Raw genomic sequence first — 57,542 nt, 5'->3', positions numbered from 1 at the left:
GTGGCGGAACAGATGTTCAGAAGCTCTACCATCGATAGAAACGGCTTGATCTATTTCGGCAGTTCAGAAGGGATTCTGCGTTTCAATTCCGCGATTCTATATGATAATCCGCATCCTCCTGCACTCTGGATGAATAAAATGGAAATTATGGGTGAGCCCTTTGATTTTAACGATGCCCTTCAGAAGGGTGAGACTATCAAATTGAACTGGAAAGAGAATTTTCTGAGTTTTGAGTTTGCGGCTCTGGATTTTACATCTCCAGGGCAGAATCAGTTTCGATATAAAATGGATGGGCTGGATAAAGAATGGGTCGCCAGCGGTACTAGAAATTATGCTGTATACCAGAATCTTTCGCCGGGAAGCTATGTTTTCAGGGTACAGGGTTCAAATAATGACGGTATCTGGAGTGAAAGCGGTCTGGCAGTGCCTATCTATATCAAGGCACCCCCATGGAAACAGCGCTGGTTCATTGCATTATATGTTCTGGCAGCTGTGATGGCTATTATTCTGACTTCAAATATAAGGGCCAATGTCCTGTTGAAAAACAAACTTAATGTTGTCGAGAGCAGCCGGAATAACCTACAGGTTTTGAATGATAAACTGGAGCAGCTGGCCTGGAAGGACGGTCTGACAGGGCTTTCCAATAGAAGATTCTTTGATCTGTCTTTAAACAATATCTGGCATCTTGCTGTGAGAGAGAAGAAATATATCAGCCTTCTGATGATTGATGTGGACCATTTTAAGGCCTACAATGATTTTTATGGTCATCAGAGTGGTGACCTTGCCCTTAAAAAAGCGGCATCTCTGATACGGGGTGTTATGAAGCGTGATACTGATGCTGTCTGCCGTTATGGAGGGGAGGAATTTACGGTTCTTCTATTTGATACTGATCCGAAAGAGTGTATCAGTCTCTGTGAAACCCTTCTTAAGGAAGTAAGGGATGTCCGTATACCCCATGAGGGGTCTCCTTTGGCCCCATATCTGACACTTTCTATCGGTCTGTCAGTTTTTATTCCCGGCTTTGAACAGCTGCCGGAGATTCTGGTAGAAAGGGCGGATGATGCTCTGTATGAGGCAAAAAATCTTGGACGTGACCGCTTTGTTGTTTACAGGGGCAATAAAAATAAAGGACAGAACTCTTGACCAAAGATAATGTTGAACTGATATGTAATATAGGTGAATTGTCAGATCTCTTTCGTGAAAAAAGCGATGTAAGGGGATTTCTACAGAGGGTCGTGAAGACCGTTTCCGAGCATATGAAGGCCGATGTCTGTTCAATATATCTGTATGATGAGTATCTGGATCGTCTTATCCTTGAGGCTACAGAAGGACTTAATCAGGATCTGATCGGTAAACTGATCCTGACCCCCGGAGAAGGACTGGTTGGAACAGCCATGAAAGAGCTGCGTTCTATTCTGGAAAAGAACGGTCAGGAGAATCCTCAGTTCAAGGCCGTCCCGGGAAGCGGCGAAGAGCCTTATCAGGCCTTTCTTGCAGTGCCTATTCTCAGAGGACTTACGCGGATAGGGGTTCTGGTCCTGCAGCATCATCAATCGGGTTATTTTAATAAAAACGATATGATGGCCTTTAAAGCGATCGCGTCTCAGCTGGCTGCAACACTTGAAAATGCAAAACTCCTTATGGGGGTAACAAAGAAGCCGGGGGCCCCGAAAAAGGAAGAGAATGTCTCTTTTATCAGGGGACAGGCCATCGTAGGCGGCATCGGTATAGGAAATGCCTATGTCATCGAGAGCGGAAAAAAAGATCAGTTTTACAATGGACTTCCCCAGAGCTGTATTGATGCCTCGGAGGAAGATTTTGCCAACGCTCTGACACAGTCAGAAGAGCAGCTTCAGGAACTGCAGGCAGAAATGGAGGAGAAGCTTTCGGATGTGGGTTCCCTTATTTTCAGCACCCACCTTCTGATGCTTCGTGATTCAAGCTTTGTAGGCAAAATGGAGGATGATATCAAAGCAGGAACACAGCCCTGTGATGCTATTGTCTCACGTGTAGAATATTTTATTAAAATATTTTCCGAGAGTGAAAATCCACGGCTTCAGGAAAAGGTTCAGGATATTAGAGATCTTGGTCACAGACTGCTGCGTAATCTTGCCGGGGAGTCTCAGGATTCGGGGGATTATTCGGGTCAGATTCTGATAGCCCGGGAACTTCTTCCATCAGAACTCGTTAAGATTACCGCTCAGCATGTTGAAGGACTTGTCCTGTACAGTCAGGGCGCGTCTGCTCATATTACCATTCTGGCGAAATCTCTGGGTGTGCCCCTTGTTTATTCGGATGATAAAAGGCTCTTCTCAATTGATTCGGGAACATCCCTAATTCTGGATGGTCTGGAAGGAACCCTGCTGATCAATCCAAATGATGACAGTCTTAAACAGTTTCGAACCCTTAAGAAAGACTATGAACTGACTGAGGGCAGGGAAGACCAGGTAAAAGATGAGACATACAGTCTTGATAATGAGAGAATATATCTACGGGCGACAATCAACCTGATCAGCGATATTAAAACAGCGGTCAAGATGAAGGCCGAAGGGATCGGCCTGTATCGCTCGGAATTTCCCTTTCTTATAAGAAACAGCTTTCCCAGTGAGGAAGAACAGTATCTGGTATATAAGAAGATCTTTGACGGCATGGATCACTCACTTATTACATTGAGAGCTCTTGATATCGGCGGAGATAAGATTCTCTCCTATGTCCCCGATTCGGAAGAGGAGAACCCCTTTCTCGGACTCCGGGCTATCCGTTTTCTACTTGAGAATAAGAAGATATTTGTAGGTCAGCTGAAGGCCATGCTTCGGGCGGGGCAGGGCCGAAAATTCCGTATTATGTTTCCTCTGATTTCCTCTCTTGATGATTTCAGACAGGCAAGACGAATGGTTGAGAAAAGTATAGAATTTCTCAAACGGGATGGATTTGAATGTGATACTATCCCTGAGCTTGGTGTTATGATCGAGCTTCCTTCGGCTGTGATAATGGCTGAAGATCTGGCAAGAGAAGCAGATTTTATCTCTGTAGGGTCAAATGATCTGGTACAGTATCTGCTTGGAGTGGACAGGACCAATGAGAAGGTCTCCGGTCTGTATGATGCCAGACATCCTGCTGTATTAAGGACAATCGCCCTTATTGCTGAAGCGGCTGAAAAGGAGAACTGTTCTCTCAGTATCTGTGGAAACATGGCTTTTAACAAAGAAATGGTCTATTTTCTGGTGGGTGCAGGTATCAGGAATCTATCAATGCCTCCGGTTCAGATTCCAGGGATACAGAAATTTCTCAATGCTGTGGATATAAAGAAAGCTGAACAGGACTTCCGTATACTTCTGAGTATGAATTCTCTGGAAGATATTCATACTCATCTGGAGTCTGCTGTTTCTGAAATGATTCTCTAGTCTATATATTTATCCATAATGCTCTGAATGGACTTAACCTTAAGCTGGTTTCTGATCTCCTCTTCAGTCTCATACCAGAAATTCGACAGACCACAGTCTACAGACCGGTCACATACTCCGTCTCCCGCAGTACAGGGGGCAAGTGCTACACCCTCTTCTACAGCTTCAAGAACATCCAGAACTGTAATCTGATCAAGATCTTTTGCCAGACGAAATCCTCCTGAGGCACCCCGGATAGATTCAGTAATCCCGGCTTTTTTAAGCTTTGTAAATATCTGTTCCAGAAATATTGGAGACAGCTCTTCGCTATTTGATATAGATTTGATGGAAATTGGTTTGTTTTCTTTATTTTTGGCCATGTTAACTACTGCTCTGATGGCATAGCGACCTTTTGTTGTAATACGCATATGCACATATTACTGTGATTTATGAATGCGGGCAAGAGATATATTAGTAACAAATTAATACTTTCGATAAAAATTTGCTGAAATTTACCAAAATTAACAGGACTTTTATATATGATTTTATTTACCGGGGGCTATCATGAGTACAGTACTTACAAATACCCGGAGGTAACGGTTAAATATGAATGGTAAAGAGTTAATTTTTAAAGCATTTAACGGAGAAAAGGTAGAACGGGCCCCCTGGGTTCCTTATACAGGAGTACAGATTGCCAATCTGAAAGGATATAATGCACAGGAAGTTCTTCAGGATGCAGATAAACTGGTTGAATGTCTGGTCGAGTCTCATAAACAGTACTCTCCCGATGGTCAGCCTGTTGTTTTTGACCTTCAGATTGAAGCGGAAATTCTGGGATGTGATCTACTCTGGGCAGAAGATTCTCCCCCCACTGTAAAAAGTCATCCTCTGTCTGATACTAAAGATATTCCTTCAAAGATTCCTTCAAAGAGTGATGGCCGACTTCCCATGGTTCTGGATGTTATGAATCGGGTTAAGGCTGAAATAGGAGATACTACTGCTCTTTACGGACTGGTTTGCGGCCCCTTCACTTTGGCTTCCCATCTGAGAAGTACAAATATCTTTATGGATATGTATGATGACGAAGAGTATGTAAAGAACCTGATGGCCTATGCCACAGATGTGGCTATTGCCGTTGCAGATTACTATATTGAGACGGGGATGGATATCATCGGTTCTGTTGACCCTCTGGTTTCTCAGATTTCTCCCGAAATGTTCGATCAATTTATGGCTGCCGACTATAAGAGATTTTTTGATCATGTACGATCTAAAGGTGTATTTAGTTCATTCTTTGTGTGTGGTGATGCTACAAAGAACCTGGAAGTAATGGCTAAAACCGGACCTGACTGTCTTTCCATCGACGAAAATATCGATATTGTGGAAGCCAAAAAAGTAACGGATGCCCATAATATAATGATTTCCGGAAACCTTCAGCTAACAGTAACCATGTTGCTGGGTAACCAGAAAGACTGTCAGAAAGCCGCCATCGAGCTGATGGATAAGGTCGGAACAGAACGTTTTATCCTGGCTCCCGGATGTGATATGCCCTTCGGTGTTCCTGTGGAGAATATTGTTGGAATCGGCCAGGCCGTTCAGAATATTGATGCCACAAGAACCTTTCTGGAAAGCTATGTGAAGGAAGTCGTAGAGATCGATGTTGAGATGCCGGACTATGAGAATCTGGATCATGTCCTTATTGAAGTTCTAACAATAGACTCCGCAACCTGTGCCGCTTGCGGCTATATGAAGGCTGCCGCCGACGATATGATTGAAATTTTCGGAAATGATAAAGTTAAGGTTATAGAGAGAAAGATTCTTGAGCCCGAGAATATCGCCCGTCTTGGTAAACTTGGTGTCGCAAACCTTCCTTCTATAGCTGTGAATGGTAAGGTAACACATATTTCTCTGATCCCCACACGGACAGAGCTTGAAAAAGAGATCAAAGCCCTTGTCTGAGTGTTAAACTGAAGTCATTCATACGCCCCGGGCTAAGGTTAAATCAGCCGCGGGGCGTTTTTATGCAATTGTTATAGGAGTTGCCCTGTATGAGTCAAAAAATAGATATTATCCTTCTGGCCGGGTTTCTCGGTGCCGGTAAAACCACAGTTCTTAATGAACTTATTCGCTCCTTTCATGATAAGAAACTTGGGATGCTGGTTAATGATTTTGGTGAGGTGCCGGTAGATGGATCTCTTCTCAAAAATGAGAATCCCGAATTGCTTAAAGAGGGACATAAGATCTATGAGATCGGAAACGGTTCTATTTTCTGCTCCTGCCTGAAGGCTCCTTTTCTTTATGGTCTGAAGTATTTTGAAAAAGAGCTGCCCGAACTCCTTTTTATTGAGGCCTCAGGACTTTCCGATCCCTCCAGCATGTCGAAGATCCTATCTGATCATAATATGGAGGGTTCTTTTGAGATCCGGCAGACTATAACCCTTATTGATCCAGTTAAATATAAGGCTCTGGTACATGTTCTAAATGTGATTGAAAAACAGATTGAAGCCGCAGATCATGTTCTTGTTAATAAGATTGATCTTGTTCCTGCTCAGGATTTGAAGGAACTTCTTGAAGACCTGAAATCCAGAACTTCTGCTCCCATTCAGACAGGCAGCTTTGGGGCGTTTGATTACAGTTTTATTCTTTCCGCAGAAGCCAGTCACAAAAACGCAATGATGGAGAGTTGTAATACTCCCGCCACAAGACCTGCCAGTCTTTTCCTCGAAGGAAGCATCAATGATGAGCAGGTTCTGAAAGATTTTATGAGCCGTGTGGAAGGAGCTCATTATAGAATTAAGGGATTTATTGAGATAGGCGGCCGTATGCTCTATGTGTCTGACAACAGTGTAGGGTATTCAATTACCGAGACAGTGAAACCCGGAATTAAAACTGGATTGACCGTTCTCTGTCCAAAAGAGAATGAACAGAATATTGTTGAGCTGTGGAAAGAGATCTGTGGGATTAGAATATGACAAAACTGATCCTTCTGGGAGGATTCCTCGGTTCTGGTAAGACCACTTTTATGGTGAAGGCCGCATCTTTGCTTGAGAAGCAGGGGCTGTCGGTTTCCGTGATCAGCAATGATCAGGGTGATACTCTTGTGGATACCATGTTTTCCCGGTGGGAAGGGTTGGATTCTCATGAGGTCTCAGGCGGCTGTTTCTGCTGCCGTTTTCCAGATTTCCTTAACACTGTAAAAGCTGTTATTGCTCGTAAGAGTCCTGATGTGATTATTGCTGAGGCTGTGGGCAGTTGTACTGATCTTGCGGCAACTGTAATAAATCCTTTAATTCAGTTTCATGGGGATACGGTAGAAGTAAAAGCTTATCTTACTCTGGTTGACGGTCTCAGAATGCAGAAAGAGTATCTGGAAATGAATCTGTTTAATCCGCTGAAGGCAGGAGAAGTTCTGATCTCACATCAGATCAGAGAATCAGAAGTCCTTGTCCTCTCAAAGTCGGATCTTCTGGATGAAAAGCAGAGAACAGATTCTCTTGTTTTTCTTCGAAAGCTCAATTCCCGTGCCCGGAGTTTTGTCTGTTCATCAAGTACGGAAGAGGGACTCAGGACCCTTCTGGAGGAGTGTCTAAAGGGCTTTCCTCTCGATTTCTCCGACAGAATTCCCATCGATTACAAGGTCTATGCAGAAGCCGAAGCGGCCTATGGCTGGTATAACGGTTCATGGATAATCGAAGGGGAGGATGAGGTTGATCCTGTAACTCTTTCATTTCCTCTGATGGAGTCTTTCCGCAATCCTGAGCTGGGTGAAGTTGCCCATGCCAAGATGCTGTTAACAACTCCCGGCGGCGGACTTAAAGTCAGTTTTGTGATGGGGCATATTCAGGCGGATGAGATAAATATTCCCGAAGGAAAAGTCCGTGAGATGCAGATCATTCTGAATATCCGCTCGGCCTGTTCCCCGGAGATTATTGAAAAACATGTCTTAGCTATTCATTCTTCACAGGAAAAGGATGGTTTTTCAATCAAAAACTATAAGTGGAATTCTCTTATTCCGGCTCCTCCGGAGCCGTACTACTCCTGATTTTAAGATCAGAATACGTAGCGGACACCCAGTGATGTTGACCAGGTCAGGTCAATTCCCTGGATAAAAAACATTCCCGGTCCGCCTTCGATGTAGAGGTTCAGAGGAATCTCCTCAAAGGTATATTCCCAGCGGAGGAATCCCATCAGGGACATATCGAATTCTTCTCCCATGTGAAAGTTCAGCTGAGGTCCCAGTGAGAGGGGGAATGACTGATCCTTAATCTTGATGTCGGCAATGGTGAAAAGCAGGTTTCCACCGATGGTAAAACCGTTGTAGAAACTTCCCAGCAGGACATTGGTTTCCAGGAAGTTGGCCAGTCTGTATCCGAATACAACTCCTGAGGGATAACCCAGGGCAACACCAATTTTAGCACGGCCTTCAAGATCTTTAGTACTCAGAGTAATCTCTTTTATCTCTTTGTCCTCAACTTTTTTATCTTCCGCGAACACAGGGATGGTAAGACATATCAACAGGATCAGTAATATTGTTTTTTTCATTCTATTCACTCCAAGGTCTGTCAGACCAGTTATTATTACTATGTCATTATAATCTATTTAGTAGAAATATCTGCATCTATTCAGTAGAAATCTCTACCTGATAAGAAGGTTTTTTTACTCCTATGGGCAGAATCCAGACGGCTGTGTTAGACTGTAATCCATGAAGGATATTGAAGACCCCCGTTTAAAACATGATGCTGCCCGGATTGAGAACGTCCGCAGCCGCCTTGCAACTCAGGATGAGCTGGAGCATATGGTTCAGATCTTCAAAATTTTCGGAGATCCTTCACGCCTCAAAATCATTAATGCCCTTATAGAAGATGAGCTTTGTGTTCATGAAATATCTGAATTGATGCAGATGAGTCAACCTGCAATATCACATCAACTCAGACAATTGAAACAGGCATATGTCGTCAATTCCAGACGGGATGGCAAGCACATTTATTATTCTCTGAAAGACGAGCATGTCATTCAGATCTATAGAATCTGCCAGGAGCATATGGCAGAGGGCTGATTCTCAACATTATAGGAGTATTTCTCATGATCTACAGAAAATATGGAAAGAGTAAAATAGACTTGGCAGCAATAGGTTTCGGCGGGATGAGATTTGAATCTCCCCATGATACGGATGCTTCGGCAGAAACAGTTCTTCATGCCTATGAGAAGGGTATTACTTATTTTGATACTGCACCAGGATACTGTGAAGATCAGTCTGAAATAATCATGGGCCGGGCTATCTCGGAAATGAAGAAGCGGGGTAATCCTTTTACAATTTCTACCAAGAGTAATAAGTCTGATGGAGATACTGTCAGAGCCGAGCTGGAAACATCTTTGAAGCGTTTGAATGTGGACAGCATCGATTTTTATAACTGCTGGTATGTCCTTAGCATGGAGGACTGGGCCGGAAGGAAGTCCGGTGGTGCAGTACAGGCCATTTTGAAAGCAAAAGAAGAGGGGCTGATTAAACATGCAGTATTCTCCACACATCTTGCCGGACCCGATATCCGTAAGGTTATTGAAGAGGGTTATTTCGAGGGAGTGACTCTGGGATACTCCGTTATGAACTCGGCCTACAGACAGGAGGGGATTGAAGCCGCTGCAGAGAACGATATGGGTGTTATTGTCATGAACCCCCTGGGGGGAGGTCTTATTACAGGCAGCGGCGACGCACTGGACTTTTTGAAAGTAAGACCTGAGCAGTCCATGCTGGAAAGTGCTCTTCATTTTCTTCTCAATGATGAGAGGATCAGCTCCTTTCTTGTGGGCTTCCGGAATAAGGATGATGTAGATAGCGCTGTTGCAGCTGTAGAGAGCTTCAAAGCATATACAGAAAGTGAGATGAATCATGTGGAACGGAGTATCTCTCATGACTTCAACTCTCTGTGTACCAGCTGCCGTTACTGTGATGTGTGTCCTGAGGATATTCAGGTCTGGGCTTTTCAGGAGTGCTGGAATCATCTCAAACTCAAGGGTAATGCCGAGGGACTGTCAGACCGCCTGAAATGGTATTGGTCTGCTTCTTTGTCAGAGCTTGAGCGCTGTACCTCCTGCGGGGCATGTGAGGCTGCCTGTACTCAGAAGCTGCCCATCATTGACCGATTTGCCGAGCTGGAGAAAGCCCTTAAATCATTATGAACGGATCGATTGTTATTTTGACAGGGGCTGGTATCTCTGCAGAGTCGGGTATTCAGACATTTCGTGCGTCAGACGGTCTCTGGGAGAATCACCGGGTGGAGGATGTAGCAACTCCCGAAGGATTTGCCCGGGATCCCGAGCATGTTCAGGAATTCTATAATCAGAGGCGGAGACAGCTCAGAGATTCAGACATTAAGCCTCATGCAGCTCATATGGCTCTGGGGAAACTTGAACTTGAATATGACGGTTCTGTCACTGTAATAACTCAGAATATTGATAATCTACACGAAGCCGGAGGCAGTCATCGCATCATTCATATGCATGGAGAGCTTCTGAAAAGTCTCTGTTCCGCCTGTGGAAACCGTGCTGATCTCGAGGGAGATCTTGACAGGACAATGAGCTGTCGGGTCTGTGGAGCTTCCGGATCATTACGACCCGATGTTGTCTGGTTTGGTGAGATGCCCTACGGAATGGACGAGATTATGCAGCTCCTGGAAGACTCTTCTCTTTTTCTTTCTATCGGCACTTCAGGGCATGTTTATCCGGCAGCCGGCTTTGTTGAGACAGCCGCCGCAGCCGGGGCTCTGACCATTGAAATAAACCTGGAACCCTCCCTGGTTCATACACTCTTTGATGAGCATAGAACGGGAAAGGCGGGTGATCTGGTCCCTCTGCTGGTGGACGATATCCTTTCAGGAAAAATCAAAATCTGATCCTATATTTTTCAAATACAATACTACGGGATTCTTGACAATGTTTTGGACTGGGCTTATAGTCTACATATAAGCATATACTTATATGTAAATATGAGTGGAATACTGAGGAGACTCCTTATGTCACAAAAAAATGAGTTTATATTAAGCGGTTTAAGCTGTTCACACTGTGCCGCCGTGATAGAAAATAAAATAAATGATCTTCCCTGGGTTGATGAGGCCCGGGTAAACCTTGCAACTCAGATACTTTATCTTGATGCTGCTTCGGTCGAAGAATCCCGGCAGGAACTGCAAAGCCTTGTGGATGCTGTTGAGGACGGAATCACCGTTGAATATAGATCTGATGCGAAGGACCCTTCAGATAGTAAGAAGTCCTGGAATATTACTTCATTACTGCTTAAGAGATGGGGAGAAATTCTGGGTGCCCTGCTCTTTCTGGCTCTGACATTTCTGAAAGGGAATGAACTCTTTTTTCTTGAACTGAGAATCGCGCTCTACGGTGCGGCCTATGTCCTGGTCGGCAGAACTGTGCTCCTTTCGGGGCTGAAGAATATGAAAAACGGCCGACTCCTGGATGAAAATTTCCTGATGATTATCGCAACCGCCGGAGCCTTTGCTATTGGAGAATTTCCTGAAGCAGTTGCTGTTATGCTCTTTTATCAGGTGGGAGAATTTTTCCAGGAACTGGCTGTTGACCGCTCCCGGCGTTCTATCAGAAATCTGATGGATTCAAAGTCCGGTATGGTCCAGGTACTTGAAGGGGATGAGGTAAAAGAAATTGCACCCGAAGATGTAGCTATCGGTACGCTGTACCGTTTGAGGCCCGGTGACCGGGTTCCTCTGGACGGTATTATAGAAAAGGGAAAGGGCTCGGTAGACAGTTCCGCCCTGACAGGTGAATCTTATCCCCGTCAGGTGAATGAAGGGAGTTCTGTATTAAGCGGTTTTGTAAACAGAGAGTCTGTACTCGAGGTCCGCAGCAGCAAGATCCTCTCTGAATCTTCCTATTCCAGAATCATACGAATGGTTGAGGAATCCAGCAGCCGAAAGGCGCAGTCGGAACAGTTTATTACACGTTTTGCCCATTACTACACACCTGCTGTAGTTGCTCTGGCTGTTCTTCTGGCAGTCATTCCACCTCTGCTTATTGAAGGGGCTATTTTCCGGGACTGGCTATACCGAGCCCTGGTCTTTCTGGTTGTTTCCTGCCCCTGTGCTCTTGTCATCTCTATTCCTCTCGGCTTTTTTGCCGGTATCGGCCGCGCTTCCCGTGAAGGAATTCTGGTCAAGGGAGGAAATTATCTTGAGGCCTTAAATGGTATTGATACGGTTTTTATGGACAAGACCGGCACCCTCACCAGAGGTGATTTTTCAGTAAGTGCAGTACTTCCTGCTCCAGGAATCAATGGAGAGGATATGCTTCGTTATGCTGCAATAGCGGAAGCATCATCCACTCATCCCATTGCAGAATCTATAGTAAAGACCTGGAAAGAAAATTCCGGGGAGATTAAGGTTCCGGCAGCCGATTCCACAGAGGAGATTGCAGGTCACGGAATTCGGGCCCATTGGAAGAAACAGGTAATCACCATAGGTAAACCCGGATGGCTCAGAGAAGCGGAACTGGATTTGATTCCCGGGCCCCAAGGGAAAACAACAGTTCATATCGCCGTGGATTCTGTTTACCAGGGAGCCATAGTACTATCCGATGAGATTCGGAGTGATACGGCTCAGGCGCTGATAGATCTGAAGAATGAGGGCATTGAGTCTATTATTATGCTTACAGGGGATAGTGAAGCAACAGCAGCAGCTGTGGCTGCAGAGCTTGAACTGAGCAGCTATCAGGCAGATCTTCTGCCTCATCAGAAGGTGGAAGCCCTTGAGATGTCCATAGCCCAGGGGAAAAGGACGGCATTTCTGGGAGACGGCATTAATGACGCTCCTGTACTGGCCAGAGCTGATGTAGGGATTGCCATGGGTGGACTCGGATCGGATGCTGCCATTGAAGCCGCAGATATTGTCCTGATGGCTGATGAGCCCTCCCGGCTTGTGAACGCCAGAAGAATCGCCCGGAAAACCAGAGAAATCATAGTACAGAATATTGTTCTTGCTTTGGGGATCAAGGCCGTGATACTGGTACTGGCCGCCCTTGGTTATGCAGGGATGGGACTGGCTGTATTCGGTGATGTGGGAGTCGCCCTGCTGGCCATTCTCAATGTTCTTAGAATTATGTCAGGTCGTGTACCCACTTCTCAGAACGCACACGCCACAGCCCTGTAATATATTTTGCAATCTCCTCGCTGAGACAGAAGAGGTAGACCAGTGCAGGATGAAGATGAAAAACGAGTCCGGCCAGGGCTACCAGGGGTATGCTGATCAGCCATAGAGGGATCAGTTCCAGAACGGCACAAAAATGAGTGTCTCCGCCGCTGCGGAGAATCCCCACAATAATATGCATATTTGATGCTTTTACAAAGAGGACAATTGTTAGAATCCTCAGAAGCTGTACAACAAGATTTGCCACATAATCTGAGATATTGAATAATCCGGGGATTAGGGGAGCGAGAAAGAATATGAGTACTCCGATAGCCGCCGATAATATTGGAACGATCATAAGTATGGTCTTGGCACAGCGTTCTGCTTCTTTCTTTCTGCCTTCTCCAATCATATTTCCCAGTATAATGGCAGCTGCATTTGCTGTTCCTACAAAGAAGATAAATGCAAGGCGGGAGAATGTATCCATTATATTGAAGGCTGCAAGAATATCAGTTCCCATACGGGCAAAGACCAGGGTGAACATGGTCATACCCATGGACCAGCCGATCTCATTCAGGATTACCGGGCTGACCTTGTGAAAGAATCGGCCAACAAATTTTCTGTTCTGATTCAGCATCTCTTTAATGCTTGCAGCAACAGGGTATTTCTTTATATAAACCAAAAGAATCAGAGCAGTCATCTCGATGATTCTGGCTCCCGTGGTAGCAATGGCTGCTCCGGATATACCCATTTCGGGCATGCCGAATTTACCGAAGATCAGGGCATAGTTAAAAACGGCATTAAGACTCAGTGCTGTCGCTGAAAGAATCAGGGGAAGGCGGACGACACCGGTACTCCGGAGTACGCCCTCATAAATGATGGTTCCAGCCGTAAACATATAACTGATTGAGGCTATCTTGAGATAAGGTATTCCTGCTTGTACTACAGCTTCATCCTTTGTGAAAATACGCAGTATTTCTGCCGGGAAAATTTGAGCTGCCGCTGTAAAAAGGGCTGCTCCCAACAGACCCAGAATAAGGGCCATTCCCAGGGATCTATGAATTCCATCAAGGTCCCTCTTACCCCAGAACTGGGCAGTAAAGACAGAGCTTCCACTGCTCACTCCGAAGAGGAAGAGCATCATCAGAAAGAATATCTGGTTGGATAGAGCCACTGCTGCAATGGCAGTTTCACCCAGCTGGCCGATCATCAAGGTATCCACCATATTCAGAAGCGTCTGAACCAGGTTCTGTGCCGCTATGGGGAGGGCCAGTAATAAGAGTTTTTTAAAGCTGTCGCTGTCCTGTCTCAGTCTCTCCGGAAGATTCCAGGGCGATCTGAGACTCAAGGTCTGTTCCGTCATGTGGAGCCATCATACTCCCGGCTATGCTAATAGTCTATGTATTAGAGACTCTCTTTTTGACTTTTTTACAGTGCCTGAATTAAAGTGTAATAATTTCAAATCCCTTTGCGATCCAGGCCTCAATCGATGGATGGCCATTCATCTCTGAAAGCAGGGGGAGTCCCTGAGCTTCAACCTCTTCAAGGGTCCCCATCTGATGGCAGCATGCTCTGCATACACCGGCAAGAAGTCCCTTGGCAATTATTTTTGTATAGAGGGGATGCTGGGGATGGGAGGGCTCTTTCAATGCTCCCACAAGTTTACAGGCGGAACCTTCAACGATCAAAGCCGCCTCATAACCTTTGGCATCAAAATCCAGTACATTCATCATGGCATGGGCAAAACAGACTGCTTCTCCCTGAAAAGCAAAAACGGCAACTTTTTTCATTATTAACTCCTGATCTAAGTGTTCTTTTACCTATTGTGATATTCCCGGGCAACGAAATCAAGTATAAGATTTTTTTTATAAGGGAAGAGTATGATTATAAAGGGCAGAGATCTTTTCCTGTCCGAAAGAACTGTCCGAAAGAACTGCCCCCCCATATGTTGGAGAACATTTTGGGGGCAGTTCAATCCCGGGCTTTTCTAATATCATTGATAGATCAATTTACTATTAGATTTTGCCTTCTTCAATCAGAACAAAGAGGGAAGCGATAACAGCGCTCATTTCAACCCGTTCGGGATCATCATCAGAAATATTATAGGTAACGGACCAATCACCCTTGTTCTTGATGATTGAGGAGAGAATCTCACCATCTTTTCTGATGCTGAAACCATTGATTCCTTCAGAAGGAGTGGCGCTGAAGTCCAGATTCTTGCTGCTGAAGACATCGTATAACCCGTTTCCGGCTTCATCAACGACAGCTCCTCTCATGAATCCGTTAAAGCCTTCAGCTAGATGATTATATTCAATATCATAGCGGATTACCCGGCCTGTTTGTGATTCAACAATACGAAATTTATAGTTGAGGGTGTGGCTTGTTTTCCCCTTCTTTTCAAGAGAAACAGATGTTGCCTCAACGCCACCCAGTCCGGACCATCTGAATCCATTTTCATCTTCCATGGCAAAGGATATTGCCAGGTTTGAAGAAGTTTTGCTTGCACCTTCATGGCGCAGCACAGACTTGGTGGGTTTCCCCGAAGCTTTTATATCTTTGATCGTATAGTTTGCAAATGTATAACTCTTATTGAAAAGTCCGGATGATCTGATTTCATAAATGCCGGTCAGTGATTCCTGTTTCATGATTTTCTTACTGCTCTGGCAGGATATAGTGCTCAGCATCGCCGCAACTGCAAGGGTAATCATCCCCAGCTTTCTTATATGAGTATTAATAAGATTCATTAATTAAGGTTCTCCTGTAGTTTCAGATATTTTTAATAGTTTAACTCTCAATTGAAAATATTACAAACCCGGAGGTGAAAACGACTAAGTTTTCTAGCCTCCGGCTTTATGCTATTGCTGCAGATATATAGTAAGGAATCATTTTCCGGGAAGTGCCACAAGGTTGGGGCTGCTGCCTGTTTTCTCTATTTCAATCAGATTGCTGTAGGTGGTCTCTTTAATATTTTCTACCGCTTCCCTGGTGAAGAAGGCCTGATGACTGGTTATGAGGACATTGGGAAAGGTCTGCAGCCTGACAAATGTATCATCCTGAATAACTTCGTCCGATAGGTCTTCAAAAAAGAGATCTCCCTCTTCTTCATATACATCCAACCCGACATAACCCACTATGCCTGATTTCAGTCCATCGATGACGGCATTTGAATTGATAAGAGGCCCTCTGCTGGTATTGATCAGCATAACGCCTTTCTTCATGGATTTTATGGCATAATCATTAATCAGATGATAGGTCTCATGGTTGAGGGGACAGTGGAGTGATATGATATCGCTTTCTCTGTACAGGGTCTCAAGGTCTACATATTTCACACCCTTTTCTTTGACCGTATCGCTTGGAAATTTATCATAGGCGAGAACTTTTACTCCCAGTCCGGATATTACATTCATGAAAACCTGTCCGATTTTTCCGGTTCCGATAATTCCCACAGTTTTTTTGTGAAGGTCGAAACCAAGCAGACCATCCAGAGAGAAATTACCTTCTCTTACCCTTGAGTGTGCTCTGTGATATTTTCTGTTAAGAGTGAGGATGAGTCCCAGTGCATATTCTGCAACCGCATAGGGTGAGTAGGCCGGTACACGACAGACTTTAATACCCTTTTCTTCTGCTCTGTGCAGATCAACATTATTGAATCCGGCACATCGGAGGGCAATGATCTTTACTCCGCCCTTTGCGAGGGTATCTATAACCGCCGCATTAATGACATCATTTACGAATACACAGATGGCATCATATCCTGCAGCCAGAGCTGCGGTCTCTTCATCAAGCCTTGCTTCAAAGAAAGTCTGTTCTATTGTCTTGGGTTTTTTGCTTGTAAAGGCATCTTTTACCCATTTTTTACTGCTGAATATAGCGAGTTTCATTTGTAGCTCCTGTTATATACTAGTAAAGTAATAGTATATGTGGTCTTTGTCTATATAATTACACTTCAATTAAATAAGTTTCAGACAAATCCCATAGTTTTTCCATGAAATCTATATTTGCGGTTCTGGAATCCGGAGCGAGAGCTTTGCAGTATTTGAAATAACAGGTTTCATCGATATCAAGGTCTGGTTCTGAAGCCAGAAAGACAGAGGTAGATGCTCCATCTTCAACACTCTGTCCCTGTTTGCTTCTGAAATACCAGACCAGTTTGGAAAGTCCCTTTGTCCCTTTCAGTCCAATATCCGTATTCACCAGTCCGGGATCGGCACAACAGGCTGTGATCTTCTTATCTTTATAACGTCTGTTGATTTCATTCATGGTGAGAACATTGAAAAACTTTGACTGCCGGTATGATCCAAGGGAGGAATATAATCGTTTCATGCCGGGATCTTTCCAGTGTAGTTTTGCTCCCCTGTGGGCACGGGAACTGACGGTAACAATACGGCTTCCCTCTTTCATAAAGGGTATTAAAAGACGGCTTAGAAGAAAAGGGGCCATATGGTTAATGGCTAACTGCCATTCAATGCCGTCAACGGTCTCTTTGTAATTACTGGCGAAGGATCCGGCATTGTTGATAAGACAATACAGATCATCTCCATTCAACAGGGTCTCTATCTCCCGGGAAGCTCTGTGAATTTCTCTTTGGGATGAGAGGTCCGCAAGGATATATTCAGCCTGATCTCTCTTTCCTGCAGCCTCCATCTCAATAAGGCATTGCTCTATTTTTTCCCTGGATCTTCCGATTCCTATGACTCTATATCCCTTCTCTGCAAGAGCCTTGAATGAAGCCCAGCCTATACCGGATGTTGCACCGCTTATAACTATTGTTTCCATAATTGAATTTATCATACTATAATCCTTCAATCCACTGTCTGTATTTTTCGGTGATTAGAATCAGGCAGTAGTAAAATAATATTTTACTGTATATAAAAAAGGCGGATTTTATGGACTCCTATGTATTTATCAGCGGTGCTGCCGGAGGACTGGGCAGAGCGTATGTTCATGATGCGGGAAAAAGGGGCTGGGATCTCTTTTTGACCGATATCCCCGGTTCTCCTTTAAAGGAACTGGCCCGGGAGATTCGTTCCGCATATGGTGTGGACGTTCAGTATGAAGAGGGCAGTTTTCTCACTCATGCCTCCAGGGATGATTTCTTTCAAAAACTGGCTGCAAGGGAATTTAAGTTTAACTTTCTTATCAATGTTGCGGGGGTGGAATTTGAGACTCCCTTCACATCTCTGAGCCTGGATCAGATTCGTCTTATTATGAATGTAAATATGAACGGAACAGTAGAACTGACCTCCTCAATCCTGGAGCAGCGTGATATGGAGAGTCCATTCAGAATCCTTACCGTTTCCAGTCTGTCTTACTTCTATCCAATGCCTTATAAGGCGGCTTATTCATCCACAAAACGTTTTCTTTATCATTTTTTTACAACTATCAGAGAGGAACTCCGTAGGGAAAATGTTACTGTAACTCTGCTCTGTCCAGCTGGAATGCCCACAAAACAGATTGTCGTGGATCGGATTGCCGCTCAGGGATTAATGGGCAGGCTTACTACAAAATCTCCCGACTATGTAGCTCATCACAGTATTGAAATGGCTCTGAAGGGTAAAGAAGAATATATACCGGGAGCAGTAAACCGTTTTCTTAAACTTGCGGGTTCTTTATTCAGTGATCCTGTGAGAGCCAGGATGTTGAAAAGACGCTGGGACCGGGCCGCCGGTTGAGGTAGAGCTGTATTCCTGCCTGACCCAGAAGCAGATACCCCGCTGCAGAACAGCTCTATATGCTGTTTGGCCTGTTTGAATGAACGGCAGTTTCTAATTTCAGAAATTAGTGTTAGAATAATAATGGAATATGAACAGGAGGACTCTTTGAGAAAGCTGGTGGTACTTTACTTTATTTTGATCAATCTATCCGGATTTGCACTGGCCCTTCTGGATGGCTCGGATGTCAGTATGAAGGCAGTCGAGTCTTTGTCAGAATCTTCTGATCTACGCATGACAACAATAGCAGCCTTCGGCGCAAGTACCGGGATTTATATCTCATATAAGATAACCGATAATTCAAATGTATTGAAGAATCAGGAATTCAAGGGAACTCTTCAAATCCTGATTTTTCAGAATCTTCTATTTTTTATCTTTTCTCTGAAATCATGCGGACGCAAACGCAAATCAGCTGATTATAACCGTTCATCCCTAAGTCTCAAATAAACACTTCAATTAAAAAATAACTTTTCAAATTCGGTTGCAGCCACCGGTGGACTTGTTATATAGCCCTGAATGTATTTGCAGCCCTCTTCTATAAGACAGTCAAACTGATCCTCTTGTTCTATACCTTCAGCAAGAGTTCTGAATCCGAAGGTCTCTGCTATACCCAGAATTGCTCTGACCATTTCAACTCCATGTCTGTCATGAGGAATGTTATCTACAAATTCCTTGGCAATCTTTAATGTGTTAATCGGGAATTGATTTAGTGAGCTGAGGCTGGAGTATCCGGTTCCGAAATCATCGAGCATTATCTCTATGCCCATATCCTGAAGAGCCTTCAGTTTTATCTTGATCTCTTCGGGATTTGACATGACCACTGATTCAGTTATTTCCAGATGGAGTGCTTCTCCCGGGATTTTCAATACTCTAAGGGCAGTTTCTACTGTATCTACAAAGTCAGCCTGCTCCATCTGTACCGAAGATACATTGACGGACATTTCGATATCCTGCCCCATCTCTTCACGCCATACTTTTACCTGTTTCAGAGCATTGTATAAAACCCATTTTCCCAGATAGTTGATCAGTCCGCTCTCTTCTGCCAGCGGGATGAAATGGACTGGAGAAACTGATCCTCTCTGAGGGGCGTCCCATCGAAGCAGAGCCTCACAGGCCTCAAGTTTTTTATCTTTATTCACAATGGGCTGATAGGCAATGTGAAATCCTTCAAAGTTATTGAGGATGCACATTCTTAAGATATACTCTAATGACTGGTTTTCATGATAAGTCCGACCGATTTCCGGAGAATAGAGAAACCCATTCCAGCTTTTCTCCTCATAAATGCCCAATGCAATTTCAGCATTCTGTTCCAGTTCGTCCAGAGAATTGGCATGATCGGGATAGAGGGCCACCCCCACATTGCATCCAAAGCTGACATCTGAGGCCGGCGGATTGTGAGATTCAGAGACCCGAATTATCATGTCGTCAATTTTTTTTTCGACTTCTTCCTGGCTTTCATAATCGGAGATAATAAAAAGAAATTCGTCCGAGCGGTCTGATTGATACAGATTCTCTTCTTCTACCAGAGGTTTCAACCGCTCTGATGTAACATAGAGCAGAACTTTCATTCTATCTCTAGTGTGGCGGATCCGCTGATAGTTTTTATCCAGTCTGAGAATACCGAATGCAAAGCGGGATTTTTTTTTACTGATAAGATTATTCATCCGGCGAACCAGGATATGACGCTGCAGCAACCCTGTATCCGGATTATGATTCATTAGTTTTTCAAGCTGACCTACATGGTCTTTTTCAAGCATCAGTTCTATCTGAGCCTGTCTTAATTTTTCTTTACATTCCGATTGTATATTTATCATTTTTTACCTTATTTAACAGAATAGGTCAGGCTCTGATTCCAGGTCAAATATATCTTCTTTTTTTTCTAAATATTTTTTATTAAACATTGAATCAAACAGTCAGGATACCCTGTGATGATTTTAATGCTACATATAAATGCTCATTTTTCAATACCAAATTAATTCCCGCTATGGTATAAATATCCTTAGGTATCGAGTTGAAAAAGTACCTGGGCTATGTTCTGGCTCAGTTATAATAGAAAGACTTAGACCTTAAGTAATAAAATCACCGAGATGGAACTTCTCGGCAATAGATAAATTATATAGGAGTATATATGTCTGAATATGTTGTCCTGGGTGACGAAGCTGTTGCCCTGGGTGCCGTACATGGCGGAGTTTCCTCATGTTATGGTTACCCTGGTACACCTTCCACCGAGATAATGGAATACCTTTTAGAATACAGTGAGAAAGAAGACGGCCCTTTTGCATGCTGGTCCAGTAATGAAAAAACAGCCATGGAAGAAGCTCTTGGAACTTCCTTTGCGGGTAAAAGAGCCATTGTAACCATGAAGCATGTCGGCCTTAATGTGGCTGCTGATGCTTTTATGAACGGAGCCCTTCTGGATATCCGCGGCGGTCTTGTAGTTGTAGTAGCCGATGACCCCGGTATGCACTCTTCACAAAATGAGCAGGATACCCGTTTTTATGCCGATTTTGCAAAAATCCCTCTGCTGGAACCCGCTAATCAGCAGCAGGCTTATGATATGACCCGTGAAGCCTTTGATCTATCTGAAAAAATGGGATGTCCCGTTGTTCTCAGACTGGTCACCCGTCTTTCCCATTCCAGAGCCGCCATCGTGACAAAGGAAGCCAGGAAGGAAAATCCTATTAATAAAGCGGATAATAAACAGGACTGGATGCTGCTTCCCGCCAATGCCAGACGCCGCTGGGACAGCCTTCTCGGACGTCAGAAAGATATGATTTCCTACAGTGAAAACTCTGCAATCAATGCTCTTACAATGAATGAATCTAATAAAGATCGCGGTATTATCACCACCGGACTGGGATATAATTACTATAAGGAAAATGAGAGCGAATTGTCTGATAATCCTTCTCATCTTCATATCGGTGTTTATCCGGTTCCTGAAGATAAAATCAGGAAAATTGCTGCCCATGTAAAAGAACTTATTATCCTTGAAGAAGGGTATCCTTTAGTAGAGCGTCTTATTGCGGGACTTCTGCCCAGGGATCTTAAGATCACTGGAAAACTTGAAAATATAGTTCCCCTTCAGGGAGAACTTAATCCTGATAATATCAGACCCGCTCTGGGACTTCCCGCCAGGGAGAGCGCCGCACCGTCCACTCTTGATCTTGTGGGAAGACCTCCTCAGCTTTGTAAGGGTTGTCCCCATGATGACACCTACAGAGTTATCAAGGAAGTACAGGCTGAACTTGAAGAAAGTACAGTTACTTCAGATATCGGATGCTATGCTCTGGGTGCTCTACCTCCCTTAAGTGTTCCCGAAACCATTATCTGTATGGGTGCTTCAATTACAGCGGCCAAGGGTTCTTCCGAAGCAGGACTGAACAATGTTATGGCCGTCATCGGAGACAGTACTTTCCTCCACTCCGGTCTGACAGGTCTTGTTGACTGTGTTTCCAGCAAAACCGATGTGACCATCATCATCGTGGATAATGAAACTACTGCCATGACCGGCGGGCAGACAACCATTCTGCCTTCCAGCCGTCTTGAAGGTGTTGTCAGAGGTATTGTCGGGGAAACAGATCATGTCATGACTATTCCTGCCCACCGCAAGTTTCATGAAGAGAACAAAGAAAAACTCAGAAAAGAACTGGCGTATAAAGGTGTTTCTGTCATCATTGCTGTGAGAGAGTGTATCGAAACTGCCCGTAAAGCCAAAAAGTAAGGTTCTTGGACCCTGAGCTAAATAAATCCTGAAGCAGTAAGACTGCTTCAGTAGTATGGAGAATAATAAAAATATGAAATATGACATAATTCTTTCCGGTGTCGGGGGGCAGGGTGTACTGTCTCTTGCCTCTGTTATTGCTACAGCCGCTGCAAAAGCAGGTTACAAGGTTCGTCAGTCAGAAGTTCATGGAATGGCCCAGAGAGGCGGAGCTGTAATGGCTCATATGCGGATCTCCGACGGTGAGATCTTCTCTGACCTTATCGGGCAGGGAACAGCCGACATGATCCTCAGTATGGAGCCTCTGGAAAGTCTCAGATACCTTTCCTGGCTCTCTCCTGACGGAATCGTTATTACATCCACAAATCCTGTGATTAATATTCCTAATTATCCCGAGGAGTCTGAAATTAAATCAGCTCTGGATAAGCTTAAAACCAGGCGTCTTGTAGATGATAAAACCATTGCCAAAGAAGCCGGTTCAGTCCGAGCAGGAAATATGGTTATTGTAGGTGCAGCCGCTGCAGATCTGCCCTTTGGTATGGATTACCTGAAGGCTGCCGTAGAGAGCATGTTCTCACGTAAAGGGGATGAGATTGTGCAGGTAAACTATAAGGCTCTTGATCTAGGGAGTCAGATCTCATGATTCGAAATCTCTATGAAGACGAAGAAATTGAACGTCTGGACAGAGATGCCCTGAAGGCTCTGCAGCTTCTACGTCTGAAAAAAACAGTTGGTACCGCTCTGATAACTCCCTTCTACAAAGAGAGACTCAAGGCAGCGGGTATAAGCTCCCCCGAGGATATTAAAACCCTTGAGGATATAAGGAAAATTCCCTATACCACTAAAGATGATCTAAGGGATGCCTATCCCTATGGTCTACTCTCTGTAGATAAGGATGAAATAGTCCGGATGCATGCATCCAGCGGTACTACCGGTACTCCAACCGTTATATATCATACACAGAAAGATCTGGATCACTGGACCAATATGACTGTTCGCTCCCTAAAGGCCACCGGCTGTACAAGGGGAGATGTATTTCAGAACATGATGACCTACGGTCTATTTACCGGTGGAATCGGTCTCCATTATGGTGCTGAAAAGCTTGGTATGCTTGTAATTCCCGCATCCAGCGGTAATACAAGACGTCAGTTTCAGCTGATGAAAGATTTTCAGACATCAACAGTTCATGCCACTCCCAGCTATTTGCTCCACCTCTATTCCCGTATGGAAGAGCTGGGCTACAAACTGGAGGATTTCAATCTGAAGAGAGCTCTTATCGGAGCGGAACCTCATTCAGAAGAGATAAGGCAGAAAATTGAAGAGTTATTCGGAATTGATGCTTATAACTCATATGGACTTTCCGAGATGAACGGACCTTCCGTTGCCTTTGAGTGCACTGAGAAAAAAGGGATGCATATCTGGGAAGATGCCTATTATGTTGAAACCATCGATCGGGACAGCCTTGAGCCTGTAGAAGCTGGAATAGAAGGTGAGCTTGTTCTGACCATTCTGATCCGGACAGGGACTCCCATTCTCAGGTATAGAACAAAAGATCTTACAACCGTAATACCCGAACCCTGTGTCTGCGGCAGAACTAGCCGGAGAATCACACGGATTAAGGGCCGCACGGATGATATGCTTATCATTAATGGTGTAAATGTTTTTCCTTCACAGATAGAGGAAATCATCATGAAGATGCCAGGTATCGGTACCAATTATCTGATAAAGGTCAATAAAGAGGGAACTCTTGATAAATTGACCATTCAGACGGAAGTAGGGGCAGATCTTTTTACAGATAATACCCAGGATCTTCACAATCTGAGGAAAAGAATTATTGAAGAATTAAGTGCTTCCATTACCATTCGAGCGGCGGTGGAACTGCATGAACCCGGCTTCCTTCCTGTACAGCAGGGCAAGGCCATTCGGGTTATAGATGAGAGAGGAGGTGTATTTTGATTTGGAATAAAAGCGCGGAATGCGACAACAGGGAAGACAGGAAGTCTCAGCAGCTTTACAGTCTGAAAAAACTGGTACGTCATGTATATGAAACGATTCCCTTTTACAAGAAAAAATTTGATGAAGCCGGTGTAACACCCGACGACATAAAAACCCTTGAGGATATTGCCAAACTTCCTTTTACAACCAAGGATGATTTACGGGAGACCTATCCCTATGGCCTTTTAGCCTGTAAAGAAAAGGAAATTGTGGAAATCCATACTTCCTCGGGAACTACGGGTACTCCTGTTCTGGCTGCGTACACAAAAAACGATATGGAGATGTGGTCAGAAGTAATGGCACGCTGTCTCTGTATGGCCGGTGGTACTCCTGATGATGTTGTACAGAACGGTTATGGATACGGTATGTTTACCGGTGGTCTCGGAGTTCATTACGGTTCTCATAAACTCGGCTGCCATACCATTCCAGTCTCTTCTGGAAATACTAAAAGACAGCTGATGATGATGCGGGACTTCAAGTCCACTATTCTGACCTGTACTCCCTCCTATTCCCTTTATATGGCAGAATCTGCCAAGGAGATGGGGATCGACTTTAAGGATCTTTCCCTGAAAGCGGGCATCTTCGGTGCAGAACCCTGGAGTGATAATATGAGGAAGGAAATTGAGGAAAAACTCAATCTTCAGGCCTTTGATATCTACGGTCTGACCGAGATTGTAGGTCCCGGTGTTTCAAATGAATGTGAAGCTCATGACGGACTTCATGTCAACGAAGACCATTTTTATCCCGAGATTATCGACCCCAAGACAGGTGAAGTTCTTCCTGAAGGTGAAAAAGGGGAACTTGTTTTTACTACAATCACCAGAGAGGGAACTCCCATCATCCGTTATAGAACCAGAGACATTACATGGCTCTGGCATGATGACTGCCCCTGCGGCAGAACAACGGTCAAAATGCACCGTCTGCTGGGACGTACAGATGACATGCTCATCCTCCGCGGTGTGAATGTATTCCCAAGCCAGATTGAAAATGTATTGATGCGGATTGAAGAAACCGAACCCCATTACCAGATTGTTGTTGACAGAGGGGATTCTCACCTTGATGAAGTAGAGCTTCATGTTGAAGTAGAGCCCAGTTTTTTCACAGATGAAACAAAGTCTCTTGAGAAAATCAAGGCTAAAATAGCATCTGAAATCAAGCAGGAATTGGGAATCTCGGTTATGATTAAGCTGGTAGAACCCAAGTCTATTGCGAGGTCTGAAGGCAAGGCGAAAAGGGTCATCGACAAGAGATCTCTATAGTCTGCAGTCATTTTACATAAAAAAGGAGACAAGCATGAAAGTAAAACAGATATCCGTATTCCTTGAGAATAAGAACGGCCGACTATCGGAGGTCACCCGTATCCTGTCTGATGGAGAAATCAGTCTGAGAGCCTTGACAATTGCCGATACAGCCGATTTCGGTATACTCCGGATTATTGCCGAACAGCCTGATAAATGTCTTGATCTACTCCAGAAAAATAACTTTACAGCGAGGGTGACCGAGGTTATCGGTGTCCGTCTTGATGACAGACCCGGTTCTCTTCATGAAGTAATGCAGATCTTTGAAGACAACAATGTCAATATTGAATATCTGTATTCCACACTCATGCTGATGGATGACAAAGTCGTAATCATGTTCAAGGTTGAAGATATCGATCATGGACTGGATATCATCAAGAAAAACGGTATGGAAGCCATTACCGCTTTTTGAATACATTCAACGCAGTCCGTTCAGAACATCTGAACCATCATAATTATCTCTTTGGTGGTCAGATGCTGTTCTGGGTGGATGAAAACGCATGGATGACCGCAGCCAGGGATTTCCCCGGCTTCCGTCTGGTCACCAGAGGGATGGAACGGATCAGTTTTGAAAAATCCGTGATAAACGGTTCCATCCTGCGTTTTCATATTCTTCCCGTTAATCAGGGAAACAGCTCTGTTCAGTATCAGGTGGATGTTTATGCCGACTCCCCCGGTGAACAGTCGGAAGTACTTGTTTTCAGTAACAAGGTGACCTTTGTCTCTGTTGACTGCAATGGAAGCAAAATCCCTCTACCATCCAGGGAGAAGCTTCGTTCACAACTTGAAGATGCGAACCCTGTCGCTGCACCTGCTGCAGGGAATCAGCCTGCACAATGTAATGACCAGGATTGAACCTTAACTATTAAGATATATTTACTATCAGGATAGACGTTTATCAACTGTCTTTTCAGCCATATGTGATGATGCACCGGACACCGCTCTTATACCGCCCCCGTTATCTATCACAAAAAAGCAGCCTTTCTCAGCTTCTTATCTTTATACATATTCTCGTCAATCTCTTTAAGAACCATAGTCTTGTTACAACTCAGGGGATCTTTTATAAATTTATAACCATAACTCATACTGATTCTATAATCGTCATTTTTACTGTTTAAATCAGAAAGAGTAGAATCGAGGCGGTCTATAATTTTACTACAGACATTTTCCTGATCCGATTCTATGAGAAGGATAAATTCATCCCCGCCGTATCGGCAGACCAGATCTTCGGGATTTGTATCTGATATGAGTATGGAAGTCACTAACTTAAGAACCTTGTCTCCTTCATTATGACCAAAATTATCATTGATATATTTAAAATCATTCATATCTATCAGAATCAGAGAGAAGGGGTCATTTCTTTTAATCTTGAAATACAGTCTCTGTTCAAACTGACTTCTTGTATAAAGATCTGTAAGGGAGTCTCTGCTCGTTTTTGACTGTTCCAGTGCAAGATAGGTCAAAAGTAGAACAAGAGTCGTTGATGGCCATTGGAGAGCAATCCCATAAAACAGAATCTGCATAAATGATCCGATAACCGGGATGACTAAAAAGAGGATAATCACCTGTGTGAGCCTGCCGACAATCAAATCTTTATGAAGAAAGAAATACATATAGGCAGCGAATATTAAGATATAGATTGAGATATATGCTGTAACGAAATAGGGACCTCTGCTGTAAACATTAGACTCAGACATAGAATATATCAAACCAGGCCGGTAAAGGTTTATCAGCACAATGAACGTGTTGATAAACAAGGGGGTGATGTATATATACCCTCTTCTGCGGAGCCCTTTTTCGTCGTGAAAAATATTGAAGTCTATGTAGCGCATCCAGACAATCACAGGGAGGGTTGTGCAAATAATAGAAAAAAATTGAATCCAGTAGCTGATGATTCTGAACTCAGTCAGTCCGTCAAAAATCCATGAGATGGTAGACAGGGCTGTAATTAGAATCAGGGAAAGCAGAACCTGCCTGAACAGTCTTGAAGAGTAATCTTCCTCTGTCTTCTGATTCTTTGAGAGATACAAGAGGATCAACTGTATTATCAAAGAATAGAGGAGTAGATCTATGCGGACAAAAATTGTTACTGAATTCATTGCTATTTTCATTCTAACACTATAAAGACTGATTATCCAAATAATTTCAGGTGACAAAAATGATTGTGTCAAAGTATGCCCTGAGATATACTGCCATTCATGAGCCCATACCGAGTTGTAATTACAGATAACCTTTTTGATGACTGTATTGAAGAGGAAAAGGTTTTTAAAGATGAGAATGTAGATCTTGAAATCTACAGCCGCCTGGACAGGAAGACACTCCTTGAAAAAGTACGTTCTGCAGATGCCCTTCTATTGAATATGGTAGATGCGGATAGAGAGTTTATTGACTCTCTGGACAAGTGCAAGATCATTTCCCGTTATGGAATCGGATATGATAATGTCGATGTGGAGGCTGCCCGGGAAAAGGGCATCTCAGTAGGAATCGTTCCTGATTACTGCTCTATTGAAGTCGCTGAACATGCGGCAGCCATGCTTTTATCTGTTGCCAGACGGATACCCCAGCGGCACGAACTGGTGCGCAAGGGGCACTGGCGTGATTCTCCGGGGCATTCTCTTTTTAGAATCCAGGGGTCAGTTCTTGGTATATTAGGTTATGGAAAGACTGGAAAGGCCCTCCATAAACAGGTCTCCGGATTTGGTTTCAGCCGAGTCCTGATTCACTCAAGAGGCCTGGCACCCGGAACTGTTCTGGAGAATGGTGCTGAAGCGGTCTCCCTGGATACCTTACTGAAAGAGACAGATTATCTGTCCGTCCATCTTCCTCTCACAGACGAGACCCGTCACCTCCTGGATCACAAAAAACTTAACTCAATGAAGAAGGGTGCTGTTCTTGTGAATACGGCCAGAGGTGGAATCCTGGATGAATCCGCCCTTTATACAGCATTGACCACCGGCCCCCTGAGGGCAGCGGGTCTTGATGTTATGGAGAGTGAGCCCCCTGAGCAGAACAATCCTCTTCTCACTTTGGATAATGTGGTGATTTCTGATCATGAAGCTTATTACAGTGAACATTCTGTGGTAGAGCTGAAAAGAAAAACCGCCGAGAATGTTCTGGCGGTTTTAAAGACAGGAAAGGCTGTTTTTTCCGTGGATGATCTCAGGGACTGATATCTTTCCCGTAGAAAAATTCTGGAAGTAATATTCTATGAGAAATTCAATCTCAACCCGGTATGAAAAGGATGGAGACATCCTCCCCGGTGCTGCTCTGGTTTTTCTGAAAGTTCAGTGGATCGGGAATTGGTTCTCCGTCAATCAGAAAATAATAGGCATATCTTCCAGGTTTTATGGAAAGTACTGCACTGTACAGCCCCGGTTCTTTTTCCTTTAATGCAGTCATATAGGGGTCCCAGCGGTTGAAGTCTCCCGCCAGGTAGACTCTTTTTCCCGGACTTGTCTGAATATAGAATTCAACGGTCCCTCTTTCATCCTGCAATACGGGACTAAGCTGCCGAACTCTCTGCTCGGGAGGAAAAGTCAGTCTGGAGAGGTATAAACCGTTTCGGTCTCTGACTCTGTTTAAATTCTCTGCATCTTCAAGCCATATCCCGTCAACTACAACTCTGTAATCAACTATCTCCATATCAGGAAGAGGAAGAATCAGGAAATAGACTCCATGCTCATTCTTTTGATAACTGTAAACTGTCTGGTAGTCATCAGTTGAAAAAGCTGCTCCTACGAATCGGGCCTGGTGGCTCGGCACACAGCTCAGAATAAGATGATTTCTCCATACCTCAGGAGCACTCGCCTGAGTCATTCCGGTAATCTTTAAATGGAGATTGATATCTTTTACTTCAAAGGCCTGCAAAAGACCTGCTGAAAAGAGGAGAAATAATAGAATAACTCTGTTTTTCATCATCGGGTTCCTATGTTATGATTTTCGGATTAAGTACGTCTTTAGTTGAGAGCTGATGAAAAAACTTTTGTCACCCCTAATAAATGCCGAAATAGTAATAAGATATTATGCCTACACGCGAAGAAATAGACAGATTTAAACAGAAAGTTAATCTCTGGGGAAATGAACCGGCCATCCTGGAAGCACTGGGAGAGACCATAGAAGATGTTCTACCCCCCGCACCGTCGCTTGAGGAAGAGCTGAACATGGGAGAACTGGATCAAGATGATCTGTCCATGGATGACTTTCTGAGCCAGGCTGGTTTGGATGCTGAAAACGAAGAACCCGAAGATTTTGAAGATATACCCGGACTGGATGATCTGCTGGATGAACCACCTGAACCAGTTGCAGATTCACTTGTCCCTGATACAGAAATTCCTGATACAGATGATTTCTCACTCCCCGATGACCTTTCTGATTTTGGTGACCTTGGTCTTGACTCCTCCGAGGATGATCAACCGACTGAAGATCTGATTGATGACAGTTTTTTCGGAGAAGTCGGAGATGTTGAAGAGAGTGGAACTGATGATTCCCTGGACGGACTGGACAGTTTTATGGAACCCGGCAGTCTGGAAGAACCTGCTGGACCTGAAGAGCTTGAGGATCTTGGTGATGACAATCTGGAAGACCTTGAGGAACTCGGTGACCTGACTGCTGATGACAGCCTGGAAGACCTTGAGGAACTCGGTGACCTGACTGCTGATGACAGCCTGGAAGACCTTGAGGAACTCGGTGACCTGACTGCTGATGACAGCCTGGAAGACCTTGAGGAGCTCGGTGACCTGACTGCTGATGACAGCCTGGAAGACCTTGAGGAGCTCGGTGACCTGCCTGCTGATGAAGGTCTGGGAGATCTTGAAGAACTGGATGAACTCTCAGCTGATGATGATCTTGAGGAACTTGGTGAGCTTGGAGAACCTTCTGCCGATGACGGCCTGGATGATCTTGGAGGCTTAGGTGATTTAGGTGATTTAGGTGATTTAGGTGATTTAGGTGATTTAGGTGATTTAGGTGATTTAGGTGATTTAGGTGATTTAGGTGATTTAGGTGATTTAGGTGATTTAGGTAGCCTGTCCAAAGATCTTCCCGGAGTAGATGACGGATTTGATCTGGGAGCCCCGGGAGAAGAGTTTGATCTGAGTTCCCCTGAAGAAGATATACCTGAACTCGGAGGCATGGAAGAACTATCCATGGATGATGATGAAGGTGATTCAGCTCAATTCTCACTTGGTGATTTTGGTGAAGAATTCAATTTTCAGGAAGGCATCAGTTTTGATGATGACATGGATGCGTCTCTGGATAGTCTGGATACCCTGGATGATACCTTTCTTATGGATGATACCGAAGATCTGGATACTGAAGATGAAGATCAGTTCCAGATCAGCGGTGGAGATATGGATGCTGTTCAGGAAAATCTGCGGCGTCTGCCCCTCAATCTAAAAATGGCCATTCAGGATATTCTGGCTGAAGCTGATGACCTGACAGGTGTCCGTTACAAAAAACTCGTAAATATGCTGATCAAGGGAACCGCACCCCGGCAGATCAATACTGAATTTTTTAATATCACCGGAAAGAAGATTGAACTACCTAAAGGCTATCAGAAGCTTACGGGTCGTGAGTTTGAGAAGAGACAGTCAGGTTTCTTCTATCAATTTGCCGAAAAGGGCTGGCCTTTTATCCGTCTTGTAGCGGTTATCCTTGTCCTTCTGGGTATCACGGTTTATCTGAGCTTTCACTATCTTTACAGACCCCTTCAGGCCCATATCTATTATGAACAGGGACTGGAGCACATAGATGCAGACGAATATGTTCAAGCTGAAGAATACTTTAAAAAGGCTTATTTTGGCTGGAATCTGGGACGTTTGAATATTGACGGCTGGCCCAGAAAGAAACGATTTCTTGATTATGCGGATGCTTACCTGGATCGGAGAGCCTATCCTTCGGCAGCTTCAATGTATGAAGGGCTGCTTGGAGAGTATCCTGCATATGTATCCGGTTATCTGGAGTATGGTCGTTTCCTCACCAACAAGACAGGTGAATATGCTCATGCTGCGGATGTTCTGTCCATGGGACTGGACCGGGATATGTATAATTACAACCTAATGCTTGCCCTTGGTGATAATTATATGCTCTGGTCAGAGGAAGATCCTGAAAGACTTGAAGATGCCAGGTATCAGTATGCAACGGCATTGTCCCGTTATAGTGGCAGCGATGAAATAATGCTCAGAATGCTCAGTTATTTTCTGAAAACTGAAGATCATGGAAATATATCAATTCTGAATAATATCTATGCAAATAAAAGCAGTATAAAAGGGGATACTGCTTTTACTGCTTTAGTCCTATCCGATCTGGCTGGATACTATATTGATCGTGACCAGGTCAGTGATGCCAAGGATCTCCTTTTTAAGGCAGAGCAGATTAATGTTACGGTTCCTGATGTTCACTATCAGCTGTCCCGCTACTTCAATAGAACCTATAATACTGATCAGGAAAAGACCGCCCTGCAGAAGGCTCTTTATTATATGGATCAGACTCAGCCTCTAAGCCGCAGCAGAATTTTCAAGAAGATCAGTATATATCATCGCCGTGGTGAGATGAGCTATGAAGAATCTAATTATGAAAATGCTGAGATTGAATTCGAAGCTGGTATTCGCCTGCTGGAAGACAGCCAGGAACGCGGCCTTATAGGTACAGATGAGAAAATCGGTGAACTGTATGCAGATATGGGGAATCTCCTTTATGAAGTCTATAATGACCTGGGCGGTGCCCTGAATTACTATAATCTGGCTGAGACAAATCAGTATTTCAGAGGAGATATGTCTTATAAAATGGGATATATCTATTACGATAATCAGAGATATGATCAGGCTGTTCTTGAGTTTGAATCTGCCATTAAAGGTCTGGATAATAAAAGAAATACTCAGTTTGCCCTGGCAAATACACTTGTACGGCGGCAGAATCTGTTTGGTGCAAGAAATCAGTATGTGGAAATCCTGAGGGATCTTAAACGGGAAGAGAGTTCTCTTCCATACCTGGCTCCCGAGGATATTCTGGAGCACCGTTCTCTGGTGAACCACTTTGTCCAGGTCTATAACAACCTTGCCTATGTTGATTTTTCACTGGCCGGGCGAAGCTCCGATCCTGCCAAACAGAGTCAGGCGCTCCTGTCTCTGACAAAGGCTGCAGACTATGCAGATCGTCTGGATCGAGATCCCGATACAATGATCAGGACCCGTCCGGAGGACAGTCTGGTATTCCAGAATACCATGGCAATGATCAAACCGATTCCAGGGACAAATGTACATATGTTCGATGAAATCCCCAGAACCCCGGATGAACTGCTAAGCCGCTGAGTTTCAGGATTCTACAGGAACCATCCAGTTGTGGCGGTCTTCAAGAACACCGTACTGAATACCCTTGAGCTCTTTCAATAACGACATTGTAAGTTCTCCGGGGGTTCCGTTTTTAAATACCACTTTATTACCCTCATGGGTCAAACTGGTAATAGGTGTTATTCCTGCAGCTGTTCCTGAAACAAAGGATTCCGCTCCGTCTGAAAGAACTTCTTCCAGTGCCAGCTTTCTCTCTTCAACTTTTATCCCCCGGTCTTGTGCCAGAGTGATAATACTCTTTCTTGTGATTCCGGGGAGAATCGTGTCTCCCAATCCGGGAGTAACCAGGGTTCCATCCTTAAGAACAGAAAAGAAGTTGCACGACGAACCTTCTTCAATGTATTTATGTTCTGCTGCATCAAGGAAAATGGCTTCCATATAACCGGCCTGGACTGCCTTGTTTTTGGCCAGACAGGGGATTACATAGTTGGCATCACATTTTATCCAACCAGTTCCCCTGGGTGTCGCCCGGATCATATCCGTTGTTACTGCATCGAAAGTACTTCCTGAAAAATAGGCAGACACCGCCGTATTAACTACTACCAGCCAGGGTTTATGGGAGAGGCTTATGCCTATTCCGGGTTCTGACCAGCTGAATGGTCTTATATAGATGGACCCGGCCGTCAGGAAAGAATCCTTTTCCCAGGCGGGGTCATATTTTACTGTAAATCCAAGGTCCGCATTGCGGCCGACAGAACCGAGAATGGCTCTCTCGCAGAGTTCTTCGTCAACTCCGGGCATGCCAAGACCTTTCATGGATCGTGACATTCTTGCGGCATTTTCATCAGGGCGGAAAACCTTGAGTCCGCCGTCTTTCTGAGGCAAGGCTTTAACGCCTTCAAAACAACCCAGTCCGTACTGACTTGTATAGTTGACCAGTGGCAGATCAGGAAAGGAATTCCTCCTGTTGTGGAGTGCTTCCAGTTCATTGCCACTGAGGGCAGCTTCTTCTTCCGGGCTAAGGTGTTCCTGTTCAATAAAATTACCGGACCAGCTTTCATCAAATTTTCCAACATAAACCCATGGGTATATTGATAGGGTAAAGGCCATAATAAGACTCCTGTATACTAATTAAGTGACTTTTATCATATTATTATGTAATATCAGAATAGTCGAGTCGGATATGCGTTGTTTTCACAGCGATCTTCAGCTCAGATAAGGAGATTTTTATCATGGTAGATCATGTCATCATAATGGCCGGCGGAGCCGGTAAAAGATTGTGGCCTGCATCCAATAACAGCAGGCCCAAACAGTTTATGACAGTCCAGGGAAATGACTCTCTTTTTGGTGGAACCATTAAGCGGGCCGCCTCCCTCGGTATAAGCGGAAAAATCCTGGTGGTAACCCATAAAGATCATATTACTGCCGCCCTTGAAGACAGCGCATCACTTCCAGATGATATAAGGGCAAAACTTGTTCTTCTTGCAGAATCTGAAGCTCGTAACACCGGACCTGCTCTGGCCTACGCTGCCGCCTGGCTGAAAGAAAATACCGAAGACCTGGATTCTTCAGTTCTCGTTCTTGCAGCAGATCACCTTATTGAGGATCTTGCTCAGTTTAAAAAGGATGTGGAGGATGCTTCCGTTTTAGCCTCCAGGGATAATCTTGTTGTATATGGTATTAAACCTGATTTTCCATCTACAGGATACGGATATATTGAAGCAGGCAAAGAAGAAGCACCTGGATTCAAGGTTGTCTCATTCAAGGAGAAGCCCGATCTTGTTACTGCCGAGAAATTTCTTGAAGCGGGGAACTATCTTTGGAACTCCGGCATGTTTACCTATAAGTTATCTGTGTTTGAACAGGAGCTTCTGAAAGGAACTCCCCATATGCAGGAACCCTTTCTCCCCTCTTTGAAATGTCCTGAAGCCAGGGTTGAAAATTCTGTCACAGTGGTCATGCCTGATGCTGCAATTACTGCGCTCTATGCATCTCTCCCCAGAGAGTCTGTGGACTATGCACTAATGGAGAAAAGCAGCCGTATCACCATGGTCCGTTCCGGGTTCGACTGGAATGATGTGGGTTGCTGGGACATCATCGCAGATCTGAATCCGAAACCTGAGCAGCCTGTCTTTGACAGCAGTAACGGGAGTAATTTTGTTTACTCCGATATCCCTGTTGCTTTGTGCGGAGTTGAGGATATTATGGTTGTTATTAAAAATGGAAAAGCTCTTATCTGTAAGAAAGGTGAGTCTCAGCTGGTGAAGGATGCCGCAGAAGCTCTTAAATAAAACTCTGTGCGTCTCAGCTCAAAATCTGTTTAAAGGGGTTTTATTACTCTGGATGACAAAAAATATCCCTGTAAAATATTATAGGTTTTACAGGGATACAATGGCAATGAGATTATTGAAGTAGAGGAATAATCTCTTCAGCTGTGAGGAGTTTTCCTGTACTTACAACTTTCCCGTCCACCGCGATGGCAGGAGTTGCCATTATCTGGTAAGCCATAATGGCCTGCATATCTTCAACTTTCACAACTTCTGCATCCAGACCGGCAGTAGCAACGGCTTCTCTTGTGTTCTGTTCAAGAACCTTACAACGGGCACATCCCGATCCCAGTACTTCAATTTTCATTTTATATCTCCTATACTTTTTTAGTTTTGGTCATATAGTGCTCAGCCAGAGGCTGAGGAATCAGTAAATAAGGTTGAATATCCATCCTGACAGGGTGAAGAACACCAGCAGCATCAGAAAAAAGATCATCAGCAGTTTAGGCTTCATGACCTGTTTCAGCATCATGAACTCCGGGAAACTTGCAGCCACAACGCTCATCATAAAGGCGAGGGTTGTCCCAACGGGGAGGCCCTTGGCCATCAGGGTCTGTGCTACAGGTATGACTCCGCTTGCATTGGCATAAAGGGGTATTCCCAGAACAACTGCTGCCGGTACGGACCACCAGCTTCCCTGGCCCAGATTGTTGGAAATAAAGTCTGCAGGAACGAAACCATGGAGTAGGGCCCCGAGGCCGACACCTATAAATACCCACTTCCAGATTCTGGCGAAGATCTCTTTGAGCTCCTCTTTGGCAAAATCATGTCTGTCTTTCATGGTCAGTTTCTTTTTCTCGACTGCAGTTCCATCCTGATTCAGATTCATAGCCTGCTGACCAAGAGGGCTGAGATATTTTTCAGCTCCGATTGCATCTATAAAAAATCCGCCGAGAACTCCGGCCAGGATTCCTGTAATAACATATACAATCATAAACTTGATGCCCAGTATTGAACCAAGAAGAATTACGGCTACCTCATTGATCATGGGGGATGTAATCAGGAAGGCCATAGTGATCCCCAGGGGAATCCGGGCCGATGTGAAGCCCAGGAAAAGGGGGATACTTGAACAGGAACAGAAAGGGGTAATAGCGCCGAATATGGAGGCCATCACATAGGCTATCCCTCTGTGCTTTCCCTGCAGATAATTTCGAATCCTGTCGGTATCAACAGCCGCTCTTGCAATGGCTATAAGATAAATCATGATTAGAAGGAGTGCGAATATCTTTGTTGTATCCTCAATAAAGAAATGCACTGACTCACCCAAGCGGCTGTCAGCTGCCAATCCAAGGAGTGTATAGCTAAGAAAATCAGCAAGATATGTAAAAATTATCATCACATTTATCCTTACGTTTAGTAATTTAGCTAAATGTAACAATATTAACTTGCTTTGACAAGGTCTTTCTGTTATTTTTTAGGCATGAAAGATCTTGTGAATAAACTTAAAGCTCTGAGTGATGGTAATCGCTTTAGAATCTGTATGATGCTTCTGGAGAAACCGCTTTGTGTCTGTGAGCTTCTTTCGGTGCTCGACATCGCAGGGGGGACTTTGTCCAACCATCTTAAAATTTTAAAGAATGCTGAGCTGATTGACCAGCGAAAAGACGGAAAGTGGATTGAATATTATATTGCCGGTACCAAGGCTGAGAACTTTGTTATCAGTAATGCCGCCTTCCTTGATGATAAAGATCAGGTGGATAAAGATCGATGCAGTATAATGTGTTCTGATCGCAACAGCTGTTCCACGAGGAGGAGCTGATCATCAGAAAGCCGGGGGCAGGAGATCCTCTTTGATATTTCGGAGAGAGTTAAACATGTTGTACTTCAGGCTGTCTTTTCCTTCACACATCTTTTCTATAACAGCCGCGGCTTCCTTTCGTCTGCTTTTACCCTCATAAGGACAATTCTTAGCCGGAATGGTCCATTCCATTTCCCGGGCAAAGTCCCGGATATAATGTTCCTGAACAAGAGATAAGGGTCTGATAATTGAAAGATCTTTTTTATATTCCAGGCGGGGAGGCATGGCAGCCAGTTCGCCTTTCCAGCTCATATTCATAATGAGAGTCTGCAGGATGTCATCCATATGATGCCCCAGGGCAATACTCTGAAAATTATTTTCCTGAGCATATTTCAGTAAAGATTCTCTCCGTTTTCTTGCACAGATAAAGCAGTTCAGTTCCTGGCCCGGCCTGAGAAAACTCTTGAGTTCACTGTCCAGAATTGTATGGGGTACTTCCCAGTTTTTCATCAGTGTTTCAAGTGCAGGGGCCAGTTCCCGGGGATGAACCTCCGACCTGACATGCAGGGCATGTACTGAGAATGGCACAGGAAAGGATCGGGACATTCTGTGAAGCAGCCAGGTCAGTACCAGGGAGTCTTTCCCTCCTGATAATGCCACAAGAACCCTGTCATCCTTCTGAATGAGATTATATTCCATGACGGCTCTACTTAAACGTTTGGAAAGCAGACCCTTTGAATTTTTTGCCATATGAAAGGGATTATACAGTTCTGAGGAGAAGGTCGCAATAAAAAAGGCGCCTGCCGTGAAAGTTGACAGACGCCAGAGAGTGAAATTGTCTATTGTATAAATTATTTTGGACTGACTTCTCCCAGTCCGGAAACTCTTATTGATTTATTACTGATTCTTCCTTCATATTTTACTGAACCCATGCCGCTGATTGAGCCGCTCAGTTCTCCGCCATCCATATTCACAAGGACTTCACCGGCGCCGCTCAGGTTCACATCGGCATCCCTGCTTATCAGGTCGGTAAAATCAAGCTGACCGGCTCCGGAACAGGTGACATTAAGCTTTTTATATTCGGAGTTGAACGCCCTTATTCTGCCGGCGCCGGAAAGGGTTACATTCATTTCTTCTCCGGTAAATCCGTCAAAGGAAAGATCCGCTCCACCGGCAATAGTAATACCCTCAAGCTCTGGAATAGTCATACGTATGGTGAAGGTTTCTGTTCCGAATCCTCCCTTGTAATCGTTACGGACAGTTAACTGTTTTCCAGTCTGCTGAAGTTCTATTTCTCCCAAAAGGTTCCGGGGACCTTCAACTTCGACCTTATATGTTGAACCTTGAGTGATTTTCACGTTCCAGGCTCCTATGAAATCAATGCTGCTGAAGTCTTGTACTTCAAGGACCATTGTTTCATTTTCTTCTAGAATGATATCAGCTCTCTCTTTATAATCTGAACCCATTACAGTATTCAGATAGATGCGGGAACTGATAATACCTACTGACAGGATTGCAGTTATGATCAGTAAGGTAGAACCCAGAACTTTAGTGCTTGTCTTCATTATTCAGCTCCTTTTTCAGGAAATCCTTATATCCCTCGGCCAGTTCTCTAAAATCAATATCCAGGAGTTTTACTATCTTGTAGAACTCAGGTAGAGCATTACTCATAAAATCTTCTTTCTTCATGGCTTTCACCTCATTCTCCGCCTGGGGAGATACAAAATATCCTATTCCCCTTTTGTTATAGATAACCCCTTTATCCTGCAGGTGGGCATAGGCCCTCATGACTGTATTGGGATTCACTTCCAGTTGTACCGCCATCTCTCTGACGGAAGGTATTTTATCTTCCTTCTGCCAGATCTTCTTCAGAATGTTATCAAAGAAGAAGTCGGCGATCTGTATATAAATAGATTTTTTCTCTTTAAATTCCATCTTTTACCTCGATCTCTTTCATCTTCAGCCATGATACAAACCAGAAGAAAGGAGCAAGAAGTCCAAAGTATATTATCTTGGCTGCAGTGATGAGTACCGGATTCGCCTGGCTGAACTTTATAGTCAGTATCTGTCCTGCCTCCATGAAAAAGAATCCGTTACCATGAATCGCTTCCCTGATGGGAGTCCAGTAAGTCAGTCCGGCAATGAGTCCGAGTACTATGGAGAATGCCAGCTGCAGGACATTGAGTGTCAGTACAGTTTTTACAAAGTTGAACTTACGGAACCAGACCGCTCCCAGAAAGAATATTGACTGCACAATAAGGTAGTGACCGATGTTTATCCAGACCCAGGATTGGAAAGGGTTGAACAGGGGAGGTCTCAGGCTGAAAAACAGCAGGTAGACCAGGCTGTTCAGTGCAGTTGCAGCAAAGAAAGTAATCAGCAGGGCAATTATGAAGAATATTGTTGTCATAAGCAGTTTCTGCAGATATTTTTCCAATCTGGATGCAGGGGTCATCAGCCATCCGTGTATCAGATTTATTGAATGAGCCTCTTTAAAGATCAAACTGGAAAAAATAAGGCCGCCGGCCCAGAGCATGGGGATAAAGAGTCCCATATATACTTCTTCACTGGCTTCACCTGGTGTAGAAACCAGTAGAAGAAAAAAAGTGGCGCCTATTACAGCTGCAACTGTTATCAGCAGTGTTTTATATCCTTGAATCAGATCCTTTTTGAACAGTAGGAAGAATCTGTCCGGGCTGAATGTATTATTTAAGGTCATGAGATTCCTCCTTTAGCAATGGTGAGGTTGAAAAGGAATTCGAGATCCATGTTTTTATCTTCATCCGACGGACCCTCTTTCACAACGGTGTATCCGGCAAGACCTTTTTCCCAGTAAACCGCTTCTCCCGGCGCAGGCTCTTCAGTCTGATGCTCAATGTGGTAGCTGTTCAGTATCTCATCCATGCTTTTGTTCAGGATAATTTTTCCCTTCTCTACAATGATGATAGGATCTATCAGCATCTCCATATCCCTGACCTGATGTGTGGATATCACCATGGCCTGGCGTTCAAGATCCATACTGGCGGCAACCTGACGAAACTGACTCTTGGAAGGAATATCCAGACCGTTTGTAGGTTCATCCAGAAGGATGAGAGGACAGTTTGTTGCCAGTGCGAAGGCAATGAGAAATTTCTTCTTCTGACCGAAGGAGAGAGTATTCAGTTTTTTGTCTGAAGGTACTTCAAAGAGTTTCAGTGAGCGGTCAAAGATCTTCATGCTGAAATCAGGATAAAAGGGAGCATTCAGATCCACATAATTTTTACCTTTGATTTCAGGGACTGATATGTCCTCAGGCAGATAGTACATCTTTGAAAGCATTGAGGGCTTTCTATCTGCCGGATTGTCTCCCAGGGTGAGACAGCTCCCGCCATGGGGATAGAGCTGTCCAGAAATAATTTTGAGTAATGTGGACTTACCGGCACCGTTTTTGCCCAGCAGCCCGTAGAGTCCGGGGTTTACATTCAGACTCAGTTCATTGAACAGGGGATCTTTTCCGTATTGGAAGATCATATTCTGTATCTCAATTACAGGGTTCATTAAGGTCTCCTTGCTTATGGCAATAGCATTGCCTTAAGGTTTTTATTTGCTTAGGACCGTAAGTCCGGGATTTTAATTGTGCACGTACTGCCTAAACTGGTGTACTACCAAAGTAATACACTAATAATGTAATGGGATGGAATTGAATTGTCAAGCTTTAAAATGGGAATTTACTTGAATTCCATCAGAAAATGGATCATTTTTGATTTATGAGTAATAAAGTAGTAGTATTTTTTTCCCGAAACGGGAGCACCAGAGGGGTCGCCAAATTATTGGCCGCACGCCTGGATGCTGAATTGATTGAACTGAAACCTTTGAAGAAAACGGGTTTTCTTCGCTCCGGCTATATGGCTGTAAAAAAAAAGAGGGCGGAACTTGAGGGTGACCCCTGGCAGGCGTGTACGGAGAAGGATCTTCTGATCCTCGGAACTCCCGTATGGGCGGGAAATGGAACACCTGCAATAAACAGCTTTCTTGATAAGGCGGATTTAAAGGGTAAGAGGGTTTTTCTTTTTACACTGCAGGCTGATCCCGGAATGGAAAAAGCCCCGGCTATTCTCTCTTATCTGAGCAGACGTGTTGAAACTGCGGGAGGTGAAGTTTCAGGAACTCTGTCACTTCATGGTGCATCCCCCGGCAAAACTGCAGAAGAAGCTCAGTATAAAGAGATAGTTGATAGCTGGGATATTAATTGATTTTTATCAGGACTTGAAGCGTAATGTACTTACTACAGGAACATCCCCAGCAACTTCTGCTGCAATTCGTTCAATAGTGGACTGATCACTTTCTTTATCAACTCTACCGCTTAACTGGACTTCCAGGGAAGGGGAGAAGAATGATCCTTTTTTTACAACGGAAACTAATACTGCAGTCATTATAATGGGAAAATCATTTTTTTTAACGGCTTCCAGTATATTATTTTTAAGTGAATCTGCTTTAGATGGCATAATTTGACCTTTTACTCCTGAGAATTTTTGCGGAGCATATCTCATTATATAAGGTATTTAATAATAAGATAGGGTGAATATAGTGTTTATCACTTTTTGTGGCTTTCTCTTGAAGCTTTTCCCTCTCTCAGGATATTAATAGGAGGTCATGAAATACCTCCGCTTATTATCCGTACTGTTTTTATCTCTATATCTGTTCTCCTGTGCAACGGTTCAGGAGATTGAAAATACAACCCCAGCTTCTATTGAACAGTTTCCTGAGGCTATGGATGCTGATATTCCTGATCCCATAGATTGTTATATCAGCACCATGAGTATTGAAGAGAAAATAGGTCAGCTCATTATAGTCAATGTCAGGGATTCCGATGGGAAACCCTATCTGCATATCAATGATGATCTGATACAGCGCATCGCCCGAATAAGACCCGGGGGAGTACTCCTTTTTGGTGGAAGTATACAGACCATTTCTCAGACAACATCTTTTATTGAAGACCTTCAGGCCTCAAGCCTCACACCTCTCTTTATTGCGGCAGATGTGGAAGGGGGGATGATCAACCGCCTGAGATCAAGCGAAGCCATGCATGCAACGGCACTGCCTGCCAACGGCTTGATCGGTAAGAGTGGAGATCTTGAAAAGGCAGCTGCAAAAGCAGGAATTATCGGTAGAGAGCTTTATGCCCTGGGTATCAATATGAACTTTGCTCCGGTTGCGGATGTTCTGACACATCCTGAAAATACAGTTATTGCTTCCCGCTCTTTTGGTTCAGACCCCGAGCTTGTTGCCCGGATGATAGATATTACAGTGCGCAGCATGAGGAAGGAGAAGGTTGCCACTGTAATCAAGCATTTTCCCGGCCATGGAGATACTGTGAGTGACTCACACCTGGGTTCAGTCTCCGTTGAACATGATCTGCAGCGTCTTCGGGATATTGAGTTTATCCCCTTCCGCAGTGGCATCAAAGCCGGTACAGATGGTGTTATGACTGCCCATATACAGGCACCGGCAGTGACAGGGAATGATCTTCCTGCGACTCTTTCTTCCATGATGATTACTGACATTCTCCGTGGAGAACTCGGTTTCGGCGGGTTGGTCATAACTGATTCAATGGGAATGGGTGCTATCACCAAAGTCTGGAATGCAGCGGATGCTGCGGTCCTTGCCGTAAATGCGGGTGTGGATCTTCTCCTGAATCCATATACGGCTGATGAAGCCTATACCGGACTTCTTGCCGCCTATGGCGAAGGAAGTATTTCTGAAGAGCTTATTGATGCCGCAGTCTATAGAATCCTGAGCTCTAAACTGGAGCTCGGCATTATGGGTGTGAATGGAGCCTACACATATCACCAGGATAATCCTCCCGATCCTGAAGTCGTTCTCGGCAGTCCCTCTCATCTTGAAACAGCCCGGAAACTCTTTGAAAATAGGCAGTAAGCAGTCCTTTATTAATTTTTTGAGAAAAAAGCTTGATTCTATCTGTAGAAACATTTACAATTCCCGTACTTACAATAAAAATCCAAACATTAAGGAAAACAGTATGGGATACTTTAAAATTAACCCGGACGACAAGGGTAACTTTGGTGAATACGGCGGATCTTTCATTCCCCCCGAACTCCAGATGGAAATGGATAAAATTACCGATGCCTATTACTCCATCAGTAAATCTCACGATTTCATTACTGAGCTGAGATCAATAAGGAAACATTTTCAAGGAAGACCCACTCCTGTTTACTATGCAAAGACTCTGTCTGAAAAATACGGAGGACGCATTTACCTTAAAAGAGAAGACCTGAACCATACAGGAGCTCATAAGCTTAACCACTGTATGGGTGAAGCTCTTCTGGCAAAATATCTTGGAAAAAAGAAACTTATTGCTGAAACCGGTGCCGGACAGCATGGTGTTGCTCTGGCAACAGCTGCCGCCTATTTCGGACTGGAATGTGAAATCCATATGGGCGAGGTTGATATCGTCAAAGAACATCCCAATGTGGTCAGAATGGAGATCCTGGGAGCCAAAGTTATTCCTGTATCCTTCGGTCTGAAGACATTGAAAGAGGCCGTGGACTCGGCTTTTGCTGCCTATATGCAGGATCCTATTAACAGCATCTACTGTATCGGTTCTGTAGTAGGTCCCCATCCCTTCCCCATGATGGTACGTGATTTCCAGATGGTTGTGGGAATAGAGGCCAAAGAGCAGTTCCACTCAATGACAGGTGAGCATCCTGATAATGTAGTTGCCTGTGTGGGTGGTGGTAGTAATGCCATGGGCATCTTTTCTGCCTATATTGAAGATAAAGAATGTGAAATCTACGGTGTAGAGCCCGGGGGACGGTCCCTTAATCTGGGTGACCATGCCGCTACAATGACCTTTGGAAAACCCGGAATGATTCACGGATTCAAATGTTATACCCTGCAGGATGAGAAGGGCGAACCCGCACCTGTATATTCCATAGCCAGCGGGCTTGATTATCCCGGTGTCGGACCTGAGCACTCCATGCTGAAGGATCTGGGGAGAGTTAAATATGTAACAGCCGATGACAAGGAAACTCTGGATTCATTCTTTGAACTGAGCCGTCTGGAGGGTATTATCCCCGCTCTGGAATCTGCTCATGCCACAGCCTTTGCCTGTAAACTGGCTCAGGAGAAACCAAGACAGTCAATCCTTGTAAACCTCAGCGGACGCGGTGATAAAGACATCGACTTTGTTGTTGAAAACTATGGAAAGGATTACGGCCTCGGCTGATTCATAATTATTGAAAATGGGGAGCTCCGACAGGGGCTCCTTTTTTTGCAATTGGATGCTGATAATAACTAGAGGAGTGTGATAGTTATCACACTCTATCCTCCGTTTCCTCATGTATGATTATTTTCAATAACAATCAACGGAGCAGCTATGTCTAAGAAAATTACAGGATTAAATATATTCAGAGGAGCAATGGAGATCACAGCACTGCTGCTGGTCATCATTCTGGTGGGGAATCATAAGCTCCAGATGTGGTTAATAATTTTTGCGGGGGGTGTTATGGTCTCTCTCTTTGGAGGAAGGCTTTTTTGCGCTTGGATCTGCCCTATGAATACAATCTTCAGAGGAATTGATTTTATCTATAAGAAACTTAAAATAAAAAGATTCAATGCTCCTGAATTTCTGAAAAATAATATTGTTCGATATATCTTTCTTGCCCTTTTTATCCTCTCCATGGTCGTTGTAAAAATGAAGGGACTTCATCTGAATATGCTTCTGTACATCATTCTTTTTTCTGTAGCTCTTACTATGTTTGTAAATGAGGAATTCTGGCACCGTTATCTATGCCCCTTTGGTACAATTCTCAGCTTCACATCCAGAAAGGCCCGATACGGGATGCATATTGAAGAAAATGAATGTATTGCCTGTGGTAAATGTCAGAAAGTATGCCCCTCTGCCTCTATTCTTACTATTGAGAATAAAAAAAGGAAAAATAAGAATAATGAATGCCTTATGTGCAGACAATGCATTGATATCTGTCCTGTTAATGTTTGTGGTATATCAAAGAAATAAGAAGCAGCCCTATGAAAATGACATCATGCGGGTCATGGTCGTAAAACTCCCCCACCCGTGATACAATGTTTGTTAATGGAACCATCCAACAAGCTTGAGTCTCTCTTTCAGAATGCAAAAACTTTCGACCTGCGGAAGGGAGAAAAGCTGCATAACCCCATGGAACAGTGTAAATCCCTGGGCTTTGTCAAAATGGGGCGCCTGGGACTCAGCAGGGTACTTTCCTCGGGTAAGGAAATCCTTATCAATGATTTCTGTCCCGGGGATCTATATGCTGAACTGATGGTTTTCTCGGGAGAGACATATCCAGGCTGGATAACGGCTCTGGAAGACAGCATTGTGATGGAACTGGATCTGCCTCGTCTGCTCCAGCTTCTACAGGACAGTGATACCCTGAGTTCATTCTTCTCCAGCATTTCTCACAAAGTTATAAGCCTGACCAACACTATCGAAATCCTCTCTCAAAAGACGGTAAAACAGAAGATAAGCTATTATCTGATTTCAATTTCAACCGGGCCCGTCTGTGAGAATGTTTCAAGTCTGGCCACCAGATTGGGTTGTTCCCGGGAGGCCCTGTCCCGAGCACTGAGTGAACTGGAGCATGACCATGTTATTTCAAGGGATGGGAATCTGATAAAGGTTCTGGATGATACAATGATTGAACATATTCTGTTTGAGGATAATTAGAGTACCTTCCTGACAGAGTACAGTTTTACTGAGCTCCTTATAAAAAATGAAGGGGCTGCCCCCGTTAAGGATAGCCCCAAAAAAACAAGTAATTGTATAAACTTATTCCGAACCGTTAGAAACGGTAAATGGCCTTTATTTCCAGGAAATCATTGTCACTGTACTGACCGAAATCTCCTTCTTCATCACCAAAGTAAGCGGTTCCCGAGAAGGACATTGAGTAATTTCCATTGATCTCCCACTCTACTTTGGGACGAACAAATCCATCCTGATCTTCAATGTTGAAGAATGCCACAACTTCAGGCTTCACTTTTTCATGATTAAAACTGTCACCGAGTTTTGCAAGGATATAGTTGCTATGATATGTATCATCTGCATTGTAATCAACATCTGTAGGACTAAGATCGTCAGTCATAACAGTCAGTTTTCCCAGAGCCTGGATATTTAAGTTCAGGTTGTGAATGGGGATGTTGCGGTCAAAACCGGCAAGGTACTGAAAACTGGGATTCGCGATGGCTGCATCTGTTCCGTCAAAGTCATCAGTCATATAGTAGGCTGCTTCCCCTCTGAGGTTGAAACCTCCAAGAACTGAACCATACTCAAGACCGAAAACCTGAACCCTGTCATAGTTAACAGAGATGTTATCAACTGTGAATGTTGTTGCTCCAGGATTTTCTGTGAGGACTACAGTGGGTTGTCTGAGAAAACCGTAGTAATAAATGAATCCCAGATCCTGTCCGGCGACACTGGTTGTAAAACGGGTGGCAGCCTGGCTGTATTCCAGGTTATTAGTGTTGGGGGTGAAGTCATCAAGGCTGGAGTTGTCTTGAACAACCTGAGCCATGGCCAGGCTTGCAGCCGCAGCACTGCCGGTAGCTGCCAAAGTATTATTATAAGCAGCTACAGATGTATTTATTACAGCTGTTTCTGCCAATGCGCTGACAGCCTTAATCTGTGATGTTGCCCAGGGACCTTCAGTCGCAAATCTTGAAGGAGTGAAGGTAGGAACAAATACGAATTCAAAATTACTGCTCATACCGACACTGACATCCAGTTTGGCCATAAACTGAGACATCTTCCAGTCCAGGTAATCTTTATTATAGAAGTCTGTTAAATCATTTGGGTTTACAAGATCCACAACATGAAGCTTATCTCCCTTACCCCAGATAACCTTCTGGTAACCCAGTGACAAATCAACATAATCACTGAACATTGTAACGTATAGTTCATCAAAGAGATCTTCGGGATATTCTGTTAAAACAGAATAATCAAGATTCAGGGATGCAACAAAGTCGGTTTTATCAGTTGAATAATTCAGCCCAAGATTGAATTTAGACTCTTCCAGCCATGTGGAGTCTTCTTCAATATTATGTATATACATACGGATGGGAAGTTCAACATTTCCGCTTAATTCAAGAGCAGATCCTCCGCCGATGCCCATATCCATCATGCCCATGTCTACGGAATCATCTGCAGCAATATCATCAAAGCTGAAATCTTCAGCAAAAGCATTCAAGCTTGTCAGCATCAGCATACAGGCTGCACTGACTAGAAATTTATTAAAATATTTCATTTTGTATAACCTCAATTTTCTTAATATAAATGGACAAGCCTTCCTGATAATCATCTATTCTTTATGACTATCAGAAAGGATCAGGATCATTTTCCTTTTTCGAGGAAGTTAGTTGTGAAAAGACGGGGATTGATTGCCTGGTCGTGTACAATCTTCAGCATTTTTATCTGAGTTGCATGGTTTGTCTGAACGTTCTTCAGCATTACATCCATGGGAGTCCAGTAGTTATCTACTTTCTGCAGATCCTTGACTTCCATAACCTTCAGAAGAACTTCTTTTTTGTCATACATTTCGACTTTTACAGGTACAAAAGTGTCTTTATCAAACCATGTAATCCGGTAGGAGTACTGGGAGTCTGCGGGATCAACAGCAGAACCTTTTACTTTGTAACAATCCCAAGATCCTATTTTTTCTTCACCCATCATTTCATGGCTGTCCTGCTCAACCTCTCTTGAATCCATATCATCATAGGTCATGTCTGTTCCCATAAATGACTTGTCTCCATCGGAAGAAGCAATACGGCGGACTCTTTTCAGAGCAGGAAGGTAGATCCATTTATCATCAGCTCGAGACTCATTTTCGATCTGTAGAAAACGGGTATTCGCTACGGATGCAGGCTTATGGAAGGCCATGACTATAGATTTTAATTCATCTTTTTCCATGCTCCATTCTTCTATGATGCGGCTGTCTACGGATCCGTCTTTTGAGATGAGGTCCATCTGAACAACGGAATGAACAGTATCAGCCGATTCTACATCATGTGCGTTCTGAGCTATTTCTGTTCCTGTCAGAGCAAAAAGACTGGTTGAGCTGATCAGCAGGCATACTGTCAGAAGACTTACTTTCATTTTCATTTTTTTCATAACACTCTCCTTAAGAGCTTTTTTTATTTAAGGATTGACCCCGGATATGAGTCCGGGAATCAATCTAGTTTCATTTGTTAACAGCTTTTTTAGGCTGTAATGCGGTATCAGATTCTTTTGAAAGAACAAACTTTGGTTTGATTACATTCAATAACAGAGGAAGAATTGTAAGGGCGGCCATACTGGATGTAACCATGATTACTGCTGTCAGAAATCCTATGTATCTGAGTACGATAAACTTGGAGAACATCAGAACTGAGAATCCCAGACCTACGGAAGCGGCGTTGATGATAATCCCTTTTCCGGTGGACAAAATTGTGTTTCTGGTAACCAGGTTCAGATCATCACTTTTAGCTCTTTCAAGTTTGTATCGGGACAGGAAGTGAACTGTGTAGTCAACACCAATTCCAATAGCGATTGAAGCAATCAGGGCCGTAACCATATCCAGGTTGATGTCCATAAGGCTCATCAGTCCGAAGTTTGCAAGGATTGAGAAGGCCAATGGGATGATGCCAATAAGACCCGCCGTGATGGAGCGGTAGCTGACTGCTACGATTAGAAATACGGCGATAATGGCAATCAGGAGGCTCGTGATCTGTGATTTTGTAATCATATTTGTCAGAGCCAGTTCCAGTTCGGCAACACCCGCATTTGTTATGGTCCATTCCGGATCGATGTTGTGGCTGGCGTAATTATTGATTTCGGCAATTATTTCACCGGTCTTCGATGTGCTGTGAGATTTCAGCTGTATCATCATCCTTGCTTCATTCGGAGCATCGATGGGAGATGTTGCATAGTCATCCAGAGATCCTGAATAGAGAAGGAGATACTGAGAAATAAGGTTGCCCAGTTCTTCTTTCGTGGCTACAGGGTATTTTGAGGCATCATAGGGAATCTCATTGTAAGCAGCACCACGGTAGTTTGTCTGAGCCATGATTTTTTCAACAAGAGTATCCACTGATACATTAAGGCTGCCGGCTTCAGCCATGCTGGACTGAAGAAGCATGATAAACTCTGTATAATTCAGGTTTGTAGACAGGTCTGTGTATGCGTACTCGCTCTCTACATATGAATTGTCAGTCTCTTCTTCTGAGTCAAAGAAACTGTCCATTCCATCATCTGTAGACTCGTCATCAGAGAAGAAACTACCCATTCCGTCATCGGAATCATCAAAGAAGCTGCCCATATCACCCGAATCCATGGCAAGGTCATCTTCGGTTCCAAACATATCATCTTCTGACGCTGCCTCGGGAGGGAAGTTCATTATCCTGTTCATTCTCTTGATGAAGTCACTGAAAGAAATAATTTTTCCGATATCCTCAGGATATTTATTCAGTAGATGGATTTTTAATTCATCCATATCTTTCAGTATTTCGGGATCAGCAAGGCTTTTGCCTTCAGGAGCATTGATCACAATATTGAATACATTGGTTCCGGCAAAGTTATCGCTTATATACCGGCTATCCTTACGAATGTCAGAATTGTAGGGGAAGTAATTAATGAGTGAGCTTTCAACATTGATACTGAATAGTCCCCATGTTGATAATCCAAAGAGTAGAATCACCACAGCGAATGTAGCTTTTCCATGTTCCTGAGTAAGGCTGATAACCCAGTGGATAAATCCTTTATCCTCAGATTCATCATTAAATTCTTCGTTACTCTTATTTTTCTTATCTCTTCTTTTTTCACTGAGAACAAGAAGCGCAGGGATTAATGTCAGGGAAAGAATCAGTGAGTATAAGGTTCCTATTGCTGCGAAGGCACCAAAGGCTTTAAGGGGCACAATGGGGCTTGATATTATGGAGATAAATCCTACAACGGTTGTAAATCCTGCAAGAAAAATAGGGGCGATTACCTCTTTCAGGGAGCCTCTCATATTATCTATTGCAGCGTCTGGTCCCAGCAGTTTACTTGTACTCTTATAGTGGAAGTAATGATTGATGATATGAATACCATAGGCACTTCCAACCGCGATAATCAATACGGGAAGGCAGGATGATACAATCGTAAAGTCTACATCAAAGTAAGCCATGGTGGCGACGGTCCAGACTGTTGCTACCATTACAGTAATAAGGGGCAGCAGTGTTGCAGTGATGCGTTTGAAGGCAAACAGCAGACAGAGAAACAGAACCAGAGAGATAAAAGGAATAAGCATGGTCAGGTCGCGAACCATGAATTCCTTTCCCATCTGTGTTATAACGGGGTCTCCGGCAATACGGAAATTGAGAGGATAGGTATCATAAGGTTCTATCATCTCCATCACTTCGTAATATAAAACTGACTGTTCTTCGGCACTGAGTTCATCATCAATACGGACTATTATCTGTGTAGATTTGAAATCATCGGAATAGAGAGTTCTGCTGTACATTTCGGGCCAGTCCAGAAGACGTTCTCTTAAATCAGACATCTCTGCGTCTGTACCGGTAAATTCATCGGGTACCAGTGCTGAAACACTCATCCCATCAGCACTTCCATTAGGGTAATCTGAGTTGGTAATGGCTGTGACGGATTGAACACCGTCAAATGTTTCAATTTCTGCAACCATCTTCTGAAGTAAAAAGATTGTATCGGAAGTAAGGATGGTCTCTTTTTCTGTTGTGATACAAAGGTCAAACATAAGCTGACTGCCATAGGTCCTATCTAACTCTTTTACATTTAAATAGGATGGATCATCCTTAGGAAAGAAAACCTTAACATCATTATCAAGAATTATGCCGGCGGAGAGAATCCCTGCCACCAGAGTTATTACCATGACAACGGCAATGACTATTTTAGGATGTTTCAACATCGATTTCATATAATCTCCAACTGAACTGTAAATCAGAGCACAAAATGCACTCTGTGTGCATTTAATATACCCACAGTGTAATAGTGAGTCAATAAAAAATAGAAACTTTATTGCACTCTGTGTGCAAAAGATGTACGATGGGTGCATGTCAAGGGTGGTCAGGCTGGTTTTTAACAGGATATTTATATGCCTCTGACAAATATAAAAAGTTTCTTGACAAGGACTTGAAGTGGACTTAACGTAACTCGATGGGTATTAGCGAACGAAAAGAAAGAGAGAAAGCACTCCGGATCAAAGAGATCCTTAAAGCGGCCCGTAAATTATTTACAAGTAAGGGTTATAGCAATACTACCATGTTGGATATTGCGGAAAAATCGGAATTAAGCAGAAGAACTCTCTATCATTATTTCACCAGTAAAGAAGAAATCTCTTATACATTGATGCTGGAAGCATATGAGTCCTTAAGAGATATTATTAATGATGCAATTGATGGATCAATGACTACAGGCTATGACAAGCTGATAACGGTTCAGAATGCATTTTTAAAATTCTACAGGGAAAAATTTGAACTTTTCTCATTTACTCTCCAGCTTGATCATAGATTGAATCTTATGGAAGATCCCTCAGAAGAAGCCAAGAAATGCCTGATGGTCATGGATTCTCTTTTTGTCTTAATGGAATCAATCTATGAAGAAGGATTGAAGGATGGCTCTATCAGAGATATCGGCAGTACTCCTAGACAGTTTTCTGTGACTATCCTGACTATGATCCAGGCGACGCTGCAGAAAATCTATGTTAGAAAAAGCTGGATGGAATCAAATAAAGATATAAATGATATTGTAATAATCAAGACAATGTTTAATATCTGTCTTACGGCGATTACTCCTTTATAACATTACTTTTTTCATATGCCGGATATATCTGATTCCGGCCGTTCTCCTTGGCCTTATATAGATTTATATCAGCATTTTCAATCAGGATGGCCGGTTTATGGATTGTTTCATCAACAGCAGCAATACCGGCGCTTACTTCTACTGTTTTAACCTTTTTAAAATGATGCTTCTCAATTATTTCTCTGAGGTTTTCCATTGCAAGAGAAGCCGCTTCAAACTCTGTTTCAGGCAATACAAGTAAAAATTCCTCACCTCCATATCTGCCGAAATAATCGGACATACGGATATTTGACATTATAAGTTCAGCCAGTTCAGCAAGAACCAAATCTCCTGCCTGATGCCCGAAAGTATCATTTATCTTTTTGAAGTGGTCTATATCAATCATGCATATTGAGAAAGGACTCATATATCTTTGATATCTGAGAAATTCATCATCCAGTTTCTGGAAAATCAGTCTTCTTGTGTAAGCCTTTGTGAGAAGATCAAATTGAACCATATTCTGAATTCTTCCATTTGTAATAGAAAAATAAAATATAAAAAATAATGAAAAAAACATAAGGAACAGAAAGGCAATGGTGATTATGTAGAATGATCTTTGATGAGCCTGAATATTCGTGTCATCGGAAATTGAGAAAATATAGGCAACAGTTTCATTTTCAAAATTACTGATAGGCAGAAATGTCAGAATATCATTTCCTTCATTGTGATTAACTTTGATTGTAAAAGGTTCATTATTCAGCCTACTTGCAGCCAGGGCGGTATTGAGAAGTTCTTTGTCACTGTTATTAAGGAAATCTGCAAGAATACATTTATCTGTAAAATCAGAATCCAGGACAAAATTACTGTTTACATGCCAGGGCCTGTAATTTGACTGTTCACTCTCAAATACTTTTTTATCAACAACCGATTTAAGAAGAATGAATTGAGACTCCTGGTTAAAACTTGATTCCAGCTGACTGATAACAGCGCTCATGGATATGCTGAGTTCTACAGATCCTATGTGTTTACCAAGATATATGAGGGGATATACAAATCTGTATCCATTAAAGATTCTCCCCTCTTCGAATCCGGAAATATTTTTAATGTTTGCGTTTACATATTCAACGGAATAACGAATCCCTGTAAGATCATCACCATACTTATCCGGTTTGTGGAATCGTAGGAGACTTCTATTATCAGCTTCCTGAAAATGGAGCTGTCTGAAATTGTAGCGGGTTAAATTAGAATAAATCGGTGTTAATTCTTTGTATAGTTCTTTGCGGTATTGGTCCTTTTCTTCTTCATCCTTAGCGGAAACTGCATTATTAACAATATTAAGAACTCGTTTTGTTATGATTGAGTTCTGTAAAACAAGGTCAGCCATTCCGGTATATCCATCAATAGTTATATCAAAATCATTACTCAGCTTTTCTATATAAGCCGTATTTATGTTTTCTTCAGTCTCCTTGAAATAGGATAGCAGAAATGTATAGGTAATTATGAAAATCAGGGAAAGCAGTAGAAGTAAGAGAGAAACCAGCTTTTCCTTATATTGTATTTTTTCGAATCTCATTCATTAATAGTCGGTTCTCTGACGCTTAATATACAATGAATAAATTTTACTCATTTGTATGGAACAGGTCTGCCATCCTTTTGGCAGTTTTTGTTGACTCAATTAAGAAGAAGTAGGATATCTTATATAGATGCTCAGCTTCCGGCGGAATCAAAGGCTGAGCTGTAAAGTAATTTCATTTGAGGGAGAATGCAGGAATGATTATCAGTTTAGGAGAAGGTCTCATAGATTTTATAAGTCAGAATGAACTAAGTTTCTCAGGGTATCCGGGAGGTTCTCCTTACAACAGCTCAATTGCCATTGCAAGGCTCAATGTTCCGGTCCAATATGTGGGAAGAATTAGTAAAGACATCTTCGGTGATAAACTGCTTTCATATCTTAATGAAAATAATGTGGGAACGGATTTGACTATAAGAACAGATGATCCCACCACTCTCAGCTTTGTTCAAAAACAGAGTGACGGTTCTGCCAGCTATGCTTTCTTTGCCAATGATACCGCAGATAAATTATGGCAGGCTGCAGAACTGGATAAATTACCACTTCCGGAGGAGCTGAAAATTATTCATTTCGGGTCTATTTCTCTCAGTCAGGAACCCAGTGGTTCAGTCCTTACAGAATTTCTGATTAAGAGATGTTCAGAGTACCTTCTCTCTTTTGATCCTAATATCCGGCCGGCCCTTGTTTCTGACAGACAATTGTATATGGAACGTTTTGAGTCCATTTGCAGTATCTGCAGCATCGTCAAGTTAAGCGATGAGGATCTGGAATGGCTATACCCCGGAAAGGAGAGGGAAGAGGCAGTCTCATCAATTCTTGGTCTGGGAACAGCTTTAGTAGCTTTGACAGAGGGAAAAGAGGGAGGACGTTTATTCACTGAAAATGTCACAGTACACAGCCCACTCTTTGATCTCCCTGTGGCTGATACAATAGGTGCGGGTGATACTTTCCATGGGGCTCTGCTGGCCTACCTATATAAAAAAGGGATCTTCAGTAAATCTCAGATTTTAGAGATGAGTGAAGAAGAATTGATCTCTTTGGGAGACTATGCAAATAAAGCAGCCGGTATTAATTGCAGCCGTAATGGAGCAAATCCTCCAAGTGAATCAGAAATGATAGAAATAACACTCTAAATCAGAATCTGATTATGCCAAAAGTAAAGGATTCTGAAAAAAAATATAAAAATCTTTGAAGCATCACATCAGGCTTCTGCGTATAAGAGGCAAACAACTTATCAAGGAGTGTGTGATGAATCAATTAAATTCTGTAATTTTAGAAGGCAACTTAGTCAGAGATCCCGAGGCCAGACTCACCCCCAAGGGAACTCCGGTCTGCAAGTTTGCCGTGGCCAGCAACAGGTCCTACAAAGCGGAGGGAGTCAGACAGGAAGAAGTTTCCTATTTTGATGTGGAAGTCTGGTCCAAGGTTGCCGAAGCCTGTGAAAAGCATCTGCAGAAAGGGCGAGGTGTCCGTGTGGTTGGCCGTCTGAAACAGGACCGCTGGATCGATGAAGAGGGGGGCTCTCATCACAAAATTAAGGTTGTGGGAGAACATGTGGAATTCAAACCCCAGAACACTGCCTCTGCAGGACCCGGAGACTCGAATGAATCGGAAGATGAAAACCTTAAAGAATCCATTGAGGATACTGTAGAGGAGAGTCTGGAGGAAGTTCTGATCTGAAGATCTACTTTTAACTCGGTTATTGAGCAGGCTTCCAATAAGTGAAATATTCCACTTATTGGAAGTTTGCAATGAATAAATTCATCATTGAATATGAAGAATGATTTTATACATGAAGAATGGGCATTACACAGAAAACTATACAGGCTCAGGATCTGTGATTTTGATAGGTCCTTTCTCATCATATGATAAATATTTCCACTAATTTCACACTCACGGGCTATGTCTTTCACTTTTATTCCCCGTTTATTACTATTCCAGGTTTATTACAATATGTTCTTCTGTAAATTTCTTTTCATATCACTCTCCATAGTATTTATTGGATGAAAAAAAAATAGGTTGTGGTTCGATTTTTATGGGATAGATCATCTTGACAATTATTGATTTTCAGATATATTTATCAACAGTTGTTAACCGCAGACAAAGGACCCTAAATGCTAACAATGTCTGCTTATATCTTATTAAAATGAGGTGTAGGTAGTTTGGTATTTAGGGGGATTTTTTTTATTTAGTATTCCCTGCAAACCATTATTATCGCAGATAAATAAATGAAAAAAATCAAAAAAGGGTACATCTTAACCAGTGCGGCTTTTTCATTGAATTCAAATCAATTGAAGTACTATCTAGAAAGTAATAAGAAGCCAGAAATAGGAGATGTTGTTTACGGTGAAATCACACACATTGGACAGCATTCCAATCTTGAAAATAAATCCGGGAGAATCCATCAAATACATAATGGAACAAAAGCCATATTTGTTTTTGGTAATAGATATGCCCCGGATTATTACGAAGCTTTTATCCCAGAGCACTTTACTGCGGACATAGATTTAGTCGCAAGAGGCGGATTGATCGCCCAAGTGATTACAAAAAACTCCAATATAAAAGATCCCTCAAGAGTTTCTATTCTTGGTTATGTCTGTGATAACAATGGTGAAATAATCAATACACTCAATAACTCACTAATTAACCCAAAGAAGATTGAAAAAAACTTTCCCAGATCCAAAATGATTTTAGTCTGTGGTACTTCGATGAATTCGGGTAAGAGTGTCGCCGCAGCATCCATTTGCTGGATTCTTACAACCTTAGGATACAAAGTCAGAGGTTCTAAAGTTACAGGGACAGCCAGTTTGAAGGATATTCTGCATATGAACGATGCTGGTGCTGAATATTATTCAGATTTTACATATACCGGTTTTCCAAGTACTTATATGCTTTCCGATGAGCAGATCCTGGAGGTTTTTAATAAGCTGGATCTTAAATATGCCAATAATCCTCAAAACTACTGGGTTGTAGAGTTTGCAGACGGAATCAACCAGCGGGAAACAGAATTTCTTTTAAAAAATCCTATTGTTAGAGATCGAATCCATCGTCTTGTATTTTGTGCCAATGACACATTTGGAGCGATCGGAGGAATTAAATATCTCAATGACTTTTTAGATCTTAAACCGGATATACTCTCAGGAATTTGTACAAGTTCACCTCTGTATATTAAAGAATTACAAAAAGTTTCAGATATTCCGATTTTTGATAGTCTCAATTTTGAAATTGATTGTATTAAGGGGGAATTACTGTAGTGTTTAATTTTTATATAAAAGAAATTGATCAATGTACTAGTCAAGAACTCTCTGATTTCAAAAATACTTTATTAGAAAGAAGTGAAATCAATTCAGAAAATATTGATAAAAGAATCTTAAGAACAAAATTCTTGGCTTTTCATTATTTGGAATCCAAACTTATCGGAATCGGTGCTATTAAGTCACCAAGCTGTGGATACAGAAATAGAATTTTGGCTGGTCAGGATACTCCATCTCTTAATGAATTGCCCGATTCTGAAATAGGATGGTTTTATGTACATAATGATTTTCAGGGTAAAGGGATTGGTGGTTATATACTTTCTGAATTATTAAAAAAAACTCCACCTATGAATTTATTTGCTGTAACTGAATATACCAATAGAGAAGCGAGACATCTTTTAGCAAAGAATAATTTTTCTTTTTCCAGCGAAATCAATTTAAATAAAGAAAAGGTCTATCTCCTATATTCTAGAAATATGTAAATTGTGGGGACAGTCATTTGTTAAGAAAAATAATGAAATTAAGTTGAAAGGGAGCAAATTTTGGCCAATATCCTTGTGAATGATGATGAAAGTTTAGATAAGGCAATTAGTAGATTCAGAAGAATTGTAGAAAAGGAAGGTATTGTTAGAGAGTACAAAAAAAGACAATATTTCCAGAGTCCTTCAGCTCTAAAACATGAGCAGGAAAAGGCTAAACAAAGAAAAGAACTTAATAATCTCAGAAAATCCAAAAAGAATAAGGATTATTAATTTCTAAAAAAATATAAACCCAAATGAGTGTTTTCCTCTTATGCAGGAGTAGTGCTCTCATCTCAAGCAGAGATTTTAGTGCTGCTATTTTTATAATCATATTATAAACATTAATATCTCTGCATCTATCTGATTATTATGTAATCTTTCCAAAAAATAATTGACGAGATAAATAGAATTATGATGTGGAAGATTTTTACCATTCTATTTCTAGGAGGGGAATCTGCTATATCAACCATTCGTCCGGCCTCTCTCTGGATGGTTCTGGGTTGAATGATAATAATATTCTATTTATGAAGTAGCTCCATCTGTGCATAAATTGATCTGTCAATAAATTAGTGAAATAAGACCTTCTTATACTGTAATTTTTAGAAGGCAACTTAGTAAGAGATCCTGAGGCCAAGCTCACCCCCAAGGGAACTCCGGTGTGCAAGTTTGCCGTAACCGCTAATAAAGCCCCATCTACCAGTAACTGAGATTTCTATGCATTTTCTATTCTAAAGGAGTGGAAAATGAAAAGAAGAACATCAGAAGATTGGGATCACATAATCCGGGACTATAAAGAGT

At 43.0% G+C, this 57,542-nt stretch carries 55 protein-coding genes and 1 pseudogene (1 of these 56 running past the window's edge); 33 read left to right on the top strand and 23 right to left on the bottom strand.

What is annotated here, in order from left to right; translation table 11 throughout:
• Together DV872_RS16835 and ptsP are read left to right on the top strand one after the other, a co-directional pair.
• Window positions 1-1,143 carry the final stretch of a two-component regulator propeller domain-containing protein gene (locus DV872_RS16835; RefSeq protein WP_114631115.1) on the top strand. Its footprint begins 1,920 nt before the window's first position, so 1,143 of the gene's 3,063 nt are visible here — the last part of the coding sequence; the start codon falls outside the window, past its left edge; its stop codon occupies window positions 1,141-1,143.
• Window positions 1,140-3,404: a phosphoenolpyruvate--protein phosphotransferase gene (ptsP, locus tag DV872_RS16830; RefSeq protein ID WP_114631114.1), complete on the top strand. Its 2,265-nt coding sequence runs from the start codon at window positions 1,140-1,142 to the stop codon at window positions 3,402-3,404. Before DV872_RS16835 ends, ptsP begins: the two co-directional genes overlap by 4 nt.
• On the opposite strand, the gene DV872_RS16825 is transcribed toward ptsP, so the two are convergent.
• Window positions 3,401-3,811 carry an Rrf2 family transcriptional regulator gene (locus DV872_RS16825; protein ID WP_114631113.1) on the bottom strand — a complete coding sequence of 137 codons (411 nt, stop codon included), beginning with the start codon at window positions 3,809-3,811 and terminating at the stop codon, window positions 3,401-3,403. The two genes, ptsP and DV872_RS16825, sit on opposite strands and share 4 nt — an antisense overlap.
• Window positions 3,812-3,989: 178 nt before the next feature.
• Between DV872_RS16825 and DV872_RS16820 the strand changes: the two genes are divergently transcribed.
• The 3 genes from DV872_RS16820 (at window position 3,990) to DV872_RS16810 (ending at window position 7,422) form a co-directional block, all read left to right on the top strand.
• Window positions 3,990-5,339: a uroporphyrinogen decarboxylase family protein gene (locus DV872_RS16820; protein WP_114631112.1), complete on the top strand. Its 1,350-nt coding sequence runs from the start codon at window positions 3,990-3,992 to the stop codon at window positions 5,337-5,339.
• Between the two features lie 89 nt (window positions 5,340-5,428).
• Entirely contained in the window at window positions 5,429-6,352 is a 924-nt protein-coding gene (locus tag DV872_RS16815) for a GTP-binding protein (protein ID WP_114631111.1), read from the top strand.
• Window positions 6,349-7,422 carry a GTP-binding protein gene (locus DV872_RS16810; protein ID WP_114631110.1) on the top strand — a complete coding sequence of 358 codons (1,074 nt, stop codon included), beginning with the start codon at window positions 6,349-6,351 and terminating at the stop codon, window positions 7,420-7,422. Before DV872_RS16815 ends, DV872_RS16810 begins: the two co-directional genes overlap by 4 nt.
• 8 nt (window positions 7,423-7,430) lie before the next feature.
• Here DV872_RS16810 and DV872_RS16805 read toward each other — a convergent pair whose 3' ends face one another.
• The gene (locus DV872_RS16805; protein WP_114631109.1) at window positions 7,431-7,922 is read right to left on the bottom strand and encodes a hypothetical protein; all 492 of its coding nucleotides are present in this window, start codon (window positions 7,920-7,922) and stop codon (window positions 7,431-7,433) included.
• A 160-nt stretch (window positions 7,923-8,082) separates the two neighbouring features.
• Between DV872_RS16805 and DV872_RS16800 the strand changes: the two genes are divergently transcribed.
• The 4 genes from DV872_RS16800 (at window position 8,083) to DV872_RS16785 (ending at window position 12,547) form a co-directional block, all read left to right on the top strand.
• Window positions 8,083-8,436, top strand: coding sequence for a metalloregulator ArsR/SmtB family transcription factor (locus DV872_RS16800; protein WP_114631108.1), 354 nt, complete (start codon window positions 8,083-8,085; stop codon window positions 8,434-8,436).
• A gap of 26 nt (window positions 8,437-8,462) precedes the next feature.
• The gene (locus DV872_RS16795) at window positions 8,463-9,557 is read left to right on the top strand and encodes an aldo/keto reductase (protein WP_114631107.1); all 1,095 of its coding nucleotides are present in this window, start codon (window positions 8,463-8,465) and stop codon (window positions 9,555-9,557) included.
• Entirely contained in the window at window positions 9,554-10,270 is a 717-nt protein-coding gene (gene cobB, locus DV872_RS16790) for a Sir2 family NAD+-dependent deacetylase (RefSeq protein WP_114631106.1), read from the top strand. Before DV872_RS16795 ends, cobB begins: the two co-directional genes overlap by 4 nt.
• Window positions 10,271-10,390: 120 nt before the next feature.
• Window positions 10,391-12,547, top strand: a complete 2,157-nt coding sequence (locus DV872_RS16785) for a heavy metal translocating P-type ATPase (RefSeq protein WP_199563500.1) — start codon at window positions 10,391-10,393, stop codon at window positions 12,545-12,547.
• Here DV872_RS16785 and DV872_RS16780 read toward each other — a convergent pair.
• The 5 genes from DV872_RS16780 to DV872_RS16760 all read right to left on the bottom strand — a co-directional run bounded on the left by DV872_RS16780 (window position 12,495) and on the right by DV872_RS16760 (window position 17,314).
• On the bottom strand, window positions 12,495-13,886 hold the full coding sequence (locus tag DV872_RS16780; protein ID WP_114631104.1) for an MATE family efflux transporter: 1,392 nt from the start codon (window positions 13,884-13,886) through the stop codon (window positions 12,495-12,497). The two genes, DV872_RS16785 and DV872_RS16780, sit on opposite strands and share 53 nt — an antisense overlap.
• 79 nt (window positions 13,887-13,965) lie before the next feature.
• On the bottom strand, window positions 13,966-14,313 hold the full coding sequence (locus DV872_RS16775; protein WP_114631103.1) for a cytoplasmic protein: 348 nt from the start codon (window positions 14,311-14,313) through the stop codon (window positions 13,966-13,968).
• 225 nt (window positions 14,314-14,538) lie between these two features.
• A complete protein-coding gene (locus DV872_RS16770; RefSeq protein ID WP_114631102.1) occupies window positions 14,539-15,267 on the bottom strand; it encodes a hypothetical protein in 729 nt (242 codons plus the stop codon).
• A 138-nt stretch (window positions 15,268-15,405) separates the two neighbouring features.
• Window positions 15,406-16,404, bottom strand: a complete 999-nt coding sequence (locus DV872_RS16765; RefSeq protein WP_114631101.1) for a 2-hydroxyacid dehydrogenase — start codon at window positions 16,402-16,404, stop codon at window positions 15,406-15,408.
• A 58-nt stretch (window positions 16,405-16,462) separates the two neighbouring features.
• Window positions 16,463-17,314 (bottom strand): SDR family NAD(P)-dependent oxidoreductase, encoded by an 852-nt coding sequence (locus DV872_RS16760; RefSeq protein WP_114631100.1) that lies wholly within the window; start codon window positions 17,312-17,314, stop codon window positions 16,463-16,465.
• 95 nt (window positions 17,315-17,409) lie between these two features.
• Here DV872_RS16760 and DV872_RS16755 point away from each other — a divergent pair, with 95 nt between their 5' ends.
• The gene (locus tag DV872_RS16755; protein ID WP_114631099.1) at window positions 17,410-18,195 is read left to right on the top strand and encodes an SDR family oxidoreductase; all 786 of its coding nucleotides are present in this window, start codon (window positions 17,410-17,412) and stop codon (window positions 18,193-18,195) included.
• A gap of 147 nt (window positions 18,196-18,342) precedes the next feature.
• Window positions 18,343-18,681, top strand: a complete 339-nt coding sequence (locus DV872_RS16750; RefSeq protein ID WP_114631098.1) for a hypothetical protein — start codon at window positions 18,343-18,345, stop codon at window positions 18,679-18,681.
• 5 nt (window positions 18,682-18,686) lie between these two features.
• On the opposite strand, the gene DV872_RS16745 is transcribed toward DV872_RS16750, so the two are convergent.
• Window positions 18,687-20,048: a bifunctional diguanylate cyclase/phosphodiesterase gene (locus DV872_RS16745; protein ID WP_114631097.1), complete on the bottom strand. Its 1,362-nt coding sequence runs from the start codon at window positions 20,046-20,048 to the stop codon at window positions 18,687-18,689.
• Between the two features lie 314 nt (window positions 20,049-20,362).
• On the opposite strand from DV872_RS16745, the gene DV872_RS16740 reads away from it, so the two are divergent.
• The 6 genes from DV872_RS16740 to DV872_RS16715 all read left to right on the top strand — a co-directional run bounded on the left by DV872_RS16740 (window position 20,363) and on the right by DV872_RS16715 (window position 26,103).
• The gene (locus DV872_RS16740) at window positions 20,363-21,955 is read left to right on the top strand and encodes a thiamine pyrophosphate-dependent enzyme (RefSeq protein ID WP_114631096.1); all 1,593 of its coding nucleotides are present in this window, start codon (window positions 20,363-20,365) and stop codon (window positions 21,953-21,955) included.
• A 73-nt stretch (window positions 21,956-22,028) separates the two neighbouring features.
• Window positions 22,029-22,598: an indolepyruvate oxidoreductase subunit beta gene (locus DV872_RS16735; RefSeq protein WP_114631135.1), complete on the top strand. Its 570-nt coding sequence runs from the start codon at window positions 22,029-22,031 to the stop codon at window positions 22,596-22,598.
• Window positions 22,595-23,911, top strand: a complete 1,317-nt coding sequence (locus DV872_RS16730; protein WP_114631095.1) for a phenylacetate--CoA ligase family protein — start codon at window positions 22,595-22,597, stop codon at window positions 23,909-23,911. Before DV872_RS16735 ends, DV872_RS16730 begins: the two co-directional genes overlap by 4 nt.
• Window positions 23,908-25,209 carry a phenylacetate--CoA ligase family protein gene (locus tag DV872_RS16725; protein ID WP_114631094.1) on the top strand — a complete coding sequence of 434 codons (1,302 nt, stop codon included), beginning with the start codon at window positions 23,908-23,910 and terminating at the stop codon, window positions 25,207-25,209. The genes DV872_RS16730 and DV872_RS16725 overlap by 4 nt, the downstream gene beginning before the upstream one ends.
• Before the next feature lie 34 nt (window positions 25,210-25,243).
• Window positions 25,244-25,660 carry an ACT domain-containing protein gene (locus tag DV872_RS16720; RefSeq protein ID WP_114631093.1) on the top strand — a complete coding sequence of 139 codons (417 nt, stop codon included), beginning with the start codon at window positions 25,244-25,246 and terminating at the stop codon, window positions 25,658-25,660.
• On the top strand, window positions 25,657-26,103 hold the full coding sequence (locus tag DV872_RS16715) for an acyl-CoA thioesterase (RefSeq protein ID WP_114631092.1): 447 nt from the start codon (window positions 25,657-25,659) through the stop codon (window positions 26,101-26,103). The genes DV872_RS16720 and DV872_RS16715 overlap by 4 nt, the downstream gene beginning before the upstream one ends.
• Before the next feature lie 110 nt (window positions 26,104-26,213).
• On the opposite strand, the gene DV872_RS16710 is transcribed toward DV872_RS16715, so the two are convergent.
• Window positions 26,214-27,359, bottom strand: coding sequence for a GGDEF domain-containing protein (locus DV872_RS16710; protein ID WP_114631091.1), 1,146 nt, complete (start codon window positions 27,357-27,359; stop codon window positions 26,214-26,216).
• Window positions 27,360-27,446: 87 nt separating this feature from the next.
• On the opposite strand from DV872_RS16710, the gene DV872_RS16705 reads away from it, so the two are divergent.
• On the top strand, window positions 27,447-28,418 hold the full coding sequence (locus DV872_RS16705; protein ID WP_114631090.1) for a C-terminal binding protein: 972 nt from the start codon (window positions 27,447-27,449) through the stop codon (window positions 28,416-28,418).
• Window positions 28,419-28,470: 52 nt separating this feature from the next.
• Here the strand turns inward: DV872_RS16705 and DV872_RS16700 are convergent, their stop codons facing one another.
• Window positions 28,471-29,163: a hypothetical protein gene (locus DV872_RS16700; protein ID WP_158547015.1), complete on the bottom strand. Its 693-nt coding sequence runs from the start codon at window positions 29,161-29,163 to the stop codon at window positions 28,471-28,473.
• Between the two features lie 107 nt (window positions 29,164-29,270).
• On the opposite strand from DV872_RS16700, the gene flcA reads away from it, so the two are divergent.
• The gene (gene flcA, locus DV872_RS16695) at window positions 29,271-32,555 is read left to right on the top strand and encodes a periplasmic flagellar collar protein FlcA (RefSeq protein ID WP_114631088.1); all 3,285 of its coding nucleotides are present in this window, start codon (window positions 29,271-29,273) and stop codon (window positions 32,553-32,555) included.
• A 3-nt stretch (window positions 32,556-32,558) separates the two neighbouring features.
• On the opposite strand, the gene DV872_RS16690 is transcribed toward flcA, so the two are convergent.
• Window positions 32,559-33,644: an aminotransferase class IV gene (locus tag DV872_RS16690; protein ID WP_114631087.1), complete on the bottom strand. Its 1,086-nt coding sequence runs from the start codon at window positions 33,642-33,644 to the stop codon at window positions 32,559-32,561.
• A 122-nt stretch (window positions 33,645-33,766) separates the two neighbouring features.
• Here DV872_RS16690 and DV872_RS16685 point away from each other — a divergent pair, with 122 nt between their 5' ends.
• Complete coding sequence (locus tag DV872_RS16685; protein WP_114631086.1) at window positions 33,767-34,825, top strand: mannose-1-phosphate guanylyltransferase; 1,059 nt, start codon at window positions 33,767-33,769, stop codon at window positions 34,823-34,825.
• A 112-nt stretch (window positions 34,826-34,937) separates the two neighbouring features.
• On the opposite strand, the gene DV872_RS16680 is transcribed toward DV872_RS16685, so the two are convergent.
• Both DV872_RS16680 and DV872_RS16675 read right to left on the bottom strand, forming a co-directional pair.
• Window positions 34,938-35,168, bottom strand: a complete 231-nt coding sequence (locus tag DV872_RS16680) for a thioredoxin family protein (protein ID WP_114631085.1) — start codon at window positions 35,166-35,168, stop codon at window positions 34,938-34,940.
• A gap of 60 nt (window positions 35,169-35,228) precedes the next feature.
• A complete protein-coding gene (locus DV872_RS16675; RefSeq protein WP_199563499.1) occupies window positions 35,229-36,197 on the bottom strand; it encodes a permease in 969 nt (322 codons plus the stop codon).
• 84 nt (window positions 36,198-36,281) lie between these two features.
• Between DV872_RS16675 and DV872_RS16670 the strand changes: the two genes are divergently transcribed.
• Window positions 36,282-36,620, top strand: coding sequence for a metalloregulator ArsR/SmtB family transcription factor (locus DV872_RS16670; RefSeq protein WP_114631083.1), 339 nt, complete (start codon window positions 36,282-36,284; stop codon window positions 36,618-36,620).
• A gap of 3 nt (window positions 36,621-36,623) precedes the next feature.
• On the opposite strand, the gene DV872_RS16665 is transcribed toward DV872_RS16670, so the two are convergent.
• The 5 genes from DV872_RS16665 to DV872_RS16645 all read right to left on the bottom strand — a co-directional run bounded on the left by DV872_RS16665 (window position 36,624) and on the right by DV872_RS16645 (window position 40,136).
• Window positions 36,624-37,349 carry a tRNA 2-thiocytidine biosynthesis TtcA family protein gene (locus DV872_RS16665; RefSeq protein WP_114631082.1) on the bottom strand — a complete coding sequence of 242 codons (726 nt, stop codon included), beginning with the start codon at window positions 37,347-37,349 and terminating at the stop codon, window positions 36,624-36,626.
• 101 nt (window positions 37,350-37,450) lie between these two features.
• The gene (locus tag DV872_RS16660; protein WP_114631081.1) at window positions 37,451-38,164 is read right to left on the bottom strand and encodes a GIN domain-containing protein; all 714 of its coding nucleotides are present in this window, start codon (window positions 38,162-38,164) and stop codon (window positions 37,451-37,453) included.
• Window positions 38,148-38,534, bottom strand: coding sequence for a GntR family transcriptional regulator (locus DV872_RS16655; protein ID WP_114631080.1), 387 nt, complete (start codon window positions 38,532-38,534; stop codon window positions 38,148-38,150). The genes DV872_RS16660 and DV872_RS16655 overlap by 17 nt, the downstream gene beginning before the upstream one ends.
• Entirely contained in the window at window positions 38,524-39,318 is a 795-nt protein-coding gene (locus DV872_RS16650) for a hypothetical protein (protein ID WP_114631079.1), read from the bottom strand. Before DV872_RS16650 ends, DV872_RS16655 begins: the two co-directional genes overlap by 11 nt.
• Window positions 39,315-40,136, bottom strand: coding sequence for an ATP-binding cassette domain-containing protein (locus tag DV872_RS16645; RefSeq protein WP_114631078.1), 822 nt, complete (start codon window positions 40,134-40,136; stop codon window positions 39,315-39,317). The genes DV872_RS16650 and DV872_RS16645 overlap by 4 nt, the downstream gene beginning before the upstream one ends.
• A 209-nt stretch (window positions 40,137-40,345) precedes the next feature.
• Between DV872_RS16645 and DV872_RS16640 the strand changes: the two genes are divergently transcribed.
• Window positions 40,346-40,831 carry a flavodoxin gene (locus tag DV872_RS16640; protein WP_114631077.1) on the top strand — a complete coding sequence of 162 codons (486 nt, stop codon included), beginning with the start codon at window positions 40,346-40,348 and terminating at the stop codon, window positions 40,829-40,831.
• Window positions 40,832-40,837: 6 nt separating this feature from the next.
• Here DV872_RS16640 and DV872_RS16635 read toward each other — a convergent pair whose 3' ends face one another.
• Entirely contained in the window at window positions 40,838-41,083 is a 246-nt protein-coding gene (locus tag DV872_RS16635; RefSeq protein ID WP_158547014.1) for a BON domain-containing protein, read from the bottom strand.
• 148 nt (window positions 41,084-41,231) lie between these two features.
• Between DV872_RS16635 and DV872_RS16630 the strand changes: the two genes are divergently transcribed.
• From DV872_RS16630 to DV872_RS16615, 4 genes are all read left to right on the top strand, one after another.
• A complete protein-coding gene (locus DV872_RS16630; protein ID WP_114631075.1) occupies window positions 41,232-42,515 on the top strand; it encodes a glycoside hydrolase family 3 protein in 1,284 nt (427 codons plus the stop codon).
• A 103-nt stretch (window positions 42,516-42,618) separates the two neighbouring features.
• The gene (gene trpB / locus DV872_RS16625; protein WP_114631134.1) at window positions 42,619-43,824 is read left to right on the top strand and encodes a tryptophan synthase subunit beta; all 1,206 of its coding nucleotides are present in this window, start codon (window positions 42,619-42,621) and stop codon (window positions 43,822-43,824) included.
• Between the two features lie 150 nt (window positions 43,825-43,974).
• On the top strand, window positions 43,975-44,616 hold the full coding sequence (locus DV872_RS16620; protein ID WP_114631074.1) for a 4Fe-4S binding protein: 642 nt from the start codon (window positions 43,975-43,977) through the stop codon (window positions 44,614-44,616).
• A 75-nt stretch (window positions 44,617-44,691) separates the two neighbouring features.
• Window positions 44,692-45,303: a Crp/Fnr family transcriptional regulator gene (locus DV872_RS16615; RefSeq protein WP_114631073.1), complete on the top strand. Its 612-nt coding sequence runs from the start codon at window positions 44,692-44,694 to the stop codon at window positions 45,301-45,303.
• 115 nt (window positions 45,304-45,418) lie between these two features.
• Here the strand turns inward: DV872_RS16615 and DV872_RS16610 are convergent, their stop codons facing one another.
• From DV872_RS16610 to DV872_RS16600, 3 genes are all read right to left on the bottom strand, one after another.
• Complete coding sequence (locus tag DV872_RS16610; RefSeq protein ID WP_114631072.1) at window positions 45,419-46,876, bottom strand: hypothetical protein; 1,458 nt, start codon at window positions 46,874-46,876, stop codon at window positions 45,419-45,421.
• 86 nt (window positions 46,877-46,962) lie between these two features.
• Window positions 46,963-47,739, bottom strand: coding sequence for an outer membrane lipoprotein-sorting protein (locus tag DV872_RS16605; protein WP_230391593.1), 777 nt, complete (start codon window positions 47,737-47,739; stop codon window positions 46,963-46,965).
• A 70-nt stretch (window positions 47,740-47,809) separates the two neighbouring features.
• Window positions 47,810-50,536, bottom strand: coding sequence for an RND family transporter (locus DV872_RS16600; RefSeq protein WP_114631071.1), 2,727 nt, complete (start codon window positions 50,534-50,536; stop codon window positions 47,810-47,812).
• Between the two features lie 239 nt (window positions 50,537-50,775).
• On the opposite strand from DV872_RS16600, the gene DV872_RS16595 reads away from it, so the two are divergent.
• Window positions 50,776-51,420, top strand: coding sequence for a TetR/AcrR family transcriptional regulator (locus tag DV872_RS16595; RefSeq protein ID WP_114631070.1), 645 nt, complete (start codon window positions 50,776-50,778; stop codon window positions 51,418-51,420).
• Here the strand turns inward: DV872_RS16595 and DV872_RS16590 are convergent.
• Window positions 51,407-52,972: a diguanylate cyclase gene (locus DV872_RS16590; RefSeq protein WP_114631069.1), complete on the bottom strand. Its 1,566-nt coding sequence runs from the start codon at window positions 52,970-52,972 to the stop codon at window positions 51,407-51,409. The two genes, DV872_RS16595 and DV872_RS16590, sit on opposite strands and share 14 nt — an antisense overlap.
• A 197-nt stretch (window positions 52,973-53,169) precedes the next feature.
• Between DV872_RS16590 and DV872_RS16585 the strand changes: the two genes are divergently transcribed.
• The 6 genes and pseudogenes from DV872_RS16585 to DV872_RS27290 all read left to right on the top strand — a co-directional run.
• Window positions 53,170-54,102 carry a carbohydrate kinase gene (locus tag DV872_RS16585; protein ID WP_114631068.1) on the top strand — a complete coding sequence of 311 codons (933 nt, stop codon included), beginning with the start codon at window positions 53,170-53,172 and terminating at the stop codon, window positions 54,100-54,102.
• Window positions 54,103-54,217: 115 nt separating this feature from the next.
• On the top strand, window positions 54,218-54,649 hold the full coding sequence (locus tag DV872_RS16580) for a single-stranded DNA-binding protein (protein ID WP_114631067.1): 432 nt from the start codon (window positions 54,218-54,220) through the stop codon (window positions 54,647-54,649).
• Window positions 54,650-55,197: 548 nt separating this feature from the next.
• Window positions 55,198-56,223, top strand: coding sequence for a hypothetical protein (locus DV872_RS16575; RefSeq protein ID WP_114631066.1), 1,026 nt, complete (start codon window positions 55,198-55,200; stop codon window positions 56,221-56,223).
• A complete protein-coding gene (locus DV872_RS16570; RefSeq protein WP_158547013.1) occupies window positions 56,223-56,705 on the top strand; it encodes a GNAT family N-acetyltransferase in 483 nt (160 codons plus the stop codon). Before DV872_RS16575 ends, DV872_RS16570 begins: the two co-directional genes overlap by 1 nt.
• 60 nt (window positions 56,706-56,765) lie before the next feature.
• Complete coding sequence (gene rpsU / locus DV872_RS16565; RefSeq protein WP_114631064.1) at window positions 56,766-56,975, top strand: 30S ribosomal protein S21; 210 nt, start codon at window positions 56,766-56,768, stop codon at window positions 56,973-56,975.
• A gap of 377 nt (window positions 56,976-57,352) precedes the next feature.
• Window positions 57,353-57,451 (top strand): annotated as a pseudogene (locus tag DV872_RS27290) (single-stranded DNA-binding protein); the annotation flags it as partial.
• Window positions 57,452-57,542 lie beyond the last annotated feature (91 nt).

Origin of the sequence: Oceanispirochaeta sp. M1, from assembly GCF_003346715.1 — a bacterium.
GTDB lineage: Bacteria > Spirochaetota > Spirochaetia > DSM-2461 > DSM-2461 > Oceanispirochaeta.
Note: the sequence above shows the minus strand (reverse complement) of the source record. Positions and strands in the feature narration are given on the sequence as shown.

What these genes read in the sequence shown, in the direction of transcription:
- DV872_RS16580 (WP_114631067.1), top strand. Translation starts at nt 54,218, where the DNA reads ATGAATCAATTAAATTCTGTAATTTTAGAAGGCAACTTAGTCAGAGAT.
- DV872_RS16635 (WP_158547014.1), bottom strand. Translation starts at nt 41,083, where the DNA reads ATGCCATCTAAAGCAGATTCACTTAAAAATAATATACTGGAAGCCGTT.
- DV872_RS16740 (WP_114631096.1), top strand. Translation starts at nt 20,363, where the DNA reads ATGTCTGAATATGTTGTCCTGGGTGACGAAGCTGTTGCCCTGGGTGCC.
- DV872_RS16595 (WP_114631070.1), top strand. Translation starts at nt 50,776, where the DNA reads ATGGGTATTAGCGAACGAAAAGAAAGAGAGAAAGCACTCCGGATCAAA.
- DV872_RS16615 (WP_114631073.1), top strand. Translation starts at nt 44,692, where the DNA reads ATGGAACCATCCAACAAGCTTGAGTCTCTCTTTCAGAATGCAAAAACT.
- DV872_RS16705 (WP_114631090.1), top strand. Translation starts at nt 27,447, where the DNA reads ATGAGCCCATACCGAGTTGTAATTACAGATAACCTTTTTGATGACTGT.
- DV872_RS16675 (WP_199563499.1), bottom strand. Translation starts at nt 36,197, where the DNA reads ATGATAATTTTTACATATCTTGCTGATTTTCTTAGCTATACACTCCTT.
- DV872_RS16785 (WP_199563500.1), top strand. Translation starts at nt 10,391, where the DNA reads ATGTCACAAAAAAATGAGTTTATATTAAGCGGTTTAAGCTGTTCACAC.
- DV872_RS16745 (WP_114631097.1), bottom strand. Translation starts at nt 20,048, where the DNA reads ATGATAAATATACAATCGGAATGTAAAGAAAAATTAAGACAGGCTCAG.
- DV872_RS16600 (WP_114631071.1), bottom strand. Translation starts at nt 50,536, where the DNA reads ATGAAATCGATGTTGAAACATCCTAAAATAGTCATTGCCGTTGTCATG.
- DV872_RS16760 (WP_114631100.1), bottom strand. Translation starts at nt 17,314, where the DNA reads ATGATAAATTCAATTATGGAAACAATAGTTATAAGCGGTGCAACATCC.
- DV872_RS16645 (WP_114631078.1), bottom strand. Translation starts at nt 40,136, where the DNA reads ATGAACCCTGTAATTGAGATACAGAATATGATCTTCCAATACGGAAAA.
- flcA (WP_114631088.1), top strand. Translation starts at nt 29,271, where the DNA reads ATGCCTACACGCGAAGAAATAGACAGATTTAAACAGAAAGTTAATCTC.
- DV872_RS16670 (WP_114631083.1), top strand. Translation starts at nt 36,282, where the DNA reads ATGAAAGATCTTGTGAATAAACTTAAAGCTCTGAGTGATGGTAATCGC.
- DV872_RS16655 (WP_114631080.1), bottom strand. Translation starts at nt 38,534, where the DNA reads ATGGAATTTAAAGAGAAAAAATCTATTTATATACAGATCGCCGACTTC.
- DV872_RS16690 (WP_114631087.1), bottom strand. Translation starts at nt 33,644, where the DNA reads ATGGCCTTTACCCTATCAATATACCCATGGGTTTATGTTGGAAAATTT.
- DV872_RS16730 (WP_114631095.1), top strand. Translation starts at nt 22,595, where the DNA reads ATGATTCGAAATCTCTATGAAGACGAAGAAATTGAACGTCTGGACAGA.
- DV872_RS16610 (WP_114631072.1), bottom strand. Translation starts at nt 46,876, where the DNA reads ATGAAATATTTTAATAAATTTCTAGTCAGTGCAGCCTGTATGCTGATG.
- DV872_RS16815 (WP_114631111.1), top strand. Translation starts at nt 5,429, where the DNA reads ATGAGTCAAAAAATAGATATTATCCTTCTGGCCGGGTTTCTCGGTGCC.
- DV872_RS16650 (WP_114631079.1), bottom strand. Translation starts at nt 39,318, where the DNA reads ATGACCTTAAATAATACATTCAGCCCGGACAGATTCTTCCTACTGTTC.
- DV872_RS16665 (WP_114631082.1), bottom strand. Translation starts at nt 37,349, where the DNA reads ATGGCAAAAAATTCAAAGGGTCTGCTTTCCAAACGTTTAAGTAGAGCC.
- DV872_RS16775 (WP_114631103.1), bottom strand. Translation starts at nt 14,313, where the DNA reads ATGAAAAAAGTTGCCGTTTTTGCTTTTCAGGGAGAAGCAGTCTGTTTT.
- DV872_RS16810 (WP_114631110.1), top strand. Translation starts at nt 6,349, where the DNA reads ATGACAAAACTGATCCTTCTGGGAGGATTCCTCGGTTCTGGTAAGACC.
- DV872_RS16770 (WP_114631102.1), bottom strand. Translation starts at nt 15,267, where the DNA reads ATGAATCTTATTAATACTCATATAAGAAAGCTGGGGATGATTACCCTT.
- DV872_RS16825 (WP_114631113.1), bottom strand. Translation starts at nt 3,811, where the DNA reads ATGCGTATTACAACAAAAGGTCGCTATGCCATCAGAGCAGTAGTTAAC.
- DV872_RS16660 (WP_114631081.1), bottom strand. Translation starts at nt 38,164, where the DNA reads ATGAAGACAAGCACTAAAGTTCTGGGTTCTACCTTACTGATCATAACT.
- DV872_RS16590 (WP_114631069.1), bottom strand. Translation starts at nt 52,972, where the DNA reads ATGAGATTCGAAAAAATACAATATAAGGAAAAGCTGGTTTCTCTCTTA.
- DV872_RS16620 (WP_114631074.1), top strand. Translation starts at nt 43,975, where the DNA reads ATGTCTAAGAAAATTACAGGATTAAATATATTCAGAGGAGCAATGGAG.
- DV872_RS16710 (WP_114631091.1), bottom strand. Translation starts at nt 27,359, where the DNA reads ATGAAAATAGCAATGAATTCAGTAACAATTTTTGTCCGCATAGATCTA.
- DV872_RS16800 (WP_114631108.1), top strand. Translation starts at nt 8,083, where the DNA reads ATGAAGGATATTGAAGACCCCCGTTTAAAACATGATGCTGCCCGGATT.
- DV872_RS16575 (WP_114631066.1), top strand. Translation starts at nt 55,198, where the DNA reads ATGAAAAAAATCAAAAAAGGGTACATCTTAACCAGTGCGGCTTTTTCA.
- DV872_RS16820 (WP_114631112.1), top strand. Translation starts at nt 3,990, where the DNA reads ATGAATGGTAAAGAGTTAATTTTTAAAGCATTTAACGGAGAAAAGGTA.
- trpB (WP_114631134.1), top strand. Translation starts at nt 42,619, where the DNA reads ATGGGATACTTTAAAATTAACCCGGACGACAAGGGTAACTTTGGTGAA.
- DV872_RS16630 (WP_114631075.1), top strand. Translation starts at nt 41,232, where the DNA reads ATGAAATACCTCCGCTTATTATCCGTACTGTTTTTATCTCTATATCTG.
- DV872_RS16765 (WP_114631101.1), bottom strand. Translation starts at nt 16,404, where the DNA reads ATGAAACTCGCTATATTCAGCAGTAAAAAATGGGTAAAAGATGCCTTT.
- DV872_RS16680 (WP_114631085.1), bottom strand. Translation starts at nt 35,168, where the DNA reads ATGAAAATTGAAGTACTGGGATCGGGATGTGCCCGTTGTAAGGTTCTT.
- DV872_RS16735 (WP_114631135.1), top strand. Translation starts at nt 22,029, where the DNA reads ATGAAATATGACATAATTCTTTCCGGTGTCGGGGGGCAGGGTGTACTG.
- cobB (WP_114631106.1), top strand. Translation starts at nt 9,554, where the DNA reads ATGAACGGATCGATTGTTATTTTGACAGGGGCTGGTATCTCTGCAGAG.
- DV872_RS16585 (WP_114631068.1), top strand. Translation starts at nt 53,170, where the DNA reads ATGATTATCAGTTTAGGAGAAGGTCTCATAGATTTTATAAGTCAGAAT.
- DV872_RS16780 (WP_114631104.1), bottom strand. Translation starts at nt 13,886, where the DNA reads ATGACGGAACAGACCTTGAGTCTCAGATCGCCCTGGAATCTTCCGGAG.
- DV872_RS16605 (WP_230391593.1), bottom strand. Translation starts at nt 47,739, where the DNA reads ATGAAAAAAATGAAAATGAAAGTAAGTCTTCTGACAGTATGCCTGCTG.
- DV872_RS16685 (WP_114631086.1), top strand. Translation starts at nt 33,767, where the DNA reads ATGGTAGATCATGTCATCATAATGGCCGGCGGAGCCGGTAAAAGATTG.
- DV872_RS16700 (WP_158547015.1), bottom strand. Translation starts at nt 29,163, where the DNA reads ATGAAAAACAGAGTTATTCTATTATTTCTCCTCTTTTCAGCAGGTCTT.
- DV872_RS16805 (WP_114631109.1), bottom strand. Translation starts at nt 7,922, where the DNA reads ATGAAAAAAACAATATTACTGATCCTGTTGATATGTCTTACCATCCCT.
- DV872_RS16795 (WP_114631107.1), top strand. Translation starts at nt 8,463, where the DNA reads ATGATCTACAGAAAATATGGAAAGAGTAAAATAGACTTGGCAGCAATA.
- DV872_RS16640 (WP_114631077.1), top strand. Translation starts at nt 40,346, where the DNA reads ATGAGTAATAAAGTAGTAGTATTTTTTTCCCGAAACGGGAGCACCAGA.
- DV872_RS16720 (WP_114631093.1), top strand. Translation starts at nt 25,244, where the DNA reads ATGAAAGTAAAACAGATATCCGTATTCCTTGAGAATAAGAACGGCCGA.
- DV872_RS16755 (WP_114631099.1), top strand. Translation starts at nt 17,410, where the DNA reads ATGGACTCCTATGTATTTATCAGCGGTGCTGCCGGAGGACTGGGCAGA.